Source organism: Acinetobacter sp. AOR12_HL (genome assembly GCF_027855275.1).
In the GTDB taxonomy this organism is placed as follows: Bacteria; Pseudomonadota; Gammaproteobacteria; order Pseudomonadales; family Moraxellaceae; genus Acinetobacter; species Acinetobacter baumannii.
Genome location: NZ_JAKTIJ010000041.1, coordinates 1 through 57,671 on the forward strand (window position 1 = coordinate 1; position 57,671 = coordinate 57,671).

At 41.1% G+C, this 57,671-nt stretch carries 54 protein-coding genes, 4 tRNA genes, 3 rRNA genes and 2 pseudogenes (1 of these 63 running past the window's edge); 19 read left to right on the forward strand and 44 right to left on the reverse strand.

The features are described from left to right. Positions 1-8: 8 nt before the first annotated feature. The 6 genes and pseudogenes from rrf to MKL36_RS18180 all read right to left on the reverse strand — a co-directional run bounded on the left by rrf (position 9) and on the right by MKL36_RS18180 (position 6,435). A 5S ribosomal RNA gene (gene rrf / locus MKL36_RS18155) occupies positions 9-123 on the reverse strand. A 184-nt stretch (positions 124-307) separates the two neighbouring features. Beyond that, a 23S ribosomal RNA gene (locus MKL36_RS18160) occupies positions 308-3,200 on the reverse strand. 340 nt (positions 3,201-3,540) lie between these two features. Beyond that, positions 3,541-3,616, reverse strand: a tRNA-Ala gene (locus MKL36_RS18165). Positions 3,617-3,671: 55 nt separating this feature from the next. Beyond that, positions 3,672-3,748, reverse strand: a tRNA-Ile gene (locus tag MKL36_RS18170). A gap of 59 nt (positions 3,749-3,807) precedes the next feature. Further along, positions 3,808-5,344: ribosomal RNA gene (locus MKL36_RS18175) — 16S ribosomal RNA — on the reverse strand. Together the 16S, 23S and 5S rRNA genes with 2 tRNA genes alongside form the textbook arrangement of a ribosomal RNA operon. 520 nt (positions 5,345-5,864) lie before the next feature. Further along, positions 5,865-6,435: pseudogene (locus MKL36_RS18180) on the reverse strand (TetR/AcrR family transcriptional regulator). Between the two features lie 88 nt (positions 6,436-6,523). Here MKL36_RS18180 and MKL36_RS18185 point away from each other — a divergent pair. Next, positions 6,524-7,738 (forward strand): oxygenase MpaB family protein, encoded by a 1,215-nt coding sequence (locus tag MKL36_RS18185; RefSeq protein ID WP_021510392.1) that lies wholly within the window; start codon positions 6,524-6,526, stop codon positions 7,736-7,738. A gap of 69 nt (positions 7,739-7,807) precedes the next feature. On the opposite strand, the gene MKL36_RS18190 is transcribed toward MKL36_RS18185, so the two are convergent. The 4 genes from MKL36_RS18190 to def form a co-directional block, all read right to left on the reverse strand. Further along, a complete protein-coding gene (locus tag MKL36_RS18190; RefSeq protein WP_021510391.1) occupies positions 7,808-8,014 on the reverse strand; it encodes a hypothetical protein in 207 nt (68 codons plus the stop codon). Between the two features lie 53 nt (positions 8,015-8,067). Beyond that, positions 8,068-10,182 (reverse strand): TonB-dependent copper receptor, encoded by a 2,115-nt coding sequence (locus tag MKL36_RS18195; protein WP_021510390.1) that lies wholly within the window; start codon positions 10,180-10,182, stop codon positions 8,068-8,070. Between the two features lie 72 nt (positions 10,183-10,254). Beyond that, the gene (locus tag MKL36_RS18200) at positions 10,255-10,683 is read right to left on the reverse strand and encodes a DUF2946 family protein (protein ID WP_000231981.1); all 429 of its coding nucleotides are present in this window, start codon (positions 10,681-10,683) and stop codon (positions 10,255-10,257) included. 36 nt (positions 10,684-10,719) lie between these two features. Further along, complete coding sequence (gene def, locus MKL36_RS18205; RefSeq protein WP_001196539.1) at positions 10,720-11,250, reverse strand: peptide deformylase; 531 nt, start codon at positions 11,248-11,250, stop codon at positions 10,720-10,722. Positions 11,251-11,372: 122 nt separating this feature from the next. On the opposite strand from def, the gene MKL36_RS18210 reads away from it, so the two are divergent. Genes MKL36_RS18210 through MKL36_RS18220 form a run of 3 tightly spaced genes read left to right on the forward strand, consistent with a single transcriptional unit; the run spans position 11,373 to position 14,298 of the window. Continuing rightward, positions 11,373-12,527: a LysM peptidoglycan-binding domain-containing protein gene (locus MKL36_RS18210; RefSeq protein WP_000755280.1), complete on the forward strand. Its 1,155-nt coding sequence runs from the start codon at positions 11,373-11,375 to the stop codon at positions 12,525-12,527. Positions 12,528-12,547: 20 nt separating this feature from the next. Then, positions 12,548-13,678 carry a DNA-processing protein DprA gene (gene dprA, locus MKL36_RS18215; RefSeq protein WP_031945473.1) on the forward strand — a complete coding sequence of 377 codons (1,131 nt, stop codon included), beginning with the start codon at positions 12,548-12,550 and terminating at the stop codon, positions 13,676-13,678. 50 nt (positions 13,679-13,728) lie between these two features. Continuing rightward, positions 13,729-14,298: an L-threonylcarbamoyladenylate synthase gene (locus MKL36_RS18220; RefSeq protein WP_002163332.1), complete on the forward strand. Its 570-nt coding sequence runs from the start codon at positions 13,729-13,731 to the stop codon at positions 14,296-14,298. 391 nt (positions 14,299-14,689) lie between these two features. Here MKL36_RS18220 and MKL36_RS18225 read toward each other — a convergent pair whose 3' ends face one another. Further along, a complete protein-coding gene (locus MKL36_RS18225) occupies positions 14,690-15,610 on the reverse strand; it encodes a DMT family transporter (protein WP_000084546.1) in 921 nt (306 codons plus the stop codon). A gap of 105 nt (positions 15,611-15,715) precedes the next feature. Next, the gene (locus MKL36_RS18230) at positions 15,716-16,366 is read right to left on the reverse strand and encodes a TetR/AcrR family transcriptional regulator (protein WP_001984979.1); all 651 of its coding nucleotides are present in this window, start codon (positions 16,364-16,366) and stop codon (positions 15,716-15,718) included. Positions 16,367-16,502: 136 nt separating this feature from the next. On the opposite strand from MKL36_RS18230, the gene MKL36_RS18235 reads away from it, so the two are divergent. The 4 genes from MKL36_RS18235 (at position 16,503) to MKL36_RS18250 (ending at position 19,916) form a co-directional block, all read left to right on the forward strand. After that, entirely contained in the window at positions 16,503-17,717 is a 1,215-nt protein-coding gene (locus MKL36_RS18235) for an MFS transporter (protein ID WP_021510388.1), read from the forward strand. Between the two features lie 21 nt (positions 17,718-17,738). Continuing rightward, complete coding sequence (locus tag MKL36_RS18240; RefSeq protein ID WP_000786954.1) at positions 17,739-18,503, forward strand: AraC family transcriptional regulator; 765 nt, start codon at positions 17,739-17,741, stop codon at positions 18,501-18,503. Between the two features lie 122 nt (positions 18,504-18,625). Then, entirely contained in the window at positions 18,626-19,171 is a 546-nt protein-coding gene (locus tag MKL36_RS18245; RefSeq protein ID WP_000194676.1) for a glutathione peroxidase, read from the forward strand. Between the two features lie 145 nt (positions 19,172-19,316). Beyond that, a complete protein-coding gene (locus tag MKL36_RS18250) occupies positions 19,317-19,916 on the forward strand; it encodes a hypothetical protein (RefSeq protein WP_000757146.1) in 600 nt (199 codons plus the stop codon). Positions 19,917-19,977: 61 nt separating this feature from the next. On the opposite strand, the gene MKL36_RS18255 is transcribed toward MKL36_RS18250, so the two are convergent. From MKL36_RS18255 to MKL36_RS18300, 10 genes are all read right to left on the reverse strand, one after another. Then, positions 19,978-20,397, reverse strand: a complete 420-nt coding sequence (locus MKL36_RS18255) for a F0F1 ATP synthase subunit epsilon (protein ID WP_000224542.1) — start codon at positions 20,395-20,397, stop codon at positions 19,978-19,980. A gap of 17 nt (positions 20,398-20,414) precedes the next feature. After that, the gene (gene atpD, locus MKL36_RS18260; RefSeq protein ID WP_000094481.1) at positions 20,415-21,809 is read right to left on the reverse strand and encodes a F0F1 ATP synthase subunit beta; all 1,395 of its coding nucleotides are present in this window, start codon (positions 21,807-21,809) and stop codon (positions 20,415-20,417) included. Between the two features lie 30 nt (positions 21,810-21,839). Next, the gene (atpG, locus tag MKL36_RS18265) at positions 21,840-22,709 is read right to left on the reverse strand and encodes a F0F1 ATP synthase subunit gamma (RefSeq protein ID WP_001284971.1); all 870 of its coding nucleotides are present in this window, start codon (positions 22,707-22,709) and stop codon (positions 21,840-21,842) included. Between the two features lie 77 nt (positions 22,710-22,786). Continuing rightward, positions 22,787-24,331: a F0F1 ATP synthase subunit alpha gene (gene atpA, locus MKL36_RS18270; protein WP_001186635.1), complete on the reverse strand. Its 1,545-nt coding sequence runs from the start codon at positions 24,329-24,331 to the stop codon at positions 22,787-22,789. A 46-nt stretch (positions 24,332-24,377) separates the two neighbouring features. Further along, positions 24,378-24,914 (reverse strand): F0F1 ATP synthase subunit delta, encoded by a 537-nt coding sequence (locus MKL36_RS18275; protein ID WP_000818995.1) that lies wholly within the window; start codon positions 24,912-24,914, stop codon positions 24,378-24,380. Between the two features lie 12 nt (positions 24,915-24,926). Next, positions 24,927-25,397 carry a F0F1 ATP synthase subunit B gene (locus MKL36_RS18280; protein ID WP_001024691.1) on the reverse strand — a complete coding sequence of 157 codons (471 nt, stop codon included), beginning with the start codon at positions 25,395-25,397 and terminating at the stop codon, positions 24,927-24,929. A gap of 38 nt (positions 25,398-25,435) precedes the next feature. Continuing rightward, positions 25,436-25,681 (reverse strand): F0F1 ATP synthase subunit C, encoded by a 246-nt coding sequence (atpE, locus tag MKL36_RS18285; RefSeq protein ID WP_000424060.1) that lies wholly within the window; start codon positions 25,679-25,681, stop codon positions 25,436-25,438. A gap of 84 nt (positions 25,682-25,765) precedes the next feature. Further along, positions 25,766-26,641, reverse strand: a complete 876-nt coding sequence (atpB, locus tag MKL36_RS18290; RefSeq protein WP_000718586.1) for a F0F1 ATP synthase subunit A — start codon at positions 26,639-26,641, stop codon at positions 25,766-25,768. A gap of 104 nt (positions 26,642-26,745) precedes the next feature. Continuing rightward, positions 26,746-27,144 carry an ATP synthase subunit I gene (locus tag MKL36_RS18295; RefSeq protein ID WP_000084237.1) on the reverse strand — a complete coding sequence of 133 codons (399 nt, stop codon included), beginning with the start codon at positions 27,142-27,144 and terminating at the stop codon, positions 26,746-26,748. 169 nt (positions 27,145-27,313) lie between these two features. Then, the gene (locus MKL36_RS18300) at positions 27,314-28,153 is read right to left on the reverse strand and encodes a metal ABC transporter solute-binding protein, Zn/Mn family (protein ID WP_000490209.1); all 840 of its coding nucleotides are present in this window, start codon (positions 28,151-28,153) and stop codon (positions 27,314-27,316) included. A 127-nt stretch (positions 28,154-28,280) separates the two neighbouring features. Here MKL36_RS18300 and MKL36_RS18305 point away from each other — a divergent pair, with 127 nt between their 5' ends. The 3 genes from MKL36_RS18305 to znuB are packed head-to-tail and all read left to right on the forward strand — an operon-like array spanning position 28,281 to position 30,352. Continuing rightward, positions 28,281-28,778, forward strand: coding sequence for a transcriptional repressor (locus tag MKL36_RS18305; protein WP_000093118.1), 498 nt, complete (start codon positions 28,281-28,283; stop codon positions 28,776-28,778). After that, positions 28,751-29,539 carry a zinc ABC transporter ATP-binding protein ZnuC gene (gene znuC / locus MKL36_RS18310; protein WP_001112013.1) on the forward strand — a complete coding sequence of 263 codons (789 nt, stop codon included), beginning with the start codon at positions 28,751-28,753 and terminating at the stop codon, positions 29,537-29,539. Before MKL36_RS18305 ends, znuC begins: the two co-directional genes overlap by 28 nt. A 3-nt stretch (positions 29,540-29,542) precedes the next feature. Then, positions 29,543-30,352, forward strand: a complete 810-nt coding sequence (gene znuB, locus MKL36_RS18315; RefSeq protein ID WP_000970834.1) for a zinc ABC transporter permease subunit ZnuB — start codon at positions 29,543-29,545, stop codon at positions 30,350-30,352. 1 nt (position 30,353) lies between these two features. Here znuB and MKL36_RS18320 read toward each other — a convergent pair whose 3' ends face one another. Next, positions 30,354-30,980 carry a LysE family transporter gene (locus tag MKL36_RS18320; protein ID WP_021510387.1) on the reverse strand — a complete coding sequence of 209 codons (627 nt, stop codon included), beginning with the start codon at positions 30,978-30,980 and terminating at the stop codon, positions 30,354-30,356. A gap of 157 nt (positions 30,981-31,137) precedes the next feature. On the opposite strand from MKL36_RS18320, the gene MKL36_RS18325 reads away from it, so the two are divergent. Further along, positions 31,138-32,058, forward strand: coding sequence for a Dyp-type peroxidase (locus MKL36_RS18325; protein ID WP_000126807.1), 921 nt, complete (start codon positions 31,138-31,140; stop codon positions 32,056-32,058). A 45-nt stretch (positions 32,059-32,103) separates the two neighbouring features. On the opposite strand, the gene MKL36_RS18330 is transcribed toward MKL36_RS18325, so the two are convergent. Then, the gene (locus MKL36_RS18330) at positions 32,104-33,801 is read right to left on the reverse strand and encodes an NAD-dependent malic enzyme (protein WP_000623102.1); all 1,698 of its coding nucleotides are present in this window, start codon (positions 33,799-33,801) and stop codon (positions 32,104-32,106) included. 495 nt (positions 33,802-34,296) lie between these two features. Between MKL36_RS18330 and argS the strand changes: the two genes are divergently transcribed. Both argS and MKL36_RS18340 read left to right on the forward strand, forming a co-directional pair. Next, on the forward strand, positions 34,297-36,087 hold the full coding sequence (gene argS / locus MKL36_RS18335) for an arginine--tRNA ligase (RefSeq protein ID WP_021510386.1): 1,791 nt from the start codon (positions 34,297-34,299) through the stop codon (positions 36,085-36,087). Between the two features lie 153 nt (positions 36,088-36,240). After that, a complete protein-coding gene (locus MKL36_RS18340; protein WP_000467262.1) occupies positions 36,241-36,867 on the forward strand; it encodes an SPOR domain-containing protein in 627 nt (208 codons plus the stop codon). Positions 36,868-36,910: 43 nt separating this feature from the next. Here MKL36_RS18340 and MKL36_RS18345 read toward each other — a convergent pair whose 3' ends face one another. From MKL36_RS18345 to guaA, 7 genes are all read right to left on the reverse strand, one after another. Next, a complete protein-coding gene (locus tag MKL36_RS18345; protein ID WP_021510385.1) occupies positions 36,911-37,579 on the reverse strand; it encodes a glutathione S-transferase in 669 nt (222 codons plus the stop codon). 112 nt (positions 37,580-37,691) lie between these two features. Continuing rightward, positions 37,692-38,099 (reverse strand): OsmC family protein, encoded by a 408-nt coding sequence (locus MKL36_RS18350; RefSeq protein WP_000127662.1) that lies wholly within the window; start codon positions 38,097-38,099, stop codon positions 37,692-37,694. Then, a complete protein-coding gene (locus MKL36_RS18355) occupies positions 38,096-39,043 on the reverse strand; it encodes a pirin family protein (protein ID WP_000069626.1) in 948 nt (315 codons plus the stop codon). The genes MKL36_RS18350 and MKL36_RS18355 overlap by 4 nt, the downstream gene beginning before the upstream one ends. Positions 39,044-39,199: 156 nt before the next feature. Continuing rightward, positions 39,200-39,505: a DUF3861 domain-containing protein gene (locus MKL36_RS18360; RefSeq protein WP_000809282.1), complete on the reverse strand. Its 306-nt coding sequence runs from the start codon at positions 39,503-39,505 to the stop codon at positions 39,200-39,202. A 60-nt stretch (positions 39,506-39,565) separates the two neighbouring features. Beyond that, positions 39,566-40,093 (reverse strand): PadR family transcriptional regulator, encoded by a 528-nt coding sequence (locus tag MKL36_RS18365; RefSeq protein WP_001249777.1) that lies wholly within the window; start codon positions 40,091-40,093, stop codon positions 39,566-39,568. 222 nt (positions 40,094-40,315) lie between these two features. Then, positions 40,316-41,104, reverse strand: a complete 789-nt coding sequence (locus MKL36_RS18370; RefSeq protein ID WP_001279066.1) for an ANT(3'')-II family aminoglycoside nucleotidyltransferase — start codon at positions 41,102-41,104, stop codon at positions 40,316-40,318. Positions 41,105-41,169: 65 nt separating this feature from the next. Then, positions 41,170-42,738, reverse strand: a complete 1,569-nt coding sequence (guaA, locus tag MKL36_RS18375) for a glutamine-hydrolyzing GMP synthase (protein WP_031977706.1) — start codon at positions 42,736-42,738, stop codon at positions 41,170-41,172. A 386-nt stretch (positions 42,739-43,124) separates the two neighbouring features. Here guaA and MKL36_RS18380 point away from each other — a divergent pair, with 386 nt between their 5' ends. Further along, on the forward strand, positions 43,125-44,342 hold the full coding sequence (locus tag MKL36_RS18380; protein ID WP_169518027.1) for a DUF445 domain-containing protein: 1,218 nt from the start codon (positions 43,125-43,127) through the stop codon (positions 44,340-44,342). A gap of 59 nt (positions 44,343-44,401) precedes the next feature. Here MKL36_RS18380 and MKL36_RS18385 read toward each other — a convergent pair whose 3' ends face one another. Beyond that, positions 44,402-44,839, reverse strand: a complete 438-nt coding sequence (locus tag MKL36_RS18385) for a DoxX family protein (RefSeq protein ID WP_147506174.1) — start codon at positions 44,837-44,839, stop codon at positions 44,402-44,404. 193 nt (positions 44,840-45,032) lie between these two features. Here MKL36_RS18385 and MKL36_RS18390 point away from each other — a divergent pair, with 193 nt between their 5' ends. After that, entirely contained in the window at positions 45,033-45,674 is a 642-nt protein-coding gene (locus tag MKL36_RS18390) for a DedA family protein (RefSeq protein WP_031977704.1), read from the forward strand. Positions 45,675-45,681: 7 nt separating this feature from the next. On the opposite strand, the gene MKL36_RS18395 is transcribed toward MKL36_RS18390, so the two are convergent. From MKL36_RS18395 to MKL36_RS18415, 5 genes are all read right to left on the reverse strand, one after another. After that, a complete protein-coding gene (locus MKL36_RS18395; RefSeq protein WP_031977702.1) occupies positions 45,682-46,272 on the reverse strand; it encodes a LysE family translocator in 591 nt (196 codons plus the stop codon). 215 nt (positions 46,273-46,487) lie between these two features. Further along, positions 46,488-46,874, reverse strand: coding sequence for a hypothetical protein (locus MKL36_RS18400; protein WP_004740944.1), 387 nt, complete (start codon positions 46,872-46,874; stop codon positions 46,488-46,490). A 10-nt stretch (positions 46,875-46,884) separates the two neighbouring features. After that, the gene (locus MKL36_RS18405) at positions 46,885-47,727 is read right to left on the reverse strand and encodes a ParA family protein (protein ID WP_000957990.1); all 843 of its coding nucleotides are present in this window, start codon (positions 47,725-47,727) and stop codon (positions 46,885-46,887) included. A 76-nt stretch (positions 47,728-47,803) separates the two neighbouring features. Continuing rightward, complete coding sequence (locus tag MKL36_RS18410; RefSeq protein WP_123785543.1) at positions 47,804-48,196, reverse strand: SirB2 family protein; 393 nt, start codon at positions 48,194-48,196, stop codon at positions 47,804-47,806. An 11-nt stretch (positions 48,197-48,207) separates the two neighbouring features. Continuing rightward, the gene (locus MKL36_RS18415; protein ID WP_000051227.1) at positions 48,208-48,516 is read right to left on the reverse strand and encodes a BolA family protein; all 309 of its coding nucleotides are present in this window, start codon (positions 48,514-48,516) and stop codon (positions 48,208-48,210) included. 230 nt (positions 48,517-48,746) lie between these two features. Between MKL36_RS18415 and MKL36_RS18420 the strand changes: the two genes are divergently transcribed. The 3 genes and pseudogenes from MKL36_RS18420 to abaI form a co-directional block, all read left to right on the forward strand. Then, positions 48,747-48,822, forward strand: a tRNA-Gly gene (locus tag MKL36_RS18420). A 45-nt stretch (positions 48,823-48,867) separates the two neighbouring features. Beyond that, positions 48,868-48,943: transfer RNA gene (locus MKL36_RS18425), tRNA-Gly, on the forward strand. Positions 48,944-48,976: 33 nt separating this feature from the next. Then, a pseudogene (gene abaI, locus MKL36_RS18430) lies at positions 48,977-49,342 on the forward strand (acyl-homoserine-lactone synthase AbaI); the annotation flags it as partial. 92 nt (positions 49,343-49,434) lie between these two features. Here the strand turns inward: abaI and MKL36_RS18435 are convergent. From MKL36_RS18435 to MKL36_RS18465, 7 genes are all read right to left on the reverse strand, one after another. Continuing rightward, positions 49,435-50,787: an MFS transporter gene (locus MKL36_RS18435; RefSeq protein WP_004740949.1), complete on the reverse strand. Its 1,353-nt coding sequence runs from the start codon at positions 50,785-50,787 to the stop codon at positions 49,435-49,437. A gap of 119 nt (positions 50,788-50,906) precedes the next feature. Continuing rightward, positions 50,907-51,932, reverse strand: a complete 1,026-nt coding sequence (locus MKL36_RS18440; RefSeq protein WP_004740951.1) for an enoyl-CoA hydratase/isomerase family protein — start codon at positions 51,930-51,932, stop codon at positions 50,907-50,909. 12 nt (positions 51,933-51,944) lie between these two features. Next, the gene (locus MKL36_RS18445) at positions 51,945-52,718 is read right to left on the reverse strand and encodes an enoyl-CoA hydratase (RefSeq protein ID WP_001198685.1); all 774 of its coding nucleotides are present in this window, start codon (positions 52,716-52,718) and stop codon (positions 51,945-51,947) included. A 21-nt stretch (positions 52,719-52,739) separates the two neighbouring features. After that, on the reverse strand, positions 52,740-53,867 hold the full coding sequence (locus MKL36_RS18450) for an acyl-CoA dehydrogenase family protein (RefSeq protein ID WP_001160766.1): 1,128 nt from the start codon (positions 53,865-53,867) through the stop codon (positions 52,740-52,742). A gap of 11 nt (positions 53,868-53,878) precedes the next feature. Continuing rightward, positions 53,879-55,528, reverse strand: a complete 1,650-nt coding sequence (locus tag MKL36_RS18455) for an AMP-binding protein (RefSeq protein WP_004740955.1) — start codon at positions 55,526-55,528, stop codon at positions 53,879-53,881. Between the two features lie 81 nt (positions 55,529-55,609). Beyond that, positions 55,610-56,500 carry a 3-hydroxyisobutyrate dehydrogenase gene (mmsB, locus tag MKL36_RS18460; RefSeq protein ID WP_001017291.1) on the reverse strand — a complete coding sequence of 297 codons (891 nt, stop codon included), beginning with the start codon at positions 56,498-56,500 and terminating at the stop codon, positions 55,610-55,612. 11 nt (positions 56,501-56,511) lie between these two features. Continuing rightward, a protein-coding gene (locus tag MKL36_RS18465; RefSeq protein WP_147506175.1) for a CoA-acylating methylmalonate-semialdehyde dehydrogenase crosses the window boundary here: on the reverse strand, positions 56,512-57,671 show its 3' portion. The gene runs 358 nt beyond the window's last position; 1,160 of the gene's 1,518 nt are visible here — the last part of the coding sequence; its start codon lies off the right edge, out of view; it ends in the stop codon at positions 56,512-56,514.

Sequence of the window (57,671 nt, forward strand, 5' to 3'; positions counted from 1 at the left end):
GAATAATGAGCTGGCGATGACTTACTCTCACATGGGTAATCCCACACTACCATCAGCGCTAAGAGGTTTCACTTCTGAGTTCGGGAAGGGATCAGGTGGTTCACTCTTGCTATGGTCGCCAGCACAACTGTTTATGGATACTTGCTTGGGTCTTATTTGATGCCGAAGCGTTTTCCAAATCTGTAACAGACTGGGCTGATTGAATCTTACTTTACTTGTTCATTTTAGCTAGAGGTATAACTAAATCAAGTTGTCTTGCATATTTAAGAATCGATTGATGCTTCATATACAACTGCTTGGGTGTTGTATAGTCAAGCCTCACGAGCAATTAGTATTGGTCAGCTTCACATATCACTATGCTTCCACATCCAACCTATCAACGTCCTAGTCTCGAACGGCTCTTTAGAGGACATAAAGTCCTAGGGAAATCTTATCTTGAGGTAGGCTTCCCGCTTAGATGCTTTCAGCGGTTATCCCTTCCGAACATAGCTACCCGGCGATGCGACTGGCGTCACAACCGGTACACCAGAGGTTCGTCCACTCTGGTCCTCTCGTACTAGGAGCAGATCCTCTCAAATTTCCAGCGCCCACGGTAGATAGGGACCGAACTGTCTCACGACGTTCTAAACCCAGCTCGCGTACCTCTTTAAATGGCGAACAGCCATACCCTTGGGACCTGCTTCAGCCCCAGGATGAGATGAGCCGACATCGAGGTGCCAAACACCGCCGTCGATATGAACTCTTGGGCGGTATCAGCCTGTTATCCCCAGAGTACCTTTTATCCGTTGAGCGATGGCCCTTCCATACAGAACCACCGGATCACTAAGACCTACTTTCGTACCTGCTCGACTTGTGGGTCTCGCAGTTAAGCGCGCTTTTGCCTTTATACTCTACGCGTGATTTCCGACCACGCTGAGCGCACCTTCGTACTCCTCCGTTACTCTTTAGGAGGAGACCGCCCCAGTCAAACTACCCACCAGACACGGTCCTCGTCCCGGATCACGGGACAGAGTTAGAACCTCAACATTACCAGGGTGGTATTTCAAGGACGGCTCCACTGGAACTAGCGTTCCAGCTTCAAAGCCTCCCACCTATCCTACACAAGTAAGGTCAAAGTTCAGTGTCAAGCTGCAGTAAAGGTTCACGGGGTCTTTCCGTCTAGCCGCGGGTACACTGCATCTTCACAGCGATTTCGATTTCACTGAGCCTCTGCTGGAGACAGCGCCGCCATCATTATGCCATTCGTGCAGGTCGGAACTTACCCGACAAGGAATTTCGCTACCTTAGGACCGTTATAGTTACGGCCGCCGTTTACTGGGGCTTCGATCAAGAGCTTCGCTTACGCTAACCCCATCAATTAACCTTCCAGCACCGGGCAGGCATCACACCCTATACGTCCACTTTCGTGTTTGCAGAGTGCTATGTTTTTAATAAACAGTTGCAGCGGCCTGGTTTCTGCGGCTGTCGTCAGCTCAGGAAGCGAGTTCCATCACCAACAACAGCGTACCTTCTCCCGAAGTTACGGTACCATTTTGCCTAGTTCCTTCAGCAGAGTTCTCTCAAGCGCCTTGGTCTACTCGACCTGACCACCTGTGTCGGTTTCGGGTACGATTCCTGTGTAACTGAAGCTTAGAGACTTTTCCTGGAAGCATGGCATCAACCACTTCGCTGTACAAGTACAGCTTGCTATCAGATCTCAGCATAGAGTACCCCGGATTTGCCTAAGATACATGCCTACATCCTTTCACCTGGACAACCAACGCCAGGCTGATTTAGCCTTCTCCGTCCTCTCATCGCATTACACAGAAGTAATGGAATATTAACCATTTTCCCATCGACTACGCCTTTCGGCCTCGCCTTAGGGGTCGACTCACCCAGCCCCGATTAACGTTGGACTGGAACCCTTGGTCTTTCGGCGAACGGGTTTTTCACCCGTTTTGTCGTTACTCACGTCAGCATTCGCACTTCTGATACCTCCAGCATGCTTCTCAACACACCTTCATCGGCTTACAGAACGCTCCCCTACCACGTATACAAAGTATACATCCGCAGCTTCGGCACATAGTTTTAGCCCCGTTACATCTTCCGCGCAGGCCGACTCGACTAGTGAGCTATTACGCTTTCTTTAAAGGGTGGCTGCTTCTAAGCCAACCTCCTAGCTGTCTATGCCTTCCCACATCGTTTCCCACTTAACTATGATTTTGGGGCCTTAGCTGGCGGTCTGGATTGTTTTCCTCTTGACTACGGACGTTAGCACCCGCAGTCTGTCTCCCGGATAGTACTCATAGGTATTCGGAGTTTGCATCGGTTTGGTAAGTCGGGATGACCCCCTAGCCGAAACAGTGCTCTACCCCCTATGGTATTCGTCCGAGGCGCTACCTAAATAGCTTTCGGGGAGAACCAGCTATCACCAGGCTTGATTAGCCTTTCACCCCTATCCACAAGTCATCCCCTGGCTTTTCAACGACAGTGGGTTCGGTCCTCCAGTTAGTGTTACCCAACCTTCAACCTGCTCATGGATAGATCGCCTGGTTTCGGGTCTATACCCAGCAACTAAACGCCCTATTAAGACTCGATTTCTCTACGGCTCCCCTATACGGTTAACCTCGCTACTGAATATAAGTCGCTGACCCATTATACAAAAGGTACGCAGTCACACCACGAAGGTGCTCCCACTGCTTGTATGCATGCGGTTTCAGGATCTATTTCACTCCCCTCACAGGGGTTCTTTTCGCCTTTCCCTCACGGTACTGGTTCACTATCGGTCAGTCAGGAGTATTTAGCCTTGGAGGATGGTCCCCCCATATTCAGACAAGGTTTCACGTGCCTCGCCCTACTCGTCATCATTATGTGTGCCCTTTCGTGTACGGGAATATCACCCTCTACGTTCGCACTTCCCAGAGCGTTCCACTAAAACACACATAACTTAATGGGCTGATCCCCGTTCGCTCGCCGCTACTGAGGGAATCTCAATTGATTTCTTTTCCTAAGGGTACTGAGATGTTTCACTTCCCCTCGTTCGCCTTGCAACACTATGTATTCATGTTGCAATACCTACCTTAAAGTAGGTGGGTTCCCCCATTCAGACATCTCCGGATCAAAGGATATTTGCCGCCTCCCCGGAGCTTTTCGCAGGCTATCACGTCTTTCATCGCCTCTGACTGCCAAGGCATCCACCACATGCACTTAATTACTTGACTATACAACCCCAAACAGTCGATGTTACCTACAAGTTAGTAACTTCAACATTTCAGTTTAGAGCACTGTGCACTTAAGCACCGTACAGCTTCAATCTAAATTCACATACCAAAACGCTTGATTCAGTTAATTTGCTAGTTCTCAATTCATCTAGATTAATTGCTTAACCTAAACTCTTGAGTGAACAATTTATTTCAGACTCAATTTTGCCAATCTGTTAATGAGTTAATGTGTCTTCGTCAGATCACACTAATTACCGTGATAATGAAATCACAGAAGTTAATAAACCAAGATCTCAATCTTTATTTACTAATTTCTGTAATCCGAACTTATCTTAAGTTCTGGTGGAGACTAGGAGAGTCGAACTCCTGACCTCCTGCGTGCAAAGCAGGCGCTCTACCAACTAAGCTAAGTCCCCAGCTTACATCATCAATCATGTATCTTTTATCTATAACTTCAACCAGTCAAAGTCATGGTGGGTCTGACAAGACTTGAACTTGTGACCCCACGCTTATCAAGCGTGTGCTCTAACCAACTGAGCTACAGACCCTCAGATACATCTATGAAGAACAACTTGTTGTGGATTCTTACCAATCGTCAATCTTTCGTTAAGGAGGTGATCCAGCCGCAGGTTCCCCTACGGCTACCTTGTTACGACTTCACCCCAGTCATCGGCCACACCGTGGTAACCGCCCTCTTTGCAGTTAGGCTAGCTACTTCTGGTGCAACAAACTCCCATGGTGTGACGGGCGGTGTGTACAAGGCCCGGGAACGTATTCACCGCGGCATTCTGATCCGCGATTACTAGCGATTCCGACTTCATGGAGTCGAGTTGCAGACTCCAATCCGGACTACGATCGGCTTTTTGAGATTAGCATCACATCGCTGTGTAGCAACCCTTTGTACCGACCATTGTAGCACGTGTGTAGCCCTGGCCGTAAGGGCCATGATGACTTGACGTCGTCCCCGCCTTCCTCCAGTTTGTCACTGGCAGTATCCTTAAAGTTCCCATCCGAAATGCTGGCAAGTAAGGAAAAGGGTTGCGCTCGTTGCGGGACTTAACCCAACATCTCACGACACGAGCTGACGACAGCCATGCAGCACCTGTATCTAGATTCCCGAAGGCACCAATCCATCTCTGGAAAGTTTCTAGTATGTCAAGGCCAGGTAAGGTTCTTCGCGTTGCATCGAATTAAACCACATGCTCCACCGCTTGTGCGGGCCCCCGTCAATTCATTTGAGTTTTAGTCTTGCGACCGTACTCCCCAGGCGGTCTACTTATCGCGTTAGCTGCGCCACTAAAGCCTCAAAGGCCCCAACGGCTAGTAGACATCGTTTACGGCATGGACTACCAGGGTATCTAATCCTGTTTGCTCCCCATGCTTTCGTACCTCAGCGTCAGTATTAGGCCAGATGGCTGCCTTCGCCATCGGTATTCCTCCAGATCTCTACGCATTTCACCGCTACACCTGGAATTCTACCATCCTCTCCCATACTCTAGCTCACCAGTATCGAATGCAATTCCCAAGTTAAGCTCGGGGATTTCACATCCGACTTAATAAGCCGCCTACGCACGCTTTACGCCCAGTAAATCCGATTAACGCTCGCACCCTCTGTATTACCGCGGCTGCTGGCACAGAGTTAGCCGGTGCTTATTCTGCGAGTAACGTCCACTATCCCTAGGTATTAACTAGAGTAGCCTCCTCCTCGCTTAAAGTGCTTTACAACCATAAGGCCTTCTTCACACACGCGGCATGGCTGGATCAGGGTTCCCCCCATTGTCCAATATTCCCCACTGCTGCCTCCCGTAGGAGTCTGGGCCGTGTCTCAGTCCCAGTGTGGCGGATCATCCTCTCAGACCCGCTACAGATCGTCGCCTTGGTAGGCCTTTACCCCACCAACTAGCTAATCCGACTTAGGCTCATCTATTAGCGCAAGGTCCGAAGATCCCCTGCTTTCTCCCGTAGGACGTATGCGGTATTAGCATCCCTTTCGAGATGTTGTCCCCCACTAATAGGCAGATTCCTAAGCATTACTCACCCGTCCGCCGCTAGGTCCAGTAGCAAGCTACCTTCCCCCGCTCGACTTGCATGTGTTAAGCCTGCCGCCAGCGTTCAATCTGAGCCATGATCAAACTCTTCAGTTAAAATCATTTTGCACCTTATTTATAGACAAGGTGCCAATTCTGGCTCATCAATTACTGACTTAAATTTCGCTCAAATAAACTTCGAGTAATTTAAACCAATCAATCAATGAAAATTATTTCGATTAATCAATCAGTAAAAATCCACACAAGTTGTTCTTCAATTCTCTTAATGATCTTCTTACTGGTTCGTCACCAGCAAGCTAGGTCGGCTATATTACTCTTAATCTCTTAAAAGTCAACAGGTAATTTCGATATTTTTTAAAACTCATTCTCTAAACCATCTCATCATCAAATTCATCACTTAAAGCAATCAATCTAATCACAAGTAACTGTTTTTCAACAAGTTTCTATCTGCATCACCGCCGATGGATGTGCATTATAGACCATCTCTCTCCCTTTGCAAGCGAAAATTAAAATTTAATGACTCGAGCGTTTATTTTTAAATCAATACCAATATTAAGCCTTTGTTTTATATTGATAATTATTTTAATTTTTTATTTTTGACTTAAATAAGCCAGTATCATGCTCGATAATTCTCGCTTAAGTTGTTGTTCTGAGATAAGAAAATTGTTTTGGCTTACATAACGCATCATCGTAAAAAGCGTACTATTAATAATTACAAAGGACTTATGCTTCACCTGTTCGAAGTCCCATTGATGAGGATTTCTACTGAATGTATATAGCCCTACTTCAAAAAAATGCTTTTCTAAAATCTGAGCAGCTTGCGAATGACTATAGTCATGCCAGTGTTTCAGCACTTCTATAAAAAATCCATGATCGGCTTTTAATGCATTAAATCCCAACTCTATTGCTAAGGGAATGAGCAGCTCTAAAGGAATGTTTTCTTGCTGTATAACTAATTCTTTAAGTTGTTGCCCCAATAATTCGCTTTTACGGCGCAATAGTTCTTCTATGATTTGATCTTTATTCTCAAAGTATTGGTAAATCGACCCTACACTGACTCCAGATTTTTCTGCAATTTTAGGCGTCGTCGTATGTAGTAATCCATATTGAGCGATACACTGCTGTGTCGCCTCTAAAATATGGTCAACAATAATTTTTGAACGCTGTTGCTGTGGGGCTTTTCTCATCGTTTTTTTATTCGTTAAATGCGAATTGAATGCGAATAATTATTCATATTAGCCTATTTATTGTTCAGTTCAATAAGTAAGTAACGATATGCAAATGATTAGCCCGACTCGACTTGCTTCTTTTAATGATATGCAAGACAGTAATTTCTTTACTCAGTTTTTAAATATCTGTTGTGAAAAACCGGTACAACCAAGCTATACGGAATATGTGTCTTTACAACATGCCCTTTATGAAGGGGATGCTGAAATGGACAAGGTGATTGATTGGGTTATGCAAAATCCCAAAGATCACCGAATAATTTTTGAGAAGATATTATTTCAAGGCCGTGATGAACTCTCTGAGCCTATACCTACTGAGTTAGAGAATTTCTTTAATTACATTGAACAAAAGCCTGAATGGTTAGATCAGCGCCAAATCGATGAGGCTGTTAAATTTACCCATCGTTTAGGAATAAATAATGGTTTTATTCTTAGAGATTTATCCTTAATGGCGGGATATTTATATCCGGGATTTAATCAACCCCTAATTTTAACGGGTGCATTAAAGAAAGAAGCGGGAACACGTTTAGCAGAAACCACAAAATGGTGGGTGGATATTACTGAACCCCAAGGGCTTTCTCGTTTGAGTGCAGGTTTTACGTCAACGATTTATGTTCGCTTTATTCATGCACTCGTTCGTCGGCAATTAAAAAAGTCTGACCGTTGGGATAGTGAGGTTTGGGGAATTCCTCTTAATCAATTTGATTTAGCAATGACTAATTTGGCTTTTAGCAGTGTCGTTTTACTCGGTATTAGAGCTTTAGGTATATGGCCAACAAAACAAGAGGCAAAGAGTTTTTTACATTTCTGGCGTTATGTTGGTTGGTTAATGGGTATTGATGAAAAATGGCTTATTCAGTCTGAACCTGAGGGTTGGAGGTTACTTTACTGGATGCAGTTTGCTCATCCTCGCTCCGATCACAGCAGTATTGAATTAGGATTGAGCTTGTCGAAAGAACCTTTTGAGAGAAAATATCTGCATTTACGCTCTTTACAGCAGAAACTTGCTTATCGACAACATTTAGAACTTACCCAATTTTTTATTGGTAAGAAAAGAATGAAACTACTCGGATTGCCTCAGCAATCTGCCTCATGGTTTGCTTATTATTTAATTGTGCGTAATTTACTACTTTATAATGGCGCAAAGCTTTCACCAAAAGTTGAAAAGTTTTTATCTAAATCAGGCCGTAATATACAAAAACTTGGCTTAACGCTTTATCAGAATCAAGGTAAGGCAAAAACCTTAGCAAGTATGCATCAATAATTCTGGAATCTAAAAAAGCAAAAAATGGAAGCCCGTTATCCAGACTTCCATTTTCAACTATTAAGAACCTTATTGAGTTGATGAACTATGCATTTCAGCGTGATTCATTTGCTCATGTGACTCCATCATCTGCTTCTTTTTTTGACTTGGCATGTAGTCAGGCTCATTGTTGATGGCCAAGTAAAAAATAATCATAAACAATACACTCAAGATAGAAGCCACAATAAGTAACTTCCATCCCCACCAAGACTGTTCAGGCGATAATTTATTAGTCATTTCATTTCTCTCATTAAATTAATAATTTCAGTTCTTTAATTCGCTAAAGCTTATTAAAACTTCATACTCATACGAACCCAGTAATTTCTTCCGATATTGTTAAACTGCTCTTCGCTCGCAAATCCAAAGCCTGCACTACCCGCTTTATTTAAGTGTTCGGTATAGGTCTTATCTAATACATTATCAATGCCAACAGAGACATCGATATCTTTACGAAGGTTGTAACTTCCGTTTAGAGAAAGAGTCGAGAAACCTTTACTTGGTTTTAAGTCATATCCTACGATATTACCTTGATGTAGACTCACACGGTTTTGCTCAGCAACAGCTCGCCATAACAGACCTAAGTTATATTTGTCAGCCACATAGCGAATATTTAAACGACCTTCTAACGGTGAAATTTGAGGTAGAGGTTTGTCATCTGTGGTGTTTTTGCCCCACGCATACATCACACTCAAATCTGCCTGAATACGGTCAGTGAATTGGTACCCAATACCCGCTTCTGCACCAGCAATGGTTGCATCGACATTTTTGGCTCCCGCAGTAATATCATGACTCATATCATGTCCATCCATTCCCATACTTGGGTGATGGTGATAACTCATTAATATGTAGTCATCTACTAAGCCTGCATAGGCAGAAGCCCATGTGTTTAAAGCACCATGTTGTTGCTGGAAACCCAGATCCAACTGTAGTGTTTTCTCAGGATTCACACCGTTAAAAGTATTGGTTGAACCCGCATTACCATGTTTAGGCGAGAAAAGTTCCCAATAATCAGGCATACGCTCTACATAACCTAAACCGATATAGCTTTTGAAGTCATGCTCAGGATGTTGATTTTCCCAGCGAACAAATGCGCTTGGCAAAGTCTTTTCAAGTTTAGTATTAAAGCCTTTTGCTTGAGAATCAGCACGTTCATCTTCAACTGTGACTCGGTCTAAACGTACACCTGTAACCAGCTTATTTTGATCGTTCCATTGATAGCCAAGTTCACCAAAAGCGCCGTATGATTGAAAACGCATATCTTGACGATATGGAACATTCATAGAAGGCATTGTTGGCGATGACATGCTGCCACCATGTTTATTAAATTGAGAGTCAACGCCTGTGATCAAACTCCATTTGTTCCATTCAGAAGTCATTGCCAAACGTGAGTTTAATGTACGGCGTGTCACTTGCATGGCCATTGCATTTGGCATCAGCATGGTCATACCACCATGATTCATTTCAACTAATGGTGGTGTACGCAAGCTAAAGTTATCCATAATATGGTCGTTATAGCTATAGTTCACCTGCCCTTCAATTTTCTTGATCACATCAGTGATATTTTTCTTTTCAAAACGAAGCCCTAAACTTTCACGCGCAAACTGAGAACCATCCATTGAACGTCCAGCATAAAGCGATTCACCATCAGATTTCCCACCCGTGATTTCGACCCACGTGTTTTCATCTGGAGTAAAGCCAAGCGCTACATCAGCATTCCACTTTTTCCATGCTGATGGCACGGTATTGCCATCACCATCTTGATAACTATTCGATTCTGAACGGTTGGCATTTAAACGGATATATTTTTTCTCATCGCCAACAGCCGCTTCAATATTATGGTCAATACGCCCATATGAACCTAGCAAGACACTCGCTTGACCGCGATAAGGTTTTTCAGAGGTAAGCTTTTCAAGCTGACGTTCAAATAGAACTGTTGCAGCTGAACCAGTATTGGCATATTGAACCGTTTGTGGTCCCTTAATCACAGAAATCCGGTCATAACTTTCTGGTGAAATATAAGAAGTTGGAGCATCCATTCGGTTTGGGCAGGCACCCAAGTTCTCTGTGCCATCCGTTAGAATTTTAATACGTGAACCAAACATACCTCGGAATGTCACATCACCATTTGTTCCACCGCTTTGAATTGAATTAAAACCCATAATACTTTGCAGATAGTCTGCGCCATCTGTGGCAGGGACTGGCTGAATCGGTTGCTTTGGATCTGCGTGTACGATCAGACCATTTGCATCATTGCCTTGCTGTGCTGTAACAACAATAGGTGCTAATGAATGAAGTGTGTTGGTTTCGGCATCATTTTTTTCTGATTCGGCAAACACTAGGCCCGAATGAGAGACAGCAAGCATCGCAACCCATAAAGGTTGTAGTAAAAATTTAGAATGTGGCATTTTTTATACGCTCTAAAACATAAATAAAGTGATATCGAAGTCAGTTAAGACCCCAACAAAAATTGCTTTTATTTATGCAAATAGAGGCGGCGCACGTCCTTGCGGGAGTAGGAAAAGTCGCTGTAGCGCAAAGTAAACATGCCGGAAAGCTTGTTGATACGCGACTAAGCGAACTTGTATACGAACAAGCACCTCTTTTACGCCGAATTCAGGTGGTAAAACCAAATTGGCATAAACGGTACAATATTGACACTGATGGTTTGCATCATGGTGATCATGATGGTCAGGTACTTGCGCCTGTTCGATATGATGCTGGTGATGTGAATGGTGCATGGCATGTGACATGGCTTCCGTCTGTGCTTTTGGTTTAAGCAAAGCACGGGTAATAGTTTCACAGACCGGAGCAATTTGATATTGCTTCGGTAATAGCGGCTGTAGAAATACCGCAATCTGTAAAAATACTGCTGCACAGGCAAGCAGCAAACCACTACGAAAAACCAAAAATCACATCCACACTATATTGGTGTTTGAAAAATATTAACGTTTTACCGCAACTTTTTCACGTTCGCGTTGGCGAACAATTTTTTCGACTTTTTCACGCGCACGCTGACGCTTAAGTGGCGACAAATAATCCACAAACAATTTGCCATTTAAGTGATCCATTTCATGTTGGATACAAACAGCGAGAAGTCCGTCAGCTTCTATCTCAAATGCTTGACCTTCAAGGTTAATTGCCTCAATTTTCACGCGTGACGGGCGATCAACTTTGTCGTATATTTGTGGCACTGATAGACAGCCTTCTTCGTACGGCTGCGTCTCTTCAGTCAGCGGAGTTACTTTGGGGTTAATGAAAACCATAGGTTCATCTTTAGATTCAGACAAATCCATGACGATAAGCTGAATATGACGATCGACCTGAGAAGCTGCTAAACCGATACCTGGTGCCGCATACATGGTTTCAAACATATCTGCTGCAAGTTGACGAATTTCATCAGTAACTTCTTCAACAGGCTTAGCAATGGTACGAAGACGGGGATCAGGAAAACTTAAAATAGGTAATAAGGCCATACTGTCGTCCTCACTTATGCCATTGATTGAAAAACCAAATGAAGGAAATACTTCATCGAAAAATTGTGTGTAAGCCGCCCATTATAACGCAACTGCACACATAATTTTTAGGAATTATCATAATGAAAAAGGTTTTTAACGGCATGGTTAATTTTCATGCCTTGGGGATAAAGAAGCATTTACTTGCCTTGGCGCTCTGTACAGGTGTCGCAATCGGTACGATAGCAGAGGTTCATGCAACCAGTCCGAACCATAATCCACCCTCACTTAAAAGTAATGCACCCAATGTATATGTTGTAAAACGTGGGGATACTTTATGGGATATTTCAGGACATTTTCTAAATAAACCATGGCGTTGGCCTGAAATCTGGGCGAGCAACCAACATGTTAAAAATCCACACTGGATCTATCCGGGTGACCGATTACTATTATGTAGCCTAGATGGGCGTCCTTTAGTCGGTAAAGATGAGGGCGATGGTTGTGTCGGTATTATTCGCCGCTATACAGGTCAAACCACAAACCTACAACCACAAGTTCGCGTCGAAGCATTAAATAATAGCGTTCCGGTTATTCCACTTGAACATATTAAACAGTGGTTAGAGAACAGTACTATTTTACCAGCCGACTCAATTACCAACACACCTTATATTGTTGGTACAGCCGATCAACGCGTACTTGCAGGAAAAGGCCAGACTATTTATGCACGAGGACAAGGCTTAATTAATGGGCAGCGTTATGCAGTCTACCGAGAAGGTGAACCTTACTATTTCACAGACAATAAAGGTAAAAAGCATAGTTTAGGGATTGAGTTACTACAGGTTGCTTCAGGTGTTGCGGTATCTTCTGAAAAAGATATTACTACATTAGAACTAACAGATAGTTATAACGCTGAAGTACGTCGTGGTGATCGTGTTATGCCTGAAGAGCAAGCTACTTTGCCAACATTATTTTACCCAGTAGATGCGAAGCAAGTGACGGATGGTGGCAAGATTATTCGTGTCATGGGCTCAATTGGTAGAGCTGCAAAAAATAGTGTAGTGACTTTGGATCGCGGTACAACTCAGGGCATTCAAGTAGGTCAAGTTTTTGATATTACTCAACAAGGTGAATCAATTCGCGACCCTAAAACCAAAGAAGTGATTCAACTTCCTGGCCAACAAATTGGCAGTCTAATGGTTTTTAGAACTTTTGATCAGCTAAGTTATGCTTTTGTTTTAGAGAGCGATTTACCAATTAAGGTTGGTTCAAGCATTCAGCCACCTCAATTTAATGATTAATGCTGGATGTACCTTTTACAATGCTCACTCAACTTTCTTCACACCACTACCACACACTTAAAGTGTGGTATTTGGTGCAGCATTCTTTAGTCAGCTTTAAAAAAATTATTGATTATTTTGGAAATTGTGAAAAAGCCACTCAACCTGAGGGTTTAGCAAAGTGGTCCTCTCTAGGGCTACATGCTAATCACTTAAAACGTGTAAGCGAGTTTCAAACGCCCCAAGGTCAGACGCAGTTTGAACAACTTGTACAACAAGTTGTTCAACATACGGATTTTATTTTAACGCCGGATGACTCAAGCTATCCCACTCAATTACTTCCTTATACAGATCACCCACCTATTATTTTTGGGAAAGGTCAAGCGCAAGCTTTATTGCAACCTCAAATTGCAATTGTCGGTAGCCGAAAACCAAGCCCACATGGACGACAGGTCGCTTATGATTTTGCCTATTACTTAAGTGAAAAGGGCTTTTTCATTAGTAGTGGTCTGGCTTATGGCATTGATGAAGCCGCTCATCAAGGTGCATCTGCTCATCAACGTACCATTGCAGTGACGGGTACGGGCTTAGACACTACTTATCCAGCTCAAAATAAAAAACTTGCAGAACATATTTTGGCTCAAAACGGCGCCATTATTACTGAGTTTTTACCGGGTACACCGCCATTACAACAGCATTTTCCACGTAGAAACCGAATTGTCAGCGGTTTGAGTTTAGGCGTTTTGGTGGTAGAAGCGACATTAAAAAGTGGCTCACTCATCACGGCCAATAAAGCTGCTGAACAAGGTAAAACCGTATTCGCGATTCCGGGCCATATTTATAGCGAGTTTCATCAAGGATGCCATCAACTTATTCGTGAAGGTGCAATTTTAATCGACCATCCTGAACAGATTATTGAGGATCTTGCTTTACCAACCCAATGGCAAAGTCAGCAACAAAATCAAACTGAAGAAGCTAATACGAATACTCCAGAAATTCCTGAGCATCTGATTGACCTTTATCAGTCTTTAGACTGGGTAGGACAAAATATTGACCAGCTTGTAGTTCACCATAATATTCCAGTTTCTGAACTAACCTCTTCACTAATGGAACTAGAACTACTCGGTTTATGTATGCAACAATCAGGGCTGTATTTACGTTGTCGTTCTTAGTATTAGAGCGCACAATAGCGATTCTGTTTGATTGAAAGGAAAGAATTACCATGATTACGACCTCAGTGACCGAAGCAGCCGAATGTTTACAACAAGGTCAAGTTTTGGCATATCCAACTGAGGCAGTCTGGGGACTAGGCTGTGATCCATTTAATGAACAAGCTTTTCAAAAAATTCTTGAATTGAAACAGCGCCCTATTGAAAAGGGCGTCATTTTATTGGCTGGCCATATTAGTCAAGTAGAACATCTACTAACTTCCTTACCGCAAACTACTCAGCAAGAAATTATTGATTGCTGGACAAACCATCAACCATCAGAAAGAGCCACAACTTGGCTATTACCTGCTGATCAACACATCCCCGCATGGATTAAAGGCGAGCATCCTCTTGTTGCAGTACGTGTAACGACACATCCTTTATGTGTCGCTTTATGCAATGCTTTTCATGGTTTTATTGTATCGACGAGTGCCAACCCTAGTGGACAAGAACCTGCACATTCTTTACAAGATGCCTGCCAATACTTTGGTTCACAATTAAACTATCTCAATGGTGATTTAGGCCAAAGCCAACAGCCAAGCCGCATCATTAACGCCTTAACTGGTGAAGTGATACGTCCTTAATTCCAGACAAAAAAAAGCTCAGTTATATAGGGATAACTGAGCATAAAAAAGGATGGGTATATACCACATCCAGAGGGTTTGGATATCTCTGGAACGAAAGAAAAATTGCTTAAAAGAGCATCTTTCGTAGTGGTCGCTATTATGTGGCAAGAGTCTTAATGTGAGAAATATATTATTTCTCTAAAAAAAGCATGAAAAGTGTAGGGAATTTGGCGTTTTTAGCAGTTGAATTAAAATTATATTAATATTTTTATTGGCCTTTTTTAATATTTATGTTACACAATCTTTTCATAAATATATTTATAAATCATATAGAAAAGCTTAGATTGATAAAAAACTGGCATATTTTCATCACTTTTTTTAAAAATATGCCATAGTTTTTTTATGATTCTTAATTTTGCTCTGGCAAAAGATCTGATTTTTTAGAATTAACCTTCTTTTGTGCCATGATAATGCCCACCAGAATCATAATTCCGCCGAAGGTGTGATATATGGTCCATTGTTCAGATAACCAGATACTTGCAATAATGGCGGTGAACACTGGCACAAGATTCATAAAGATACTGGTTCTATTTGGCCCAAGTTGTTGTACGGCTAACATCCAAACTAGCGGCGCAATGAGTGAAGCAAATACACCGGCATAAATTGCACTTGGCGCATTTTGTGCATTTAAGGCATCCAGACCAAACCAGAAAATTAAAGGAAGATGGAACAGCACGGAAAACCCAATCTGAACGTATAAGCTTGTCATAATTGGAAGTGGGAGCTGCCATTTCTTTAAGAAAACTCCATAAAATGCATAGAAGAATACGGCAATAATCATCAATGCATCGCCAAGGTGCCCGCCACCACTTAAAAGCTTATTAATATTTCCTTGGGACATAACGTATAGCAGACCAGCAAAAGACAAAATACTGCCAAAAACTGCAAAGCGATTAGGCACATCTTTTAAAATGGCAAGCGAAACAAAGATCGTAAAGATGGGAATAAATGCATTCACAATCCCCATATTGGTTGCACTAGTATAATGGGCAGCCGTATAAGCCAAGCCTTGATAAAGCACCATCCCAAATGCACTTAACACAGCAAGCTTAGGTAAATAGGGTATTACTAGTCGTCTTTGTCTCCAAACAGACAAAAACATAAATGGAGTCAAAATAATAAAAGCGATTAACCACCGATAAAAGCTGATACTTACCGGAGAAATATAGTCCGAGACATAGCGGGTGACTACAATATTTAAAGACCAAATCAGTACTGCCAGAATGGGAAAAATAAATGCCCATTTGTGATATTTCATGACCTGACTCATAGTAATACACCAACTACAAAAGAGACTTTATTTTGAAGAATGTCTTAATAAATTGAAATATCGTATTTCCGACATTGATATTGAACTTAAGACATCATTTATTTTTTAAAATAATGTCCAAGCTTTCATGGCATGTTCTACCACTTTATGTAATTGTTCGGTACTTGCACCATCTCTGGCCTGAATGGTAAGCCCCTGAATAACAGTCGCATAAAAATCAGTCATTTCTTGTAGAGGGGCATTAGTAGGCAAATCGCCCTGCTCTACACCTTGTTCGAGACGTTTTAATAATTTTTCTTTGGTCTTTATTCGCTTATCTAAAAGATTTTGCTGTACCTCTTGTGTGGCATCAGAACAGTTCATAGCAGCAACTACCAACATACAACCTGCTGGCTTATTGGGTTGAACCAATCGTTTTACATTGTCATAAAGATATAACTCAAAAGCGATTTTTGCAGTTTTTGCTTCTAAAAATATCGTTTCAATAGGGCATGCTTCATGAGCGAGATAGTAGTCAATACTTTTGTAAAACAAACCTGCCTTATCGCCAAAAGCACTATATAGGCTCGGCGCTGTAATTTCTAAAGCATGTGTTAAATCACTAATAGAGGTGGCTTCATAGCCATGTTCCCAAAAAAGTAACATAGCTTTCTCTAACACTTGCTGCTCATCAAAGCATTTAGGACGTCCACGCTTCTTTTTTAACGTGTCCTCATTAACAAGATCTGTTTCATGCCTATTTGTCATAAAGATCACATCTATTTTTATAACAATCGTTATTAAATTAATTGACGTTCAATTTTTTATCAACTATTTTATTTTCATAATGATCGTTAGTTAATTATAAATTTGCCTTTCTTCACTTCGAATTTAGCAAAGTAAGGATTTCTTTATGGACCAATCTACTACCTCTAAAGCACGACCCATGACTTCCACACAAGGGAGCTGGTTTGCTATTTTGGCTGTTGCCATCGCAGCCTTTGCCTTGGTAACGAGTGAATTTTTACCTGTTGGTGTCTTAAATAGCGTTGCAGCCGATTTACACATTTCTGTAGGTACAGCAGGTCTTATTATTACAGTACCCGGCATTATGGCAGCGATTGCAGCCCCACTATTACCCGTTTCAGTAAAGCAACTCGACCGCCGTTATGTGCTTATTTCACTGACTGCTATTATGGTGATTGCCAATACCATTACGGCTTTTGCAGAAAACTTTCATGTTCTATTGTTGAGCCGTTTGATTTTAGGGATTTCAATTGGTGGCTTCTGGGCAACAGCAATTGCCTTAAGCGGTAAGCTAGCACCTGCAAATTTACCTATTGCCAAAGCAACTGCTGTAGTAATGGCTGGTGTAACTTTCGCCACTGTACTAGGTGTACCGATTGGAACATGGTTAAGTGAGTTTTATGGGTGGCGCAGTGCCTTTGGAATTACAGCTGCTATCGGTCTTGTTGTATTAGTGCTTCAGCTTATTTTCTTACCAAAACTTTTACCAGAGTCAGCAATACATATTCGTGATTTACCTGCATTATTACGCACACCTAAAGCACGTAGCGGCATGCTTATTGTTTTATTAATTGGGCTTGCTCACTTCTGTGCATATAGTTATTTAGCCCCTTTCTTTAAAAATGTAGCCGGGTTTAATGGGACAACTATTAGCTCATTATTATTGCTTTATGGAATAGCTGGTATTTTTGGAAATGCATTTGCAGGGTACAGTGGTAATTTAAATGTTCGGTATACCTTAGCTTTCGTTGGAACATGTTTTGCCATTGTATTCTTTGGCTTCCCAATCTTTGCTATCCATGAGTTTGGTGCCATTGTCCTTACTGCATTATGGGGCTTCGCATTTGGCGCATTCCCTACCTCTGCCAATATTTGGATGTTTGTACACGCACCTCATGCTGTAGAAAAAGGTATGCCGCTTTTTGTTGGTATGTTCCAAGTCATGATTGCTACAGGATCATTATTAGGTGGTTATGTAGTTGATCATTTTAATGAAAATACTTTAATTTATGGGGTATTAAGCTTCGTTGCCTTAGCTTTAATTAGTACATTTACCTTAGCCAAAGGTTTAAACAATCCCAAAGCAACATGTGAAAATTAGAATATTACTTAGAGTAGACCCATGAAAAATGAGGACCAACAATTTTCTTTATTAGAGAGTATAGAAGTTCATGAATTTCTATACGAAAAAGAAGATATTGTTCGTCCTCATGCTTCACTATGGGGAGATTTTAATTTTAGTTTAAATGGTATTTTAGAAATACAGGTAGAAGAGCAAATATACTTGTCTCCTCCAAGCTATGGGCTTTGGATTCCCCCTCAAACGGTTCATCAATCTACCCATATCGATCATGAAATTCATTATATCTGCATTCGTTTACACCCTCGGCTTTGCTCTATTTTAGGAGATATCTGCCGATGCTTTAGTATTCAGCCCTTTTTTCGGACCTTAGTTTTACAAATATTGGAACAGCAAAAACAAACGGAAAAGCCTGAATATTTAGAACATCTTTTACAGGTTTTATTCGATCAATTACAACAAGCACCCGCCTATTCTCATTATTTACCACAAACACGGCATCCTGTTTTACTACCAATTTTAGAAAAACTTTCAGATCCATTACTTTTTAATCTCTCTTTACAGCAGTTACTTCAGAACTTTTCTGTCAGTGATCGTCATTTATTACGCTTAAGCCAACAAGAACTACAACTTTCACTATCCGAATGGCGTAATCGAGCCAAAATTGTTTACGCTATTCATCAGATCCGTCAAGGAACACCGATTAAACGCCTAGCATACGATTTAGGATATCAACACAGCTCAAGTTTTATCGAATTTTTTAAAAGATATACAGGCCAAACACCTGTTCAAATTAGAAATAATTAGATAGTAAAACTGCTTTTGTATATCTTTTTATTTTTTGAACACGAATATTATTGCACTACTCAAGAATAGCAGTTAAAACAAATGCGTTACTTGATATCAATTACAATCTTCAGGAAAGACTCATGACTCAATCTGTATATCATATTCCAGTAAAAGCTATTTCAGGCGAAACGGTTGACCTTGACCAATATAAAGGGAAAGTTTTATTAATCGTAAACACAGCGTCTAAATGTGGTTTAACTCCACAATACGAAGGTTTAGAAAAGCTGTATCAAGCAAAGAAAGATCAAGGTCTTGAAATCTTAGGCTTCCCTGCAAACAACTTTAAAGAACAAGAGCCTGGTTCGGATGAAGAAATTCAACAGTTCTGCTCATTAAACTACGATGTTCATTTCCCACTTTTCTCTAAAATCTCTGTAGCTGGCGAAGATAAACATCCACTTTATCAAGCGCTAACAACAGCTCAACCAGAACGTATTGGAGAAGGCCCTTTCCGTGAGCGCTTAGAAGGTTTAGGTATTCCTACTAACCCTGCCCCTGAAGTGTTATGGAACTTCGAGAAATTCCTAGTAAATAAAAACGGTGAAGTTGTTGCGCGTTTTGCACCTAACTTAACAGCAGACGATGAACAAATTGTAAAAGCAGTTGAAGCAGAATTAGCTAAATAATTTTTGCATCAAACTAATAAAAGGAGTGCTATAGCACTCCTTTTTTATTGTCTACTCAAAATGTTGTTCATTTGCAACAATACCTTATTTCTACATATTTTATGCATATAGTACCTACTTGCTTCAGTTGGTATTGTTTGTAGTTATGAAAAAAGTTTTACAAGGTGCATTTTTCCCATTTGTGATTTTTGCTTCAGGTATGTTGTTACTTGGATGTGATCAGGCACAAGACCACGCAAAGGAACAAGAATCCGTTCAGACTAACGATCAAATATCAGAACAAGCTGATGACTCTCAACAAGAAATCACAGCTACACAAAATAAAACTGAATTAAAAAATGGTAATGTTTTTTATATCGTTCGTGATGCCGCTAACTTACAGTTAAAGGCTGGTGACTATATCGAAAAGCTCAAGGACACTCAACTTGACGTTGAACAAGCTATTCAAGATAAAGATCAGCATGAGCTAAAAACAACTGTGACGACTTTGAAAGCACAGTTAGAAGGTTTAAACCAAACTTTGCTTGGTTTAGATATCAGAAGTCAGGAAGTTGAAAATATTCGTCAAAGCCTACTACAGGCAAACCAGCAAGCTTTAAGCATGCCTTTATTAAATGGGAAATTAGAGCAAATTAATTTTGATCAAATTGAAAAGCAACTTAATACCATCCAAATGGATATGGTCAAGCTCGCTGCTATGATTATGGCAGGAGATGAAAAATCAGATTCAAAAACTGATTCTTAATTTTCTTTTTAGCAATAAAAAAAGCCACCGAAAGGTGGCTTTTTCAATCTCGAACCGCGTCTTATTGAGCGCGGTTTTTGATTTTACGGATAGTTTCAAGCTGTGCAGCGGTTTCTGCCAAGGCAGCCAACGCAGCAGCTGAGTCCAAATCACTCTTTTGGTTTGCAAGCAATTGTTCAGCATTTTTACGTGCCTCTAAAATTGCAGCTTCATCCAAATTGTCAGCACGGATTGCAGTATCTGCAAGAACCGTCACAACATGAGGTTGAACTTCTAAAACACCGCCAGATACATAGACGATTTCTTCTGTACCATTTTCCAACAGAACACGAATCGGGCCCGGTTGAAGCAAGGTTACAAGTGGAGCATGCCCTGGCAAAATACCAAGTTCACCACCTGCACCTTTCGCGATTAACATCGTCACTGCGCCAGAGTAAATTGACTCTTTAACACTTACGACATCACATTGCATAGTCGCCATGAGATGATCTCCTTAAATTAGAGTTTCTCAGCTTTAGCAATCACTTCGTCAATACCACCAACCATATAGAACGCTTGTTCTGGGATGTGATCGTATTCACCAGCTAATAGACCTTTAAAGCCACGAATCGTTTCTTTAAGTGGTACTAATTTACCAGGAGCACCAGTAAATACTTCAGCTACGTGGAATGGTTGAGAGAAGAAACGTTGGATTTTACGCGCACGGTAAACAACCAATTTATCTTCTTCTGCCAATTCATCCATACCCAAGATTGCGATGATGTCTTTAAGCTCTTTATAGCGTTGCAATACGTTTTGTACTGCGCGCGCAATTTCATAGTGCTCTTGACCAACAACTAATGGGTCTAACTGACGTGAAGTTGAGTCAAGTGGATCGATCGCTGGATAGATACCAGAAGATGCGATGTCACGGCTCAATACTACTGTTGCGTCTAAGTGAGCAAATGTAGTTGCAGGCGATGGGTCTGTTAAGTCATCGGCAGGTACATATACTGCTTGGATCGAAGTGATCGAACCAGACTTAGTAGATGTAATACGCTCTTGAAGAACACCCATTTCTTCTGCAAGTGTAGGTTGGTAACCTACCGCAGATGGCATACGACCTAACAATGCTGATACTTCAGTACCTGCAAGTGTATAACGGTAGATGTTGTCGACGAATAATAATACGTCACGACCTTTACCGTTTTCGTCTTTTTCATCACGGAAGTATTCAGCCATAGTCAAACCAGTTAACGCTACGCGTAAACGGTTACCTGGTGGCTCGTTCATCTGACCGTAGACCATTGCTACTTTGTCAAGAACGTTAGAATCTTTCATTTCGTGATAGAAGTCATTACCTTCACGAGTACGCTCACCAACACCAGCAAACACAGATAAACCTGAGTGTGCTTTCGCGATGTTGTTGATCAATTCCATCATGTTAACGGTTTTACCAACACCAGCACCACCGAATAAACCAACTTTACCACCTTTCGCAAACGGGCAAAGTAAGTCAATTACTTTAATACCAGTTTCTAAAAGGTCAGTAGAAGCTGCTTGTTCAGCATAAGAAGGCGCTTGACGGTGAATCGGCAAACGTTCTTCAGTCGCAACAGGACCTGCTTCATCGATAGGACGACCTAAAACGTCCATGATACGGCCAAGAGTGGCTGTACCAACTGGAACAGAGATCGGTGCGTTTGTGCTAGTTACAGTAAGACCACGTTTAAGACCTTCTGTAGAACCCATTGCGATGGTACGAACAACACCATCACCAAGTTGTTGCTGAACTTCTAAAGTAGTTTCAGTACCGTCAACTTGGAGAGCGTCATAGATCTTTGGAACGCTTGTGCGCTCAAACTCGACGTCGATAACCGCGCCGATGATCTGAATGATACGACCGCTACTCATTGCTGTCTCCTCAATTCAAACTTAATAATGTTAAACGGCAGCGGCACCACCAACGATCTCAGAGATTTCCTGAGTAATCGCGGCTTGACGCAGCTTGTTATAGATGAGTTGTAAGTCTTTGATAAGCTGACCTGCGTTATCTGTCGCTGCTTTCATTGCGACCATACGTGCAGATTGCTCACATGCGACGTTTTCAATCACACCTTGATAAACCATAGACTCGATATAGCGAACTAATAAACCATTTAGCAATTCTTCTGCTTCTGGTTCATAGATGTAATCCCAACCATAAGTACGGTTGAGGTCATCGCCTTCTTCTGCTGGTGCTAAAGGAACAAGTTGCTCAACTTTAGGCTTTTGTGTCATTGCATTGACGAAACCATTTGATACGAGATAGATACGATCTAATTCGCCTTTATCAAATGCATCAAGCATAACTTGCACTGAGCCAGTTAACTGTTCCAAACTAGGGGCATCACCAATTTGAGTGGTTGCACCCAGCACTTTACCGCCGTAATTCTTAAAAAACGAAACCGCTTTTTGACCAATCAAAGCAAATTGAACTTCAATTGACTGCTCTTGTTGTGCTTTGACATGCTGCACAACTTTCTTGAACAAGTTAATGTTCAAACCACCTGCCAAACCGCGATCTGAAGATACAATGATGTAACCAACACGCTTAACTGGGCGGTCCACCATATAACGGTGTTTGTATTCAGGGTTTGCTTGTACCAAGTGAGCAATTACACGGCGCATATTATCGGCATACGGACGGCCCTGAGCCATGCGCTCTTGCGCACGACGCATTTTTGAAGCAGCTACCATTTGCATCGCGCGAGTAATCTTTTGCGTGCTCTTGATACTAGCTACTTTGGCGCGAATTTCTTTTAAATTTGCCATACGCTTAACCTAGTATTCGAAAGCCCTTTCGAGCTTCCGAAGGTTGATCCGTGAACCAAACTTAACTAAAACTGAACTTAGTAAGTTTGAGTCGCTTTAAAGCTTTCAATACCAGCTTTGATTGCTGCTTCGATGTCTTTGTTGTAGTCACCAGTTTCATCGATTTGTTTCATCAACGGAGCATATTCTGAACGGAAGTAAGCAATTAACGCAGCATCAAAGTCTACGATTTTCTTAACTTCTACGTCAGCCATATAGCCTTCGTTAGATGCATAAACAGAAACAGCTTGGTCAGCAATTGAGTAAGGAGCATATTGTTTTTGCTTCATTAACTCAGTTACACGTTGACCATGTTCAAGTTGTTTACGAGTTGCTTCATCAAGGTCAGAAGCAAACTGAGCAAACGCAGCCAATTCACGGTATTGCGCTAAAGCGGTACGGATACCACCAGACAATTTTTTGATGATCTTAGTTTGAGCAGAACCACCAACACGAGATACAGAGATACCCGCGTTCACAGCAGGACGGATACCTGCGTTGAATAATGATGTTTCTAAGAAGATCTGACCGTCAGTAATCGAAATTACGTTTGTTGGTACGAATGCAGATACGTCACCTGCTTGAGTTTCAATAATTGGCAATGCAGTTAAAGAACCAGTTTTACCAGTTACTGCGCCATTAGTGAATTTCTCAACGTATTCAGCAGATACACGTGAAGCACGTTCAAGAAGACGTGAGTGAAGATAGAATACGTCACCTGGATACGCTTCACGACCTGGTGGACGACGTAAAAGCAATGAAATTTGACGGTAAGCAACAGCTTGCTTAGACAAATCATCATAAATGATAAGAGCGTCTTCACCGCGGTCACGGAAGTATTCACCCATTGTACAGCCAGAGTACGGAGCTAAATACTGCATTGCAGCAGGATCAGCAGCCGCAGCAGCGACAACAGTTGTATACGCCATAGCGCCAGTTTCTTCTAGCTTACGTACAACGTTTGCAATTGTTGATTGTTTTTGACCAATCGCAACGTATACACATTTAATGCCAGAGTTTTTCTGAGCGATAATCGCATCGATCGCCATTGCTGTTTTACCAGTTTGACGGTCACCAATAATCAACTCACGCTGACCACGACCCACAGGAATCATGGTATCAACTGATTTATAACCAGTTTGAACAGGTTGGTCTACAGATTGACGCCAAATTACACCTGGTGCTACTTTTTCAACAGCATCAGTTAATTTTGCATCAATTGGGCCTTTACCATCAATTGGGTTACCCAAAGCATCTACGACACGACCAAGAAGTTCAGGACCAACTGGAACTTCTAAAACACGACCTGTACAACGAGCTTTTTGACCTTCTTGAAGGCTTAGGTAGTTACCTAAAACAACGGCACCCACTGAATCCTGTTCTAGGTTCAGTGCCATACCAAATAAGCCGCCGTCGAATTCGATCATTTCACCGTACATTGCATCAGCAAGACCGTGAATACGCACGATACCGTCGGATACCATAACAATGGTACCTTCGTTTTTAGCGGTCGCGCTGGTGTCCAGATCTCCGATACGCTGTTTAATGAGCGCACTGATCTCGGATGGATTCAGTTGTTGCATTGCGCTATTCCTCAATCTTTTATTAGTTCAGTCTTCATCATTTGCATTATGCAAGAAGACGAGTACGCATTTTTTCAAGCTTGTTAAGCGCAGAATCATCTATCACTTGATCGCCTGCACGAATTACAACACCTGCAATAAGCTCAGGTTTAACTTCAACTGAAACAGTTACTGTGCTGTTAAAACGCTTTTCTAAAGCAGATTTCAACAGTTGCTCTTGTTCAGCAGTTAACGGGAAAGCCGATTCAATCACGACATCCACATTGTTGTTATTCTGTGATTTAAGCTGTTCATATTCTGCTGCAATTTCAGGTAACAACACTAATCGATCATTATCTGCAAGAAGTGTCAAAAAGTTAGACACTGCTTGAGACTGATCTTCACCTAAAACTTTAGCAAAAAGCTTCACTTGCTCCGCAGGAGTAAGTTCAGGGCGATTTAAATAAGCGGAAAATGCTTCGTCTTGCACCGCAGCACTGAGCACTTGTAACGCATTCGACCAATTGTCTGTTGCACCTTGCTCAGAAGCATAAGCAAATGCTGCTTTGGCATACGGACGTGCCAACGTCAAGAGTTCAGCCATAATTCGCCTCGCTTAAAGTTTAGCAGCCAGCTGAGACAGCATGGCGTTATGAGCTTCTGCATCAACTTGTTGGTTCAGGATCTTTTCTGCACCAGTTACTGCCAAGGCAGCTACTTGTTGACGTAATTCTTCGCGAGCAGAATTGATTTCTTGATCAACAGCTTCTTTAGCCTGTTGACGAATACGCTCACCTTCAGCCGCAGCTTGAGTACGAGCTTCTTCGATCAATTGCGCTGCACGACGGTTCGCTTGTTCGATCAATTGAGCCGCTTGTGCTTTAGCCGCATCAAGCTCTTGCTTTACTTGCGCTTGTGCATCGGCAAGGTCAGCTTTCGCTTTTTCTGCTGCATTTAAGCCATCAGCGATTTTGCGCTGACGCTCACTAATCGCATTGATTAGTGGTGGCCAAACAAACTTCATGCAGAATGCGACAAAAAACGCAAACGCAATCGCTTGACCAATCAATGTGAGGTTGATATTCATTGCAATTCCTCAAATAGTGGATTTAGGAATTAAGCTGATTAACCTACAAATGGATTAGCGAAGATGAAGAACAAGCCAATACCAACACCGATCATAGGCACAGCATCAAGAAGACCCGCGATTAAGAACATACGAGTTTGAAGTTGTGGAGCTAATTCTGGTTGACGAGCAACAGCTTCTAAAAAGCGACCACCCAAAAGACCAAAACCAATCGCAGTACCCAAAGCACCGAAAGCGATCAAGATAGCAGATGCAATTGCAACTAGACCTAAAGTGAGTTCCATGAAAAATTCCTCAGAGGTTAGGTTATTACCAAATTAAATTAAAAAAATTCAGCCCAACCATCGTTTGACAGTTAGGCAATACCATTAATGTTTTTCGCTTGCCATGCTCAAGTAAACGATGGTAAGCATCATAAAGATGAATGCCTGCAACGTGATTACAAGAATGTGGAAGATCGCCCAAGGCACAGATAACGCCCATTGAATCCAGAACGGCAATAATGCGATTAGGATAAAGATCAACTCACCGGCATACATGTTACCGAATAGTCGGAGAGCCAATGAAATAGGACGAGCAAGGAATGTTACCAATTCCAAAATCAAGTTCACTGGAATAAGCAACGCTTTTGCAACTGGATTACTTGGGTTAAATGGGTTAAGTGCCAACTCGCCTACGAAACCGCCAACACCCTTTTCGCGGATGCTGTAGAACAAGATAAGTACAAACACAGATAAAGACATACCAAGGGTAATGTTTGGATCTGTAGATGGAACGATCTTGAAGTAAACGTGGTGAGGGTCCATACCAAATACGTTAGCACCCACAAATGCAGCAACTTGAGGAATCCAGTCAACTGGGATCAAGTCCATTAAGTTCATGAGGAAAATCCACACGAAAATAGTGAGTGCAAGTGGAGCGATTAAACGTGATTTGCCATGAAAAGTATCACGGACACTTGAGTCAACAAACTCAATGATCATTTCAATTGCAGATTGGAACTTTGTTGGAACGCCAGCATTTGCAGCTCTCGCAACTATCCAAAATAACAAACAGAAAATCACACCAAGGCCAATTGACCAACCCATTGAATCCAAGTGAATTGCAGTGAACCCCATCGAATGAGCTTCTTCAGCAGTCTCAGCCAATTTCCATGTACCATCTGGCATTTTGCCATAGGTCATATTGGTCAAGTGATGCTTGATATACTCTGTCGAAGTGAGGGCATGTTCTTCAGCAGCCATAAATCACACCTGGTCAATGTCAATTACTAAAAAGAAGGGAAACGAACATCGGCGTACTGTCGATATCTCGCCACCCTCCAAAAAATCTTCAATTCTTCTTGTTTCTATACCCGTTTTTGTAGACGTGACACCCAAAAAGGAGCAACCCACGACATCGCTTGAACGAGAATAAAACCAAACAGCAATGCTAACGGTGATAAAGGTTTAACATTGCTCAAAATCAAAATAAATCCAACGATCATGATTGCAAATTTGCCTAACATGCCCCTATACATGTTAGACAGCACTTGTTTAGATGCTCTCGCACCTGCCGTTCTGAAGGATTGCCACGCAAAATAGCTCGTAGCAAGCCAGCAGACCAATGCACCAAGTGCCGCACTTAATGCTGCTGTCATGTCTTTTATGCTCCACGCCACAAGTGCGGAAACAGGGATCATGCATGCTTGTAAGAAGACCAAAGCTTTTGCTAATCGTCGGTCAATCAAGCGACTAGTTTGGCTCATTTTTATCCACTCACAGCATAAATGCTTGACAAGTTTAGCTGATGATCGCTTTTAATCGCAGGCATTATAGAGTTACACCCCTGAACATGCAATCTTTTCCCGACTTTAGTCGGGGTTTTTCGTGACAGGTGGTGCTGACGCTACAGTCAGCCTTTGTTTACTTTTTATCTCACTTTTGCGTATTTAATACACATTTATCGGTTTTTATCGCCAGTTTCTTCCATGCTGTTACAAAATTATCTTCATTATTCATACTTTCATCAACGGGTTGGAAGGTAATACTACCCAGTTTTTGATATTGCCCTTTTGTTGTAAAACTTTCTGCAAGTAAACACATCTGAGCTTTTGGTCGACTATCATTAAGGTACTTTATTTGTGCCGCTGTAGGAGCTACATGCGGATCATCCGTTAAGGCACCCGCAAATTTTAAGTTTAGCGAACGCTCCAAATATTGATAAGCATCATGATAAGACCAATATGGTTTACCGTTGCTTGAGCTATCGTAAGCTTGAGCCGCCTGTAACATATTTCGTGCAAATGTATTCGCATTATTCCAATACTTCGCTTTGTTTTCAGGATGCTGTTGTGAACGTAAAGCTGCAATAAAAAAGCCAATACGTACTGCATTGTTTGGTTCTAGCCAGACATGCGTATCCACAGTATTTGGTAAAGCAGCCCCACGTGTATTGCGCTGCGGCAAAATAGAAAGAATACCGCTATCTAACAAAGCAATTGCTTTCTTATTGTTACTTAGTAATTTGTTGAGTGGAGCTTCATGAGCTTTCCCCAACCAGATCACTAAAGAAGCATCGTTAATTGCTTTACGATGTGCCGGTGTTAACTGTACATCATGCCCACTTTGCCCTTGAAGCAATAACTGGGGTTCTTCAACTCCTTTGGTAATTTCTTTTGCAATCAAATAGATTGGGTGCGTAGAGACAACCAAACCCTGACTCCAACCTAACGTACTCATAAGAGAGAACATACTGAAAACAAAAACGCGGAACATGACAGACCATCAATTAGTAATAGCTCGAAGCATGTTATAATATAACAAAGTTACAAAAATACCTAAGATTAATCGAATGAAGCACCGCTTCATGCTAATATTCCATTAAAAATTTGAGGTTATGTCTATGAGTTCTTGCATGCATGAACATCATGATTCTTTGCATGGTGTACATGATCACCATAATGTCGCAAGTCGTTTAGCTGAAGCAGAAACTTTATGTACTGCGGTCGGTGCACGCCTTACACCTTTACGTAAAGAAGTTCTTGAACTCATTTTAAATGCTTCAGGTCCTATGGGTGCCTATGACTTATTAGCACGTATTAAAAGTCAAACAGATCGCCCTGCCGCCCCTCCTACTGTTTATAGAACTTTAGACTTTTTATTAGAAAAGGGTCTTATTCATCGCTTAACATCTATTAATGCTTACATACCATGCTGTCACCCACGTGAAGGTCATCAGGCTGCATTCCTGATTTGTACCGAATGTCACACGGTTAAAGAAGCATCTTCACAAGGTCTAACCCAACAACTTGACCAACTTGCAGCTTTAGATGATTTCGCAGCACAACACAGCATTATAGAAATTTCGGGGAAATGCCAGCAGTGCCGCACAGCTCGCTAAATCCTGTATTGATTCAACTTGAACAGGTCTCTGTTCATCGTGATCAGCGGGATATATTAAAAAAAGTTGATTTTGCTCTGCATGAAAATGAAATTGTGACCTTAATTGGTCCCAATGGCGCAGGTAAATCAACTTTAATTAAAGTTCTACTTGGTATTTTAAAGCCAAGTAGTGGACGCGTCATAAGCAATAAAAAACTAAAAATGGCTTATGTGCCTCAGAAATTTAATCCATCTCATAGTCTTCCTTTACGGGTACAAGATTTATTAGATCTTGAAAAGTGTAGCCCTGCCCTTCGTCAGGAAATTATTCAAGACACCGGTATTGCCAAACTACAACAATCAAAAGTTCAGCAACTTTCTGGTGGAGAGCGCCAACGTGTACTGCTAGCACGTGCTTTACTTAGAAAGCCAGATATCCTCGTTCTTGATGAGCCCATGCAAGGCTTAGATATTCAATCAGAAGCTGAGCTTTATGAATATGTACGTAGTCTGCCGGAGCGTTATGGTTGTGCTATTTTAATTGTTTCCCATGATTTACAGTGGGTCATGCAGGGAACTCAACGCGTTGTCTGTTTAAACAAGCATATATGCTGTAGTGGCTTACCAGAAAGTATTCAGCAGCATCCTGAATACCAAGCAATATTCGGTACTCAGCGAGTTTTCTATCAACATCATCATGATCACTGTGCGCATGGTGACGCTGCACACCCCTGCCCTCACAATAGCAGACCTCACATTCACCCGGAACCGGAAGCTTAAGCCATGATGGAATGGTTACAATTATTGTTACCCGCATGGATTATGGGAACCTTATTAGTCTTTTTGACTGCACCACTTGGTTGTCTCATGCTATGGAGACGTATGTCTTTTTTTGCAGACACCATGGCACATGGAACCTTACTTGGGGTAGCAATTGCTGGTGCTTTAAGCCTTCCTCTCTGGCTTGGCGTAGCAGGTACTGCAATTTTATTAGTCGCTATTTTGTGGGCCTTACATGACAATCGTTTACCAAACGATGCTTTGCTTGCCCTATGCTCAGCAACATTACTATGTAGTGGCCTCCTGTTTATTCAACATGTTCCAAGTTTAAGACCGGAGCTTTTAAGTTATTTGTTTGGTGACTTACTAAGTATTGATTGGCCAGACCTACCTGTTTTCACATTAATTATTGCAGTATCACTGGCAATTCTTTATCGCTTTTGGCAGCCTCAAATTCAAATTGCCATTGATCCGGATATTGCAATTAGTGAAGGTGTGAATGCGAAATGGCAACGTCTCATTTTTATGTTACTGCTAGCCTTATTTACAGTATTGGCTTTACGTGCAGTAGGTTCACTTTTAATGGGGGCACTACTGGTTATTCCAGCATTGAGCGCTCGATTACTCGCTCACTCACCAAAGCAGATGGTTATTTGGGCCTTTGTTTTAGCTCAACTCGGTGTCAGTGTTGGCCTATGGTCAAGCGCAGCACTTAATATCTCGACTGGCCTCAGTATTGTTTTATGTATGGCGTTGAGTTTTGCACTTATCTTTATGGTTCAAAAAATCAAAAATCAAACTCAAGCGGCCTAAATCAGGCTGCTTGATGGACCGTACTTAGCAATAACGCTGCACAACTAAACATGACAGCAAAACCACGGTTTAAATATTTTTGTTGCTTAGGAGAACGCAGCAATCTTAAAACTTTTGAAGCTAGCCCTGTATAACCAGCCATTACAATCAAATCAATTGTAACCATAGTGGCTGCCATAATCAGGTATTGTATCCATTGGGGTTTGCTTAAATCTAAGAACTGAGGCAAAACTGCCAATAAAAATACGATGGCTTTAGGGTTACTGATATTGACTACAAATCCATTGAACAGCAGAGCAGAAACAGATTTATCCTTCTTTTCGTGTTGAATTTCTATGTCTTTTACTGGTGCTGTCCACTGCAAATAGGCTAAATACAATAAATAAGCTACCCCAAACCACTTAACCGCCTGAAAAGCCAACGGGGTCGTTGCGAATAGAACACCTACACCCGCCGCTACAATCATGATTTGAATTAACAAGGCGATTTGCAAACCGATCGCATTCCAATAGCCATGTCTAAAGCCATAATTTAAGCCGCTCGACATAGAAGCAATAGCCCCTGCTCCCGGAGAAATACTAATGATCCAACAGGCCAACATATAAGCAAACCAAACTTGCAAAGACATAGCGAAATAGATAATAAAAGTGGAATTATACCGTTTTATAAAACTATCGTGGCGATAATTCAAACAATAAAATCAATAAATAGACTACTAACAGCTCTTCGCATCAGGCACAATAATTGAAGCTCATACTAAATTATAATTGAGGAGAGATCTTCTAATGACTGCTCAATCTGTCATTTTGCCATTACCATCAGATCATGCCCGTTTTATTGTTCTTCGTTTAAAAGATTTAACAATTGCTGAATTAAAAGAACAACTCGAAGCTTTATTCGAAACACGTGACCGTCTCATTACTCAACATTCAGACGCACAAATTAAGACAGCAGTCGCTTTTGGTCCAGAACTTTGGAAGCAACTTTACAGTCAATCTCCTGCTGGTTTTAAACAACTTGAACCAGAAAATGGCGCATTCAATATGCCAGTCGTACCAGCTGATGTGCTTATTCACATTGCCAGTATGCGTTCTGATATCTGTTTTGCATTAAGCCAAGCATTTTTTGAAGGGATTAAAGATAAAGTTGAGGTTTTGGATGAGCGTGTTTGCTTCCGTTATTTCGATGGTCGCGATATTACTGGCTTTATAGATGGTACTGAAAACCCTCAATTTCCAGACGATCGCGCAGAAACCGCTCTCCTCCCAGAAAGTGCTGGAGTATTTGCAGATGGTAGTTTCATATTTGCGCAGCGCTATGCACATGACTTGGAAAAATGGAAAAAACTTAAAGTCGATGCACAAGAAAATGTCATGGGCCGTACCAAGCTTGAATCTATTGAATTAGATGATGACGTTAAACCGGAAAATGCCCATGTCGCTCGTACTGTCGTTGAAGATGAGGAAGGCGAAGAAATGGAAATTTTACGTCACAGCTTACCTTATGGTGACGGTCGAGGTGATCAAGGTTTATTCTTCATTGCCTATACTAAAGACCTGAGCATTATTGATGCAATGTTAAAGCGCATGTTTGGTACAAGTGGGGATGGCATTCATGATCGCTTATTGCACTTCGTGACACCACTTGATGGGGCATATTACTTTGCACCAAGTGAAGAATTATTAGAAGAAATTTTAGAGGCTTAAAAGAAAAAAAGAGGAGCTTAAGCTCCTCTTTTCACATTCTCATTCTTAGAAAGGAATACGTTTATATTTACGGTATTCTGGTTTCCAGAACGATTGATCAATCTTCTGGTTAAGCAAATCATCACTAATGGTTACAGCCACACCATCTGCCATTGCAGCTTTTGCCACTTCAAATGCAATCACTTTAGACACTTGTTGAATTTCACCTAAAGGTGGCAATAAATCAGCTTGTGGATCTTTCAGCAACGGTGAACAGTCTGCTAAAGCACTACTTGAAGCCATAAGCATGTTTTCTGTAACGCGTTTAGCACCTGATGCTACCACACCTAAACCAATACCAGGGAAGATGTATGAGTTGTTGCACTGCGAAATATTATAAAGCTTGCCGTGATGATTTACAGGTGCAAATGGGCTACCCGTTGCAATTAATGCTTTACCTTCAGTCCATTCCACAATATCCGCCGGTACTGCTTCTACACGCGAAGTCGGGTTAGATAACGGCATCACAATTGGTCGTTCACAATTGGCAGCCATTGTTTTAATAATTTCTTCGGTGAATAGGCCCGGCTGACCAGAAACACCGATTAATACTGTAGGCTTGGCATTTTTAACAACATCAAGAAGTGAAATCACTTCTTCAATATTGCCCCATTGGTCTACTACTTCAGCTTTTTGAGCTAACTTACGTTGGAAGTCTAATAGGTTTGGCTGATTTTCAGTGATCAAACCAAAACGATCTACCATGTAAACACGAGCACGTGCTTCAGCATCGGTTAAACCTTCTGAAACCATTTGTGCAACGATTTGCTCTGCAATACCACAACCAGCTGAACCTGCACCTAAGAAAGCAATTGTTTGGTCTTTTAATTGTTTACCTGCTGCGCGGCTTGCAGCAATTAAACTACCAACAGAAACCGCTGCTGTTCCTTGAATATCATCATTGAAACAACAAATTTTATCGCGATATTTTTCTAAAAGTGGCATCGCATTTTTTTGTGCGAAATCTTCAAACTGGATAAGTGCTTTTGGCCAACGACGTTTTACAGCTTCAATCACCATATCTACAAAGTCATAATACTCATCACCACTAATGCGTGGTTGACGCCATCCCATGTAGATCGGGTCATTTAATAATTGAGGGTTATTCGTCCCTACATCGATTGTGATTGGCAATGTGTAAGCAGGGCTAATACCACCACATGCGGTATACAGCGAAAGTTTCCCAATTGGAATACCCATGCCACCAATGCCTTGGTCACCAAGACCTAAAATACGTTCACCATCTGTAATCACGATGACTTTGACATTATTTTTATTAACGTTTTGCAAAATATCATCAATCACATCACGATCTGGATATGAAATGAAAACACCACGATGACGGCGATAGATATCAGAGAAACGTTGACATGCCTCACCCACAGTTGGCGTGTAAATAATTGGCATCATCTCTTCAAGATGATTTTCAATTAAGTGGTAAAACAAAGTTTCGTTGGTATCTTGGATATTACGTAAATAGATGTGCTTATTAATATCATCATTGAAAGCACAATATTGCTGATAAGAGCGTTGGCTTTGCTCTTCGATAGTTTCAATAATATGTGGAAGTAACCCGTGTAAGTTAAAGTTACTTCTTTCTTCTTGAGTGAAAGCGGACCCTTTATTCAAAAGGGGTAACTCTAAAAGTGTATAGCCTGCATAAGGGATATAAAGGGGATGTTTACTTGGGTGACCTGATATCATTGCCTATCTCATTTTCCAGCTTAGAACTCAGAAAAGTACAGTTTCAGCACTCTCTAAAGCTCGTTGTATGCGTAAGCTTAAGACTATTTAATACAAAATAGGTATTTTAAACTGTGATATTGAAATTGAATACTATTTAGAAAAAACATATAACAAAATTAATATTAAAAATTAATTACTTACATTTTTCATCTTTTTAAATCTATTCTTTCTTAACTCTATATCTGGCTTAGAATCTTATATTTTTGCCCTGTCTTACATTTTTATAAAAAATACCAAGTGTTTTACTATCTTATAATTTCAAAAATATTGCATAGAAAGCTTGAATTTACTTGTTTTTAGAATTTTACTAATTTTATTTTTTAATATTTACGAAAAAAATAGTTCTCGGCAACTTCATGAAAGAAATTAGGTGAAAGCGTTAAATGCACTCCCCTAACTCATAGGAAATTTGCTATATTTGACGTTTTTCTGCGACATCTATTTTCGATTGATATGAATACGGCAATACAAGCAGCTCTCGACCATGCAGTGCAAACCCTTCAGCAAGAAGGTGTGCTTCCTTCGGATTGGAATAATTCAAGCAATTTAACACGCACCAAAGACCGAAGCCATGGCGATTTTGCTTCTAATATTGCCATGATCGGCTCTAAAGCTGCTGGTATGAAACCACGCGATTTAGCTGAGAAAATTCTAGCAGCGCTACCAGAAGTTGCAGACATCAGCAAAGCTGAAATTGCAGGCCCTGGTTTTATCAATTTCTTTTTAAATGCAGATCAACGTTTTGCAATTCTTGACCAGATTCAAGCTCAAAAAGAAAGCTTTGGTCGTAGCCAATCAAATGCGGCTAAAAAGATTCAAGTTGAATTCGTTTCTGCAAACCCGACGTCTAGCCTACACGTAGGTCATGGCCGCGGGGCTGCTTATGGTATGACTGTTGCAAACTTGCTTGAAGCAACAGGTGCTAAAGTTGATCGCGAATATTATGTAAATGATGCTGGCCGTCAAATGGATATTTTGGCGACTTCTACTTATTTACGTTATTTGGAATTACTTGGACAAAACCTTGTATTCCCTAAAAATGCATATCAAGGCGATTACGTTAAAGAAATCGCACAAGGCATCATTGATAAAGATGGCGATGCTTACATTCGTGAAGTTGCGAATGTTTATAAAGATGTACCAGAAGACGTGCAATATGCTGAAGAGCTAGATAGCGAAGGCAACAAAGTCGTATTATCTGGCGACAAAGAAAAACACATTGACGGTCTTATTGCCAACTCACAACAATTATTAGGTGAAGGCTACCGCGTATTCCATCAAGCAGCACTTCATGCCATTTTAGATGATATTAAAGATGACCTTGCTGACTTCGGCGTAACCTTTAACCAATGGTTTAGTGAAGCATCTCTTAGCGCAAAAATTGACGAAGCGTTAGAAACACTTGATCAACGCGGCTTCTTATATGAAAAAGATGGCAACATCTGGTTTAAATCGACTGAATTTGGTGATGAAAAAGACCGTGTTGTGAAGCGCCGTAATGGTCAAACGACTTACTTTGCATCTGACATTGCATATCACTTAAACAAACTACAACGTGGTTATACTGACCTTGTTGATATTTGGGGTTCTGACCACCACGGTTATATCTCTCGCGTAAAAGCTGCGATTGATGCAATGGGTTATGACTCGAAAAAATTAACTGTTCTTTTAGTTCAGTTCGTAAGCTTATGGCGCGGTGGTGAGATGGTTCAAATGTCATCTCGTTCAGGTCAATTCGTGACTTTACGTGACTTGCGTAAAGAAGTCGGCAATGACGCAGCTCGTTTCTACTACGTGATGCGTAAAAGTGAACAACACATTGACTTTGACCTTGACCTTGCTGTTTCACAAAGTAAAGACAATGCGGTGTATTATATTCAATACGCTCATGCACGTATTTGCCGTATGCTAGAAAAAGCAGCGAGCACTGGCTTACAATTTGAAGTAAGTGCTGCTCGTTCACATGCTGCACGTTTATCACTTGATGCAGAAACTGAAATTCTTGCTAAACTGGCTGCATATCCAGACGTTGTGTTACGTGCTGCTAATGCATATGAACCACACCAAGTAGGTAACTACTTAAAAGAATTAGCTGCGCTATTCCACGGTTGGTACAATGAACACAAAGTTTTAAGTGATGATGCTGAACTTACACAAGCACGCTTATTACTTTCAATCAATGTACAGCAAGTATTGCGCAATGGCTTAGAATTACTCGGTGTTTCTGCACCTAAAGCCATGTAAGTTAGTGTTGGGGTGTGTGGTCAAAGCCATATACCCCTTCATGTTGTAAGAAATAACGCTTTGCAAGGAAATCTATCTATGCGAAGCGATGTTTTAAAGTAAACGAGAACTAAACTCGAAATAAAACAATCAAAATACAGAGGAATAATCCACGTGTTTGGCAAAACGCAACGCGGTGTATCTGAAAGACCTAACAAGCCTAAAAAGCCTTTAATTCCTAAATGGTTAGGGACACTTGTCGCTATTTTAGCGGTCTTATGTATCGCAGTAATGCTCATGCTTTGGAAACCGTGGCAACCTGTTTCTTCAAAAAACCAGATTACTTCTGAGCACTATAAAGAAGAAGAAACCAATAAAGATTACCGCTTTTATGATCTATTGCCTCAACAGCAGGTCACTCCTATTCCGGAACAGGCGATTCCAGAAAGTAAAAATCAGGGTACTGCCATGATTGTAGAAGCTCCTAGTACAGCTCAACCTGCCGCTTCTGAACCTGCAAGTGTAAGCACTGACGACACGACTGACTCAACAGCTGCTATACCTCAACAACCAAATTATATTTTACAAGTTCGAAGCTATACTGACCCCGATCAAGCAGATGCTCGACGTGCAGAAATCATTTTAAATGGCTTATCGGCTGATGTAATTAAAAGCTCTGAGAATGGAAAAACTTGGTATCGTGTTATTTCTGGTCCATATGACACTCAAGAAGCTGCTCTCGCTGCTCAACAAACATTGCAGCATAGCGGTATTGACTCTATTGTGATTAAACGCAGATAAAGATTAAGCAATAAAAAAGGAACAAATATTTGTTCCTTTTCTTTTATATATCAGCACAATTTCTTTCGTTTGACCCTAAACCTTTCTGTCTCGCTTTTTGAAAAGCTGGTCTTTGCTGAATCCGATGTAAGAATGCTTGAATATGCGGATATTTACCTTGAAGACGTGACTGTAGAGCCTCTAGTGGAAAACTCATTTGAATATCTGCAAATGAAAAATTCCCTGCAAAATATTCATGCTCAGCCAAATAATTTTCTAAAAAACTAATATGGTCTTTCATACGTGGACGAACAAAATTTGCTTTAACCCCTTCTGTAATTTTCTTTGCCACAGGCTGAATTAGCCAAGGTACATGTTTATTGACGTTGTTCATGACCAAAGTCATCACTAATAACGGCATAAGTGAGCCTTCGGCATAGTGCATCCAGTAAATATACTGCTGTAAATCCTGAGCTTGCTTAGGTTTAAACTGCTGCTTTTGATCATATCGCTGCTGCAAATACTCTAAAATAACAGCCGATTCTGCGATAACCTGCTCATCATCTGTCAAAATAGGTGCCTTGCCGAGCGGATGAATACATTTCAATGTTTCTGGTGCTGAATAGTTCGGAAGACGTTGATAAAAATGAATATCATAATCCAAGCCTAACTCTTCTAAAGCCCATAAAATCCGAAACGATCGCGAACATTCCAGGTGGTGTACACTAATCATGGTATTGCCTACTTTTATTTTTCTTTTTTACATAAAAAACAGCATGTGATCATGCTGTTTTATTCCATTTTTGGGATGGATATAAATCATCCACCGCAACAAAATAGCATTTTTATGCTGTAACAAGCACAGTATGAATGTCTAAACTACGTAACAAAGTTTTAGTGACTGGGGTTTTACTGCATATGGTTAAGATTTTTTGCTGAAGTTCTTCGTTTGGAAGTTCTTTAAAAACAATACGACGCTCGATATGTTCTTCATGCTCTCGATTGGTATGAAAATCAATTTCGACCGAGTACTCACCAAAATCATAACCCTTATGTTTTGCATACATTCTTAAAGTAATAAGTGTACATGCTGCCAGACTTCCGGTAAGCAAATCATAAGGTGCAGGCCCTTGATCATGTCCTTCTAGCTTTTCAGGCTCATCACAAAAGTATTGATGACGGCCGCTGGTAATTTCACCTTTCCATTGTTCTGCAAGAGGCTTTGCTTTACTGCTCGCAATTACTGCTGTCATTTTGATGCTCTCATTTGATCTGGAAGAACTGGTGCTTCTAAGCGGGCACCCACATAATCTGGAATTTCACCAAAACGCACGTCATGATTAACCCATTGCTCACGTGCTTCTTTTAAATCGTCCATCGTACGTGCAACGAAATTCCACCATAATAAGATCGGAGTTTCAAAAGGTTCACCACCGATTAATAGCACACGGTTCCCTTTCTTTACTTCAATCTCAATTTCGTTCAAACCTGTATCTAATACAACCATATTGTCAGCAGTAAGTTCATGGCCATTCACATGAGCTACGCCATCTAATGCCATAAAACCATATTCAAATTCAGGATTTAGTGGAATACGTGTCTTAGTATCTTGGGTAGCAATGAGATCAACCCCTACTAACGGTGTATGAACCACAACTGGAGAAGTCGTCTCTAAATATTCACCCACCAGTACAGTAAATTCCAGACCGTCTTTTTCAACAACAGGAAGATCGGGATAATGTTCAAATTTCGGATCCATGTTGCGCTTATGGTCCGGCAATGCAATCCAGAGCTGCGCAGCATGCATTTGAGTTTCAGTATCAGGTGCAACCTCGGTATGAGAAATACCATGTCCCGCCGTCATTAAATTAACTTGTTTAGGACGAATTAATTGCTTTGACCCTAAACTATCGGTATGCATCATGGTCCCTTCAATCATCCAAGTGAAGGTTTGCAAACCAATATGTGGATGAGGTCCTACATCTAAACCATTGCCGGCAGGAAATGTTACTGGTCCTGCATGATCTAAAAAGCACCATGCCCCAATCATTCGTTTTTGTCGACTAGGTAAAGCCCGCTTAATCACCGTCCCCTGTCCAATTTCGGCAGAGCGAATTGGAAACTCCTGAATAAATTGATTGGCAAATTTTTCGCAATCCTTTGAATCCGAAATATCGTAATCGTTATTATTGCTCATGATATTACTCTCTTTTACCTATGCTTGTGCAATGAGTCGTTATACTGATCTTAACAATACACTCATTATTCAATATAGTCTTTTAGTAATACACAGGGTGCCATGAATGAGACAATCAATTTTTAACAATCGAAAATTTAAAGGTATCTGGCCAACTTAAGGTGATTGAGTCTTAACTTGTTGTTTTAAATTCTTCATAAATTGCCCAAACTGTGGCAAGAATTCTTGAAACAATGGATGGTCTCGATTCTCTAACATGACTTCACTAAATAACTTTAGACCGACTGCAAAAGACTTTGCGGTTTGATCATCAAAAAATTCTGCGTTCTTTAACTTTTCAACAATCTCGAAAATATCGTCATGATTACCTGTATAGAACTCGAGCCGTTCCGTATAGGTAGAAACTTCGCCTTTGGCATCTTTTAAATGTTGTACCGTAACGTGATATTGATGCTGTTTCATACATAAACTCTCTATTAAAGTTGATAGTTTTTAGATAATTTCAACCTGTTTAAGGCCCATTTATAGACGCCCAATCGCAACAGCAGCCTGATCAATTTTTTCAGCAATTTGATAGATCTGCTCTTGCTTCAAGTCAGTGGTATTCAATTTCAAACGTAAAGCCGTCTTTAAGTTTTCCATGGCACGGTGAATTTCGATTAATTGATCATTACTGTGAATTTCACGTCTCAAACGCAATTTCTCTAACAACCCACTTAGCTTGTCTTGGTGTTCATTTAAATAAGCTTCCCCAAATTCCGTAATTTGATATTGTTTACGCTCTACATCTAGCAAGTTAATGAGGTTCATTTCTTCCAGGCTAGTTAAAGTCGGATAGATTGTTCCTGCACTTGGCGTATAGCCATCGCCTACCAAATCACTTATTTCTTTAATAATTTCATAACCATGCTTAGGACTTTGCTGAATAAGATGAAGGACTAAAAGTTTCATACGTCCAGCTTCAAAAAGTCTCCCACGACGCCCCGAACGGTGATGGCCGTGATGATGGTCATTATGTTCAGCATGATGATGTTCTGATTGTTGTCTCATCTTTGGAGGTTCTCTAATACGCACAATTTATAACTATTAAGATATATCTTAATATATCTTTTATCAAGAAAAAGTAATAAAATCTAACCTATTGCTTTGATAATTATTAAAATTAATATTATTTTCTTTAAACACTAAGTAATAAAAAAAGAGTGCTTAAGCACTCTTATATAGCCGTATGTTTAGTAAAGTCGGTAAGAAAAGCCAGAATCTAAAAAATTATTATGTGATCAAATTTCTTTTCTGCTCAAACTGCTCTTCAATTTTTGAACTCAGAAAATTAACAATAGGCTGCAAAGCATAATGTTCCTCTTGCCAATTTTGTTTACCGATTTCCCCTCTATATTCCTGTATAAGCCGCTGCAATACGAATTTCTGCTCAGGAGGAAGCTGAGGCATAACCCATCGAGCTGCATTGCCTTTTGAAGCAATATCCTTCATGACTAAACTAAAATAGATCCGGCATAAAGCTAAAATCTGGTTTCTTTCATCTGCATCCTCATCCCAATGAGCTACAATTTCGGGATAAGTATCAGACATTGCTTGCCATAGTTCTTGATCAGAAATTTCAGGTGCCCATTGGTCTAAAGCTGGACCAAATAAAACTGTATGATGAGATCTCGCTTTTCTAAGCAATATACTAATATCTGGGTCTTTCTGCGAACTTAATGTTCCACCTTCTTTAAGTTCTTCACGTAGCCATTCACCAAACTGCATTTCATAACTTAAAGGATAATTTCCAGACTGAATCTCATCTTTTAATAAAATAGTAACTTCTAATGGTCTTTGTAATTCCCCAACAGGCTGTGAAATTTTTAGTAATTCTTGTGCAAGCTGCTCGCGTAAAGCAGATGTTAATGGTTGAGTAACCACGACCAGAACATCAAGGTCACTTTCTGGCCCTAAGCCACCATCAACAGCTGAACCATAAAGATAGATTGCAAATAATGATTCCGCTAAAAGTTGCTGTAATTTTTCTTGTAGATATTCTAACTGAATGAAATCAGACATCTCTCATCTCCTTCGGAAGAAACAGATATAAAAAAGGCAGGATTTAATCCTGCCTTTTCATTTGATTATTCCCACTCAATCGTTGCTGGTGGTTTAGATGACACGTCGTATACCACACGTGATACATCTTTAATTTCGTTCATAATGCGTGTTGAGATTTTATCAACCAATTCGTATGGTAAATGTGCAAAACGAGCTGTCATAAAGTCAACTGTTTCAACTGCACGAAGCGCAATCACCCATGCATAACGGCGGCCATCACCGACTACACCCACTGATTTAACAGGTTGGAAGACAGCAAATGCTTGAGCTGTTTTATCATACCAACCGCTGTCACGAAGCTCTTGCATAAAGATATCATCAGCAAGACGAAGAATATCTGCATATTCTTTTTTCACTTCACCCAAAATACGAACGCCTAAACCTGGGCCCGGGAATGGATGACGGTAGATCATGCTGTGCGGTAAACCAAGTGTAGTACCTAATTTACGTACTTCATCTTTAAACAAGTCACGTAAAGGTTCAACCAATTCAAATGCTAAATCATCTGGTAAACCACCCACATTGTGGTGAGATTTAATAACGTGTGCTTTACCTTGTTTGCTTGCAGCAGATTCAATTACGTCTGGGTAAATTGTACCTTGCGCCAAGAATTTCACGCCATCAAGTTTACGTGCTTCTTCAGCAAATACTTCAATAAACTCACGACCAATAATTTTACGCTTTGCTTCAGGATCGGTAACGCCAGCTAGAGCATTTAAGAAGCGCGCTTCTGCATCTGCACGAATAACACGAATACCCATGTTTTCAGCAAACATTTGCATCACTTGGTCACCTTCGTTTAAACGAAGCAAACCATTATCAACAAATACACATGTTAATTGATCACCAATCGCTTTGTGTAAAAGCGCAGCAACAACAGATGAGTCAACACCACCAGAAAGACCTAAAAGTACTTTCTCATTACCAATTTGCTCACGTAACTGCTCTACACGCAAATCGATGATGTGTTCAGGTGTCCAAAGGCCACCACATCCACAAATTTTGTGAACGAAATTAGAAAGTAGCTCTTCACCTTTTGCCGTGTGTGTTACTTCTGGGTGGAACTGAACACCGTAAAAACGGCGTGTTTCATCACTTACAGCAGCAACTGGACAGCTTGGTGTGCTTGCAGTAATCGTAAAACCTTCTGGAATCTGGCTCACTTTGTCGCCGTGGCTCATCCAAACGTGTAGTTGGTTTTCGCGGTCTTGTAAGTTGCCAATAAGTTGGTCACGTTTAACGATATCAACTTCGGCATAACCAAACTCATGTACAGTACCCGGCACAACTTTACCGCCTAACTGTTCAGACATGGTTTGTAAACCATAGCAAATACCCAATACTGGAACGCCTAATTCAAACACCACTTGCGGTGCGCGAGGGCTGCCCTCTTCATGCACACTCTCAGGTCCACCTGATAAAATGATACCGTTTGGCTTAAAAGCACGGATGTCTTCTTCAGACATATCAAAGGCATACATTTCAGAGTAAACACCAGCTTCACGTACACGACGTGCAATGAGCTGACTATATTGAGAGCCGAAATCCAGGATCAGGATACGATCTTCAGTAATTTGAGTATTGGTAGTCATGACAAACCACTAAATGGCAAAAGAATTAAGCGCGCCATTTTAACATTTTTCACGCTTCGACGCACCGCAAATCATCATATATCTTATTTTTTTCATATTAGAATCATTTTAATAGTTAGAATAATCGATATAAAATATTATTTATTTATATTTATCAACACCCTAAAAGTTACTTTAGAACTTCTGCACATTGATAAATTCATCACATTCTATGCAACATCATAATGAATTTGATGTTAAGATGACCCGATAAAACAGGCATTACCATGGAAAGGTAAATACCATTAAGCGATATTTGTCTGACCTTAAACAGTTATCCGTTTTTTATGGCTTGTTGCCCCATATCAAAATCAATAGAAATCTAAGGAACAACAATGCTTCAAACTATGATTGCAGATTTCCAGCAACATTTTTGGTTGTATGTCTCTATTCCTTTCATGAGTGGTTTAATTGGCTATGTCACTAAAGTGATTGCCATTCAAATGATGTTTTCACCACTTGAATTTAAAGGTATTAAACCGTTTTTTGGCTGGCAAGGTATTGTGCCTCGTAAAGCCGAAAAGATGGCAACGACTGCTGTAGAGCTTATGACGGCTAAGCTCATTAAGCCCGAAGAAATTTTTGCTCGCCTTGACCCAAAGCGTATTGCTAAAGAAATTGAAAAACCATTAATGGCAGCAGCAGAAGATATTACCCGTGAGGTTGCCCAAGAATATCAACCAGGCTTATGGGAAGGCATGCCTGAGTTTGCCCGCCAAAGACTGATCCGCAGAGTGCAATCAAAAGCCCCGGAAATTGTCGAGCACATCATGAGTGAAGTGCAACGTGACGTAAATCGATATTTTGATATTAAACATTTGGTCATTAGTAATTTACTTAAAGACAAACGCCTACTGAACAATATTTTTAAACGTGTAGGCAAACAAGAGTTTAAGTTTTTCAGTAACGTTGGTTTTGTATTTGGTTTTGGTATTGGTGTGATCCAGATGCTCTGCTGGATTGTCACACAAGGAAAATATCCTTGGATGCTACCTCTGTTTGGCGGATTTGTAGGTTTTTTTAGTGACTGGATTGCCCTACAAATGATGTTTAGACCCCTCTATCCGAAAAAAATATTGGGCTATACATGGCAAGGTCTATTTATTAAACGTCAAAATGAAGTGGCAGCTGACTATGCAGCTTTAATTTCCAAACAACTTTTGACTTCACGCCATATGATGGAAGAGTTGTTTTCAGGTACACACTCTGCACGTGTTATTGAGCTGGTTAACCGTCATGTCAAACAGGAAATTGACATGCAAGCAGGTGTAATCCGCCCACTCGTTGTTTATGCAATTGGTGGAGAAAAATACCAGAATATGAAAACTCAGGTTGCGGAACGTATCATGCAGCAACTTCCAGAGACCATGAAATATGTTGAGTCTTATGCAGAAGATGCCATGAATATTCGCAATACCCTGATTGAGCGTATGCAGAAATTAACGCCTTCGGAATTTGAAGGTATGCTACGTCCAGCCTTTAAAGAAGATGAGTGGGCACTCATTGCAGTAGGCGCAGTACTTGGTTTTGTTGTTGGTGAGCTACAAATCCAGTTTATGCTTTAATTTTTAAATATAAAAAAACCGGATGAATGAATCATCCGGTTTTTATTTTGCTTTAGATATTATTTTTCAATTGCATGGTCGAGGCTAATACGTCCAGCACCGTGAAGCATCAAGAAGAATAAACCACCTGCCATTGCAAGATTTTTCATAAAGTGGATGCCATTGTTATATTGTGCTGCTGCATCAGCCCCACCTTGGTGAAATAAGAACGCAGTTAAGATGCTAAAGATCCCAAGACCAAAAGCTGCGAAACGTGCTTGGAAACCAAATAACAACGCTAAACCACCACCGAACTCAACCAGAATAACTAATGGTAGAAGTCCACCTGGAACACCCATTGCTTCCATATATCCAGCAGTTGCCGCATAACCGGTAATTTTCCCCCAACCAGCAGCAAGAAAGATATAAGCGATAAGAAGACGAGCAACAAGGCTAATAAAACTGTCTGCGCCTGGTTGCGTCACGATATTTTTGACCACCAAATTTGGATTAAACATATTGCCACCTTTATTTAATGCTTATTTGTTGATGAACTCATTCTAGGTTTGGGACATTGATAATTAAATACTCAAAATCCATATATATCGTTGCACAAATAGGATGATCAATTTGTATATTTTTGATGTTTTATACTGACTTTCTATAGGCTCGCTGCTAGGATTTGAGCACGGTTTACCACTTAATCATCTCATGGAACTTCTTGATTTTATTCTACACGTTGATCAGCATCTCGCCGAATTTATCACAAATTACGGGACGTGGATTTATGGCATTTTATTTTTAATTATTTTTGTCGAAACTGGTTTAGTGGTTATGCCGTTCTTACCGGGTGACAGCTTACTGTTCGCAGCAGGTGCTTTAGCGGCTTCTACAGGCACAATGGACCCTTGGTTACTGGGCATTCTACTCTTCATTGCCGCGGTTTTAGGCGATACAGTGAACTATCATATTGGACGTTTTATCGGTCCACGTGTATTTGAAATGAATTCACGCTTTATTAATAAGCAACATTTAATTAAGACTCAAGAATTCTTCTCCCGTCATGGTGGCAAGACTATTATTTTTGCACGTTTCATTCCATTTGCTCGTACCTTTGCACCTTTCGTTGCTGGCGCTGGCAGCATGAATTATAAGTTTTTCTTAACTTATAACGTAATTGGCGCATTCTGTTGGGTAGCTTCTTTTGTCACTTTAGGCTATCTCTTCGGTGGACATCCACTTGTAAAAGATAACTTTACCCACCTTATTTTTGGCATCATTATTATTAGTATTTTACCGGGTGTGATCGGCTTCATACGTCAAAAGCTAAAAAACCGAAAAGCTAACATTTAAAGAGCAATTAGAAAAAACGGAATACCACCGGAAGCATACATAAAATAAGTAACATGGCCGATCCTTTATATAGATGATCGGCCTTTATTTTTTTCATTGATCCCGTCAATAAAGCACGTCCGAAAAACATCCAGAAACTTGCTGCTGGAATAAGAATCAAAGTAAAAGCAGCCAGAACCATGAGAAAATTCTCAGGCGAATTCCATGTTTCAGCGGGGAAAATACCTGCGGCAAAAAGTAAAGACTTAGGATTTTTTAAAGTTGAGAAGAATAATTGACGTGGGCGAATATTACGATGATTTTGGCTAAATTGTTGTAAATGCGTGGTTTTCCATAAGCGGAATGCTATCCAGAATACATATAATACGCTAGTGATGTGCAAAATAAGCAGTAGTGCAGGCCAAACCGGATCTGCCAAATGAATGAACACTGCCCAAAAACTAATGCCATAAGCGTAGCCCAACCATTCCATTGGGATAAGCCAGAATGTTTTAGATAAACCTTGTGAGTGAGCGGCGGTTGCAAGTAATGCGTTTGTCGGGCCCGGAATAAGTAAAACAGCCAACATAGCTAATACAAAAAACCAGCTCTCAATCATATAATTTCCACATTAGTAAAGATGCGGCAACATTAAACGAAATGGGCAAAATATAGCAAGTTTAGAGCGTATTCTGATTAGAAAGAATACAAGTTATTCTAAGGCTTATCTTTAAAAAATTATTGATTTATAATAATTTTATTATGAAACATTTTGCTAAAGTTTATTCATCACAATATGCAATTAGTTAGCATATTGTGATGCAAAACTGATGATTAATTCATCTTTTTCCGAACAATAATTGGACAATTCTTAAACTGAGCAGCCTGAACAATGGCTTCTTGTTGACCTAATACACGTGAAAGTTCGGTGTTTTTGGTTGAAGAAGATTGTCCCATATTGACAGAGATGGATGGGCCGAATCCCCAACCGCCTCGTCCCCAGCCACCGCCAAGCCCGAGTCCAACACCCATACCTGTACTTTTTGGTGTCTGTACACCATTGTCGATATATTGTTGAATACGGTTATATTCACTTTGTAGTTGCTGGCAACTCAAAGATTGATACTGAGTCGGAGACACATAAGTCGGTTTTACCGTTGTAGCACAAGCGCCCAATAGTAAAGTGGCCGCTGCCAAAGGCACAATATATAAGCCTTTCATCATTTTTCTCTTATCGTTTTGGTTCAATTTCGCTGAACAATGCCTCATAAGACTGAGTCAATTTGTGTTCTGGCGCTAAGTGAGCCAAAGGTAAATTTTTCTGATGTGATTCTTTCATCAAAATCGAAGGCGGTAACATGCTATTGAGCACGGGTAACCCTTCATCTTTTAACTGTTGAACCACTTCCCGAGGTAGTTTTGCTTGGGACTGGAACTGATTCACCACAATTCCTTCAATTTCCAAGCGATCATTATGATCATCTTGCGTTTCGAGAACATTTTCAATCAATGTTTGTAAAGCACGCTTTGAAAAGACATCACAGTCGAAAGGAATCAGAACCTTATCTGCTGCAATTAATGCAGACAATGTGAAAAAGTTAAAGGCTGGAGGTGTGTCAATATAAATGCGGTCATAGCGCCCAACCAAGCTTTGAATAGAGTCACGCAATTTATAAATTTTATGTTTGCTTTCAAGTGCATGTTCAAGAGCACCGAGCGTAGGGCTAGCCGGAAGCACATCTAATTTTGCAAAGGATGTAGAGTGTACAAAACTGTCGAGATCTTTGTTGCGTGGAGCTTTTAGAATTGAGCCCAGTGCGTTCCCAATTAAACCTTTCTGTTGATTATTTCCCAACACATCTTCAAAGAAGTTTTCAATATTTGGTTCTAAAACTGCTTTATCAGCAGCGTATGTTGCTTCTTCACCTAAAAGGTATTGGCTTGAGTTGGCTTGAGGATCAAGATCGATAACCAAGGTCCTTAAGCCATGTTTGGCACTAATGGCAGCCAAATTTACAGTAATACTTGATTTCCCTACACCGCCTTTTTGGTTAAACACCACACGAGTTAGCATGTTTCCCTCTACATATTTTTTTACTGTATGCAGTTTAACCTAGAGCTTACGCAAAAAGACAAAGAATGTAGAACAATTAAGCAAAAACAGGTTTCACTATTACCAAAATAATAATGGCAATAAATGCGATTGCACTAATGACCAAACCCGCACGGCGCTGAGCTAGTAAAATAGTGTCATCCTTTTTAAAGGCTTTCATTAAAGATGATAAGAGCACTAAAAATAAGATAATTTTAGCGTAGAACCATGGCTGTACCTGAAAGTTCTTCATCACCAGTAAAATTGCTCCGGTAATGAAAACCACGGTAAATGACAAATGCTGTAAAGAAACTAAAACTTTACGCCCTGCTGGGTTAGGTTGTTCACCTTGTACACCAATAAATAGTGTAGAAGCGCGTAATACAAAAACCATAAGTGCGGCTGCTACCGCAGTCATATGGATAATTTTAGTGAGTAAATGTGCATCCATAAACTAAGCCCTTAGTTTTTAGGTGCATGTGCACATTCTGGACTTGCTGGCGCTTGACCTTGCCACTCACTTGGTAAATAAGCGTGGATTGCTAAAGCATGAATTTGTCCTGGATTCATTAAATCAGAAGCCAAGGCATAAACTTTTTGATGACGCTGAACCAAACGCAAGCCGTTAAATTCTTCACTCACCACAATCACTTTAAAGTGGGATTCTTTACCAGGAAAATAACCACCATGGCCAGCAGACTCATTAATGACTTCTAAATGGCTAGGTGCAAGGGTCTGTAACCGTTCAATCAACTGTTGTTCAAGGCTCATAGCTTTTCCTTTTACGATTATTCGTATATTTAGACCTAGTATACCCTGTCTACACACAAACAAAAGTTGCTCTTGTATGCTTTGACTTCAAACAAAATGTCTATTTATTCGGCAACTTATCAATAAAAATAACTCTAAATGCTCATTTCTGTTTTTATTTTATGCAATCAGCATAATTATTTGCATAAAGTTGTTGACCCTTGTTTTGCTTAATGTATTATAAGCGGCACGCGGGAATAGCTCAGTTGGTAGAGCATAACCTTGCCAAGGTTGGGGTCGCGAGTTCGAGTCTCGTTTCCCGCTCCAGATTGGTTTTTTTTGAGAAAGTTTTAGTAAAAACTGCTCATACATGCGGGAATAGCTCAGTTGGTAGAGCATAACCTTGCCAAGGTTGGGGTCGCGAGTTCGAGTCTCGTTTCCCGCTCCAAATTCAAAAGGCGCTTATCGAAAGGTAAGTGCCTTTTTCGGTTGTGCCAGACTACTACCCACCACACAACCCTATTTACTCGGGGAAATATTTCCCCAACTTCTCAATGGAATGCCTATTCCCTGCTCACCAGAAATTTGGGAATTATCAAGGTTTTCAGCCGTAGATTTTTCAAATCCACCTTCCTCTACCAGTCAGGCTGTGTCATCACCTGTCTCAATTGCAATTCTGCAAGAAGCAATCAACTTTGCAAGAGAACAAGGCGCAAAACAACTCATTACGACTTCTCCTCTTGGAGTAGAACGTTTATTACGTGCTGCGGGTTTTCGTGCCCATCGTGCAGGTCCACCAATGACGATTGATGGATATTCGATGTTTGCATGCTTGATTGATATCTAATTTCTTATATAGGACTCATGCCTATCCTTGGGGCATGAGTCCTAATTTTTACATAGCAATCTATACATATGACCGAGCAAGATGAGTGCATATCAATCAATCTTGGTTTTTAGATTTAGGTTTGCTTTCTTATAATAAGTCTCATCCTTTTTATAGCTCCAATCGCGCGGCATAAATGATGTCGATATAATCGCAACTACAGCCATACTTCCGATATAAAACATAATTAAATATGGATTGCCTTGCCCAATACTGAGCAGTTTAGTGGCAATCATAGGGGCTAAACCACCACCCAAAACACCTGCCAACTGTACCGAAATCGAAATACCGCTATAACGAATTTCAGCAGGAAATTGACGCGCAAAAAGCTGAGCTTGTGGCGCATACATAATCGGGAACACCACACCAATTGCCAAAACAATTGCCGTCCAGACCAGTACCGGATCTTTGGTATTGAGCATGCTAAAAAATGGATAAGAATAAAGTGCCAATACACATAGACCAAACATAAACATATTGCGTTGACCGACTTTATCGGACAAATGTCCGCATAACGGCGTCATAAATAAAATCACGGCTGCACCGCAAATAGTGGCAAACAAAATGTCTTGTCGTGGAATACCTAATTGTGTGGTGGTGTAAGCTAACGTAAAGGTTGAAGCAATATAGAACCATGCATTTTCGGCAGCGCGAGCCAAAATAATGGTGATAAGTTGTTTTGGATGGTTTTTAAAAACCTGAAAAGCCGGAACTTTGACTTCTTCGGACTGTTGTTTTACTTTTTCAAAGTCTGGTGACTCAGGCACTTTTACACGAATATACCAACCCACTGCCAGTAAAATAATGCTGGCAAGAAATGGTAAACGCCAGCCCCAGCTAAATAATGCTTGCTCAGGTAATAACGACACCAGTCCTAGTGCGATTGAGGCGAGCATTAAGCCCCCACCGGTACTGGCTTGAGGCAAACTTCCCCAAAACCCTTTACCACCTTCGGGTGCATGTTCTACTGCCATAAGCACGGCACCGCCCCACTCACCGCCCATGGCCATACCTTGAATAAATCGCAAGATCACCAAGCCAATTGCAGCCCAATAACCTATTGACTCGTAAGTCGGTAAGAGGCCAATCAGTACGGTTGGAATTCCCATGAGCATCAGCGTTAGCAATAACATTGACTTACGGCCAATCTTGTCACCGAAATGACCAAAGACTAAACCACCAAGTGGACGGCCAATAAACCCAACAGCATAGGTTGCAAATGCTGCAAGCACACCTGTAAGTGGGTCCAGATTTGGGAAAAATAGTTTGTTAAAAATGAGAGCTGCTGCTGCACCATAAACAAAAAAGTCATACCACTCAATCGTAGTGCCGACCATGCTAGAGATGCCTGCTAATCGATGTGACGACTTTTTAGGATGTGAACCGTTTCCATGTGTTGTTTGCATCGTAATGTCCTTTTTAGATTTTCTTGTTTTGTCTTTTTATGCTTATGATCTGTCCTGACCATAAGCATGTTCAGGTCTCGCTTTATCTCCTTAAGCTTTTTATGTGTTTGAAAAATGGTTTAGCTTAGTTTTTCTAAAATTTGTTCCAGCTCAGGATTACGTTCTTGCCACCGTGGTTGTTTATCTTTATCAACGATGAGCGCACGAACGCCTTCAATAAAGTCACCATGCTCAAACCAGATATCCTGTAAATCACGCTCAAGCTGCATACACTGCTGTAGTGAAAGTCCACGGCCTAAATGTTGCAGTTTCAAGCTGGTTTGTTTGGCAATAAATGAACGCTGCTGCAAAATACTAAGCATTTTACTCGCCCAAGTCTTTAAGCTCTCATCCTTTTCATTTTCAAGGCTTTGTTCTATCTCATCTAAATGCTGAAATCCAAAATGTTTACGGATGCCTTCGGCAAGTTGTTTAAGCTCACTTTCAGCAGGACGAGTAATAAATCGGGTAATGATGTGTTCAATTCCCTCTTTGCTTAAACTTGGCGCTTCGACGAGAGCGTCTTGTAAAGCTTGTAACTGATCGCTTGGCACATGGTAGTCAATTAAGTCGAGATAGAGCGCATCACTACTGCTGATCTGCTCACCCGTAATTGCCATATAAACGCCAATATCATCAAGGCGAGACAGGAAATGAGTTGCGCCAACGTCCGGGAAAAAACCAATCGCTGTTTCAGGCATGGCAAATCTGGACTTTTCACTGCTTACCACAATGTGACACGCCTGAGCCAAGCCAAAACCACCACCTAATACATAGCCATCAAGCACAACGATGATTGGCTTTTCATATTCGCGCAGTGTATTGAGCATTTTATATTCGGCACTAAAGTAGCCTTTGTAATCGGCTGTGCCATTTTTATAACTGTCATAGAGATAGCGAATATCGCCACCTGCACAGAAGGCTTTTGGGCTATTTGATTTAATTAAGATCGCCTGAACAGCAGCATCATTTCGCCACAGTTCCAATTGGGCGCCAATTCCTTCAATCATATCTAGCGACAATGCATTGAGATGAGTCACACGATCTAAGGTGATCACACCAAGCTGACCTTGTCGCTCAATCATTAAGTGATTTTCTGTATTCATTTTATTGATCTCTTACTGATTTTTAAAATTTGCCTGCCGTTTTTCAACAAATGCCTGCATGCCTTCTTTTTGGTCCGCAGTTGCAAAAATGGAGTGGAACATGCGACGTTCAAAACGTAAACCTTCGGTGAGATTCACCTCAAAAGCTCGGTTAATGGTTTCTTTGAGCATCACGTTTGCAGTTAAAGACCGTGCTGCGATTTTTTCAGCGGCTTGCAAGGTTTGTTCAAGTAATTCTTCTTTACTAAACACACGTGCAACCAAACCACTTTGTTCTGCCTCTACTGCGCCCATTTGACGAGCGGTAAGGCACATTTCCATTGCTTTAGCTTTACCAATGGCATGGGTTAATCGTTGTGTCCCACCAATACCCGGAATTACCCCTAAAGTGACTTCGGGTAAACCAAACTTGGCGTTATCAGCACAATAAATAAAGTCACACATGAGTGCTAATTCACAGCCACCACCCAATGCATAGCCACTCACCGCAGCAATTAAAGGTTTACGGCGCTGTGCAATACGGTCTGCAAGATGAAAAAAGTCATCTAAATAAATATCGGGAAATGCCAAATCGGCCATTTCTTTAATGTCGGCCCCTGCGGCAAAAGCTTTTTCTGAGCCGGCTAATACGATGCAGCCAATTTCGCGATCTTTTTCGAGTTGATCTAATGCCTGATTAATTTCGCTAATTAATTCACTATTTAAGGCATTGAGCGCTTGAGGGCGATTTAATGTAATCAGTCCAACCCCATTACGCTTTTCTAATAAAATACTTTGCCACTGCATTATTTATTCCTTGTTCTGATTTTATAGACTACGTGCAATCACTAAACGTTGGATATCACTTGTGCCTTCATAAATTTGACAAATACGCGCATCACGGTAAATACGTTCAATTGGGAAGTCTCGAAGATAACCATAGCCACCAAACACTTGTAAGGCACTTGAACACACACGCTCAGTCATTTCTGAAGCAAATAACTTGGCCATTGAGGCTTCGTTGAGACACGGTTGGCCTGCTTCTTTGAGACGTGCAGCGTAGTGAACCAGTTGTCTCGCTGCTTCAATTTCGGTTGCCATGCTAGCAAGGCGAAACGCGATGGTTTGATGCTCAAAAATTGGTTTGCCAAAAGTAATACGCTCTTTGGCATAACGAGTTGCTTCTTCGAGCGCCGCACGTGCTAGACCGACTGCTTGTGCAGCAATACCAATACGTCCACCTTCTAAATTGGCGAGAGCAATTTTCAGGCCTTCACCTTCTTTACCCAGCATGAGACTTTTATGGATGCGTACATCTGTCAGCGCAATTTGGCAGGTATCTGAAGCATGCAGACCTAACTTTTCTTCAACGCGAATCACTTCATAACCCGGTGTCTCGCGTGGGACTAAAAATGCACTAATCCCCTTTTTTCCTGCGCTCGGATCGGTCACAGCAAATACGATAATGACGCCAGCATTATTACCCGAGGTAATAAACTGCTTGGCACCATTTAAAATGTAATCGTCACCATCTTTTACCGCACGGGTCTTGATAGCTGCTGCATCTGAGCCAGTATGCGGTTCGGTTAAGGCAAAAGCTCCTATCATTTCACCTTGTGCCAAAGGTTTTAAAAAGCGCTCTTTTTGCTCGTCAGTCCCAAATTTTAAAATAGGCACACAACCAACCGAGTTATGTACACTCATAATGGTCGAGGTTGCACCATCCGCTGCTGCAACTTCCTCGAGTGCCAGTACATAGGCTAAGTTACCCGTGTCTGAACCACCCCATTCCTCTGAAACAAGCATTCCCATAAAACCGAGTTGTCCCATTTGAGTCAGAGTTTCTTTTGGAAAAGTTCCATCTCGATCCCAATCACTGGCATTAGGCTTGATTTGTTCTTGGGCGAAACTTTTCGCCATATCACGAATGAGTAATTGTTCTTCGGTAAATTGCATTATTATTTCCTTTACCCTGCTTTAGCTTGTTGTTTAGCAATTTCTTGATTACGCAATAAAAAGCGCTGAATTTTGCCACTTGGAGTTTTAGGTAATTCACTCACAAATTCAACTAATCGTGGGTAAGCATGAGCAGAAAGTCGTCTTTTAACAAACTGGCTGAGTTCTTCAGCAAGCGCATCTGAAGGTTGTACGCCCGCAGCTAAAATTACAAAAGCCTTAACCACTTCAGTGCGATCCGGATCAGGCACGCCTATTACTGCGGCTTCAATCACAGCGTCGTGTTCAAGTAGTGCGCTTTCTACATCGAAAGGTCCAATACGATAACCCGATGTGGTGATCACATCATCGCTACGGCCGACAAAGCTCATACTGCCATCGGCATGTAGCTCGGCAGTATCACCCGTTAAATAGTAATGACCAATGAAAGGTGATTTACGACTTTCTTTATAGCCACCAAACCACATCATTGGAGACTGGCTAATGTCGACTGCTAAAATTCCCGGTGTGTCTGGCGGAAGTTCTTCACCTTGTTCATTAACAATTGCAACACGATAGCCCGGACTTGGAAAACCTGCTGAACCAGCATGAATTTCATGTTTTAAACCATGATGATTACACACCACCATGCCCACTTCAGTTTGCCCATAATGGTCATAAATTGGAGCATCAAGGACTTGTTTAAACCAACGAATTACTTCTGGGTTAAGCGGCTCGCCTGCACTACTCACCACACGGAATTGTCCTTTTAACGGCGCCATTTGTGCCGGATCAGCCGCCATCATCATGCGGTAAGCCGTTGGTGCACCTGCCAAGTTGTTAACTTTATAATCTTTCACAATTTGACATAGGCTATCGGTACTAAAACCGCCTTCATAGAACAAAGTGGCATGGCCTAAAAATAACGGTCCAGTAATCGCATAGTACAGACCATAAGCCCAACCCGGATCGGCAATATTCCAGAATGAATCCTCTTCGGTTAAACCAATGGCATCTTGCATATATCGACCAAAAGCAATCAGTGCTTTTAGTGGCACTTCCAATGGTTTCGCTGGTCCTGTAGTGCCTGAAGTAAACATAAGCAAGAAAGGATCTTGGATGCTACGCATCACCAGATCACATTGATCGGACTGCTGCTTCACTTCATTCCAGAAATTAAAATCACCTGCTTTAAGCGGAGTACCTTGTGCGTCGGCCACTGTCATAATTGCAGGGCACTTTTCAATTTCGTCGAGCTTGCTACGGTTGCCCATATCGGTCACCACCAGCTTACTTTGAGCAAGTTGAATACGGTGCTCAATCGCTTTGGGACCAAAGGCAGTAAATAGGGGTTGGTACACCGCACCAATTCGCCAAGCTGCCAAAATGGTCACAATCAGTTCAGGTGTTCTTGGCAATAAGCCTGAAATACGGTCTCCCGCTTTCACACCTTGTGATTTTAAAAAGTTAGCAAACTGACTCGACCATTCTTTTAGTTCACGGAAGGTATATTGTTCTTTGCGACCGTCTTTTCCTTGCCAGTACAGCGCGATTTTGTCGCTATCTGCATGTCTATCACAACATTCGTAACATGCGTTCAGTGCATCGAGTGAACCTGACAACATCTGTTTAGCAGTGCTTTCCAAATCGAAAGCCTGTACAGCATTTTGATAATCCATCATATCTTTTCCCTCAGTCCGGATTTGTTGTTATTCACGACAGGGTTTGATTTATTCGTTTAAAGCCATCCTTTGGCTTTACCGTTATGCCTCTTGTGGCAGGTATTGTTGAATAATGCTCGAGAAATCGAGATGAGCATTACCACGCATACACATTTGCTGATAAAGCTGTTGTACCATGCCACCTAATAAAACCGGCTGTTTCACTTGGCCTGCGGCTTCTACAGCGAGTCCTAAATCTTTTAGCATTAGCTGTGTCGCAAAACCGTCTTGATAGCCTCGAGATGCGGGCGCATTTTCATTAATATGTGGCCATGGGTTACACACATCCGAACTCCAGCAACGGCCACTTGAAGTATTAATTACACCTGCCAATGCTTGTGGGTCGATGCCTAACTTCACACCCAGCGCCATGCCTTCGGCCACCGCAGCCATTGAAATTCCTAAAATCAGGTTATTGCAAATTTTGGCAATTTGACCTGCACCCACATCACCACAATGAACAATATTTTTGCCCATGTGGCTGAGCACAGGTTTCACCTCATTAAAGGTTTGCTCATCGGCACCGACCATGAAGGTTAAGGTTCCTGCTTGAGCACCAATGGTTCCACCAGAAACTGGTGCATCACAAATTTTAATATTTTTACTATGTGCAACAGCAGCAATGTCTTTAATGGTTTGCGGGTCAATGGTGCTGCTATCAATGCATAAGCTACCTGCTTTTAGCACTTCCAAGACACCATTTTCACCCAAGTAAACCTCTTTAACATGCTTCGCCGCAGGCAACATGGTAATGACTACATCTGCTTGTTTAGCTGCGTCCTGTGGGCTGTCGCAAACCACACCACCTGCCTCGGCGAAGTGCTGAATTGCGATTTCACTGAGGTCGTAACCATAAACTTTGAGTCCTGCTTTTAGTAGGTTTTGGGCCATTCTGCCGCCCATATTACCTAGACCGATAAAGGCGATATTCATCCGTGATCCCCTTAACGTAAACTAATGGTTGTATTTACACCACCAACTTCATGGCTATCTTCAAACCAGCGACTGGTAATCGTTTTGGTTTGGGTATAGAACTGCACAGCCTGTTTACCGTATGGTCCTAAATCACCTAGTTTTGAGCCTCTTGAACCGGTAAAACTAAAGAACGGCACTGGTACAGGAATTGGAATATTGATACCGACTTGACCAATATCAATAAGGTTTTGGAAAGTACGTGCAATGGCACCGCTTTGTGTGAATAGCCCTACACCGTTACCAAATGGGTTGACATTGATCAAAGCGATTGCTTCATCGAGTGTATCTACACAAATAATTGAAAGTACCGGGCCAAAGATTTCTTCTTTATAAATACGCATGTCGGTATTTACACCACTAAAAATCGTGGCGCCCACAAAGTTACCTGACTCATAACCTTGTACTTGAACATTGCGACCATCGAGTAGTAACTCTGCACCTTGCTCAACACCGCTATTAATCAAGTCAATTACACGCGCTTTGGCACGTTTTGAAATCACTGGACCAATGTCAGTATTTGGTTCATGACCTGCATTTACTTTTAGTGTTTTGGCTTTTTCAACTAACTCTTGAATCCACTGTTTACTGTCGCCAACCATCACTGCAACCGACAATGCCATACAGCGTTGTCCCGCTGCACCGAATGCTGCCCCTACTAAAGCGTTTAAGGTTTGTTCCTTATTGGCATCCGGCATCACAACTACATGGTTTTTTGCACCCATCATGGCTTGCACACGTTTGCCATGCTGCCCTGCAAGGTTATAAACATGTGTTCCAACCGCTGTTGATCCTACAAATGAAATTGCTTTAATGTCTTTATGGGTACACAAACGGTCAACCACTTCTTTACCGCCATGCACAACGTTCAGCACACCTGCCGGAATACCAGCTTGAATCGCAAGCTCAACCAACATCATGGTCGATAATGGATCTTGTTCTGATGGTTTTAAGACAAAAGTATTGCCGCACACGATTGCCATTGGGAACATCCAAAGCGGGATCATGGCTGGGAAATTAAACGGCGTAATACCCGCACAAACACCCAAAGGTTGTTGCAAGGTATACGTATCTACACCACATGCTACACCTTCAACATATTCACCCATTTGTAAAGTACCAACTGAACATG

Bases quoted from the DNA above. Each gene is read 5' to 3' on its own strand.
- def (WP_001196539.1), bottom strand. From the start codon at position 11,250: ATGGCCTTATTACCTATTTTAAGTTTTCCTGATCCCCGTCTTCGTACC.
- atpG (WP_001284971.1), bottom strand. From the start codon at position 22,709: ATGGCAAATTTAAAAGAAATTCGCGCCAAAGTAGCTAGTATCAAGAGC.
- MKL36_RS18405 (WP_000957990.1), bottom strand. From the start codon at position 47,727: ATGCTAACTCGTGTGGTGTTTAACCAAAAAGGCGGTGTAGGGAAATCA.
- MKL36_RS18415 (WP_000051227.1), bottom strand. From the start codon at position 48,516: ATGAGCCTTGAACAACAGTTGATTGAACGGTTACAGACCCTTGCACCT.
- argS (WP_021510386.1), top strand. From the start codon at position 34,297: ATGAATACGGCAATACAAGCAGCTCTCGACCATGCAGTGCAAACCCTT.
- MKL36_RS18245 (WP_000194676.1), top strand. From the start codon at position 18,626: ATGACTCAATCTGTATATCATATTCCAGTAAAAGCTATTTCAGGCGAA.
- atpB (WP_000718586.1), bottom strand. From the start codon at position 26,641: ATGGCTGCTGAAGAACATGCCCTCACTTCGACAGAGTATATCAAGCAT.
- MKL36_RS18400 (WP_004740944.1), bottom strand. From the start codon at position 46,874: ATGAAAGGCTTATATATTGTGCCTTTGGCAGCGGCCACTTTACTATTG.
- MKL36_RS18355 (WP_000069626.1), bottom strand. From the start codon at position 39,043: ATGAGCAATAATAACGATTACGATATTTCGGATTCAAAGGATTGCGAA.
- MKL36_RS18195 (WP_021510390.1), bottom strand. From the start codon at position 10,182: ATGCCACATTCTAAATTTTTACTACAACCTTTATGGGTTGCGATGCTT.
- MKL36_RS18410 (WP_123785543.1), bottom strand. From the start codon at position 48,196: ATGGATGCACATTTACTCACTAAAATTATCCATATGACTGCGGTAGCA.
- MKL36_RS18240 (WP_000786954.1), top strand. From the start codon at position 17,739: ATGAAAAATGAGGACCAACAATTTTCTTTATTAGAGAGTATAGAAGTT.
- MKL36_RS18185 (WP_021510392.1), top strand. From the start codon at position 6,524: ATGCAAATGATTAGCCCGACTCGACTTGCTTCTTTTAATGATATGCAA.
- MKL36_RS18210 (WP_000755280.1), top strand. From the start codon at position 11,373: ATGAAAAAGGTTTTTAACGGCATGGTTAATTTTCATGCCTTGGGGATA.
- MKL36_RS18365 (WP_001249777.1), bottom strand. From the start codon at position 40,093: ATGAGACAACAATCAGAACATCATCATGCTGAACATAATGACCATCAT.
- znuB (WP_000970834.1), top strand. From the start codon at position 29,543: ATGATGGAATGGTTACAATTATTGTTACCCGCATGGATTATGGGAACC.
- guaA (WP_031977706.1), bottom strand. From the start codon at position 42,738: ATGACTACCAATACTCAAATTACTGAAGATCGTATCCTGATCCTGGAT.
- MKL36_RS18435 (WP_004740949.1), bottom strand. From the start codon at position 50,787: ATGCAAACAACACATGGAAACGGTTCACATCCTAAAAAGTCGTCACAT.
- MKL36_RS18440 (WP_004740951.1), bottom strand. From the start codon at position 51,932: ATGAATACAGAAAATCACTTAATGATTGAGCGACAAGGTCAGCTTGGT.
- atpE (WP_000424060.1), bottom strand. From the start codon at position 25,681: ATGGAACTCACTTTAGGTCTAGTTGCAATTGCATCTGCTATCTTGATC.
- MKL36_RS18395 (WP_031977702.1), bottom strand. From the start codon at position 46,272: ATGATTGAGAGCTGGTTTTTTGTATTAGCTATGTTGGCTGTTTTACTT.
- MKL36_RS18450 (WP_001160766.1), bottom strand. From the start codon at position 53,867: ATGCAATTTACCGAAGAACAATTACTCATTCGTGATATGGCGAAAAGT.
- MKL36_RS18305 (WP_000093118.1), top strand. From the start codon at position 28,281: ATGAGTTCTTGCATGCATGAACATCATGATTCTTTGCATGGTGTACAT.
- MKL36_RS18445 (WP_001198685.1), bottom strand. From the start codon at position 52,718: ATGCAGTGGCAAAGTATTTTATTAGAAAAGCGTAATGGGGTTGGACTG.
- MKL36_RS18250 (WP_000757146.1), top strand. From the start codon at position 19,317: ATGAAAAAAGTTTTACAAGGTGCATTTTTCCCATTTGTGATTTTTGCT.
- MKL36_RS18325 (WP_000126807.1), top strand. From the start codon at position 31,138: ATGACTGCTCAATCTGTCATTTTGCCATTACCATCAGATCATGCCCGT.
- MKL36_RS18390 (WP_031977704.1), top strand. From the start codon at position 45,033: ATGGAACTTCTTGATTTTATTCTACACGTTGATCAGCATCTCGCCGAA.
- mmsB (WP_001017291.1), bottom strand. From the start codon at position 56,500: ATGAATATCGCCTTTATCGGTCTAGGTAATATGGGCGGCAGAATGGCC.
- MKL36_RS18255 (WP_000224542.1), bottom strand. From the start codon at position 20,397: ATGGCGACTATGCAATGTGATGTCGTAAGTGTTAAAGAGTCAATTTAC.
- MKL36_RS18345 (WP_021510385.1), bottom strand. From the start codon at position 37,579: ATGATTAGTGTACACCACCTGGAATGTTCGCGATCGTTTCGGATTTTA.
- dprA (WP_031945473.1), top strand. From the start codon at position 12,548: ATGCTCACTCAACTTTCTTCACACCACTACCACACACTTAAAGTGTGG.
- MKL36_RS18235 (WP_021510388.1), top strand. From the start codon at position 16,503: ATGGACCAATCTACTACCTCTAAAGCACGACCCATGACTTCCACACAA.
- MKL36_RS18190 (WP_021510391.1), bottom strand. From the start codon at position 8,014: ATGACTAATAAATTATCGCCTGAACAGTCTTGGTGGGGATGGAAGTTA.
- MKL36_RS18300 (WP_000490209.1), bottom strand. From the start codon at position 28,153: ATGTTCCGCGTTTTTGTTTTCAGTATGTTCTCTCTTATGAGTACGTTA.
- MKL36_RS18280 (WP_001024691.1), bottom strand. From the start codon at position 25,397: ATGAATATCAACCTCACATTGATTGGTCAAGCGATTGCGTTTGCGTTT.
- MKL36_RS18360 (WP_000809282.1), bottom strand. From the start codon at position 39,505: ATGAAACAGCATCAATATCACGTTACGGTACAACATTTAAAAGATGCC.
- MKL36_RS18385 (WP_147506174.1), bottom strand. From the start codon at position 44,839: ATGTTTAATCCAAATTTGGTGGTCAAAAATATCGTGACGCAACCAGGC.
- MKL36_RS18330 (WP_000623102.1), bottom strand. From the start codon at position 33,801: ATGATATCAGGTCACCCAAGTAAACATCCCCTTTATATCCCTTATGCA.
- MKL36_RS18350 (WP_000127662.1), bottom strand. From the start codon at position 38,099: ATGACAGCAGTAATTGCGAGCAGTAAAGCAAAGCCTCTTGCAGAACAA.
- MKL36_RS18275 (WP_000818995.1), bottom strand. From the start codon at position 24,914: ATGGCTGAACTCTTGACGTTGGCACGTCCGTATGCCAAAGCAGCATTT.
- MKL36_RS18455 (WP_004740955.1), bottom strand. From the start codon at position 55,528: ATGATGGATTATCAAAATGCTGTACAGGCTTTCGATTTGGAAAGCACT.
- MKL36_RS18220 (WP_002163332.1), top strand. From the start codon at position 13,729: ATGATTACGACCTCAGTGACCGAAGCAGCCGAATGTTTACAACAAGGT.
- MKL36_RS18370 (WP_001279066.1), bottom strand. From the start codon at position 41,104: ATGTCTGATTTCATTCAGTTAGAATATCTACAAGAAAAATTACAGCAA.
- atpD (WP_000094481.1), bottom strand. From the start codon at position 21,809: ATGAGTAGCGGTCGTATCATTCAGATCATCGGCGCGGTTATCGACGTC.
- atpA (WP_001186635.1), bottom strand. From the start codon at position 24,331: ATGCAACAACTGAATCCATCCGAGATCAGTGCGCTCATTAAACAGCGT.
- MKL36_RS18225 (WP_000084546.1), bottom strand. From the start codon at position 15,610: ATGAGTCAGGTCATGAAATATCACAAATGGGCATTTATTTTTCCCATT.
- MKL36_RS18295 (WP_000084237.1), bottom strand. From the start codon at position 27,144: ATGAGCCAAACTAGTCGCTTGATTGACCGACGATTAGCAAAAGCTTTG.
- MKL36_RS18320 (WP_021510387.1), bottom strand. From the start codon at position 30,980: ATGTCTTTGCAAGTTTGGTTTGCTTATATGTTGGCCTGTTGGATCATT.
- MKL36_RS18380 (WP_169518027.1), top strand. From the start codon at position 43,125: ATGATTGCAGATTTCCAGCAACATTTTTGGTTGTATGTCTCTATTCCT.
- znuC (WP_001112013.1), top strand. From the start codon at position 28,751: ATGCCAGCAGTGCCGCACAGCTCGCTAAATCCTGTATTGATTCAACTT.